This window comes from Salibacterium halotolerans (assembly GCF_900115625.1).
Classification (GTDB): Bacteria; Bacillota; Bacilli; order Bacillales; family Marinococcaceae; genus Salibacterium; species Salibacterium halotolerans.
Genome location: NZ_FOXD01000001.1, coordinates 230,687 through 288,357, shown reverse-complemented (window position 1 = coordinate 288,357; position 57,671 = coordinate 230,687). Strand labels below are relative to the sequence as shown.

56 protein-coding genes (1 of these 56 cut by a window edge) are annotated in these 57,671 nt (G+C 48.4%); 14 read left to right on the top strand and 42 right to left on the bottom strand.

All coding sequences use genetic code 11. The features are described 5' to 3' along the window. Window positions 1–81 precede the first annotated feature (81 nt). Window positions 82–612 (top strand): nitroreductase family protein, encoded by a 531-nt coding sequence (locus BM124_RS01310; RefSeq protein ID WP_093334867.1) that lies wholly within the window; start codon window positions 82–84, stop codon window positions 610–612. Between the two features lie 1,054 nt (window positions 613–1,666). Here the strand turns inward: BM124_RS01310 and BM124_RS01305 are convergent. From BM124_RS01305 to BM124_RS01280, 6 genes are all read right to left on the bottom strand, one after another. After that, window positions 1,667–2,488, bottom strand: coding sequence for a carbohydrate ABC transporter permease (locus tag BM124_RS01305; RefSeq protein ID WP_093334839.1), 822 nt, complete (start codon window positions 2,486–2,488; stop codon window positions 1,667–1,669). Further along, a complete protein-coding gene (locus tag BM124_RS01300) occupies window positions 2,485–3,420 on the bottom strand; it encodes a carbohydrate ABC transporter permease (RefSeq protein WP_244504187.1) in 936 nt (311 codons plus the stop codon). Before BM124_RS01300 ends, BM124_RS01305 begins: the two co-directional genes overlap by 4 nt. Before the next feature lie 90 nt (window positions 3,421–3,510). Further along, on the bottom strand, window positions 3,511–4,857 hold the full coding sequence (locus BM124_RS01295) for an ABC transporter substrate-binding protein (protein WP_425288493.1): 1,347 nt from the start codon (window positions 4,855–4,857) through the stop codon (window positions 3,511–3,513). A gap of 105 nt (window positions 4,858–4,962) precedes the next feature. After that, window positions 4,963–6,366 (bottom strand): response regulator transcription factor, encoded by a 1,404-nt coding sequence (locus BM124_RS01290; protein WP_093334836.1) that lies wholly within the window; start codon window positions 6,364–6,366, stop codon window positions 4,963–4,965. Then, window positions 6,347–7,819, bottom strand: coding sequence for a sensor histidine kinase (locus BM124_RS01285; RefSeq protein WP_093334835.1), 1,473 nt, complete (start codon window positions 7,817–7,819; stop codon window positions 6,347–6,349). Before BM124_RS01285 ends, BM124_RS01290 begins: the two co-directional genes overlap by 20 nt. Further along, window positions 7,816–8,784: a sugar-binding protein gene (locus BM124_RS01280; RefSeq protein WP_093334834.1), complete on the bottom strand. Its 969-nt coding sequence runs from the start codon at window positions 8,782–8,784 to the stop codon at window positions 7,816–7,818. Before BM124_RS01280 ends, BM124_RS01285 begins: the two co-directional genes overlap by 4 nt. A 153-nt stretch (window positions 8,785–8,937) precedes the next feature. Here BM124_RS01280 and BM124_RS01275 point away from each other — a divergent pair, with 153 nt between their 5' ends. Then, on the top strand, window positions 8,938–9,414 hold the full coding sequence (locus BM124_RS01275; RefSeq protein ID WP_093334833.1) for a DinB family protein: 477 nt from the start codon (window positions 8,938–8,940) through the stop codon (window positions 9,412–9,414). Between the two features lie 505 nt (window positions 9,415–9,919). Here BM124_RS01275 and BM124_RS01270 read toward each other — a convergent pair. Further along, the gene (locus BM124_RS01270; RefSeq protein WP_170840904.1) at window positions 9,920–10,162 is read right to left on the bottom strand and encodes a hypothetical protein; all 243 of its coding nucleotides are present in this window, start codon (window positions 10,160–10,162) and stop codon (window positions 9,920–9,922) included. Window positions 10,163–10,313: 151 nt separating this feature from the next. After that, a complete protein-coding gene (locus BM124_RS01265; protein ID WP_093334831.1) occupies window positions 10,314–11,264 on the bottom strand; it encodes an agmatinase family protein in 951 nt (316 codons plus the stop codon). A 261-nt stretch (window positions 11,265–11,525) separates the two neighbouring features. On the opposite strand from BM124_RS01265, the gene putP reads away from it, so the two are divergent. Next, a complete protein-coding gene (gene putP, locus BM124_RS01260) occupies window positions 11,526–13,028 on the top strand; it encodes a sodium/proline symporter PutP (RefSeq protein ID WP_093334830.1) in 1,503 nt (500 codons plus the stop codon). Between the two features lie 207 nt (window positions 13,029–13,235). Here putP and BM124_RS01255 read toward each other — a convergent pair whose 3' ends face one another. The 7 genes from BM124_RS01255 to BM124_RS01225 form a co-directional block, all read right to left on the bottom strand. Then, the gene (locus BM124_RS01255; protein WP_093334829.1) at window positions 13,236–14,228 is read right to left on the bottom strand and encodes a LacI family DNA-binding transcriptional regulator; all 993 of its coding nucleotides are present in this window, start codon (window positions 14,226–14,228) and stop codon (window positions 13,236–13,238) included. An 18-nt stretch (window positions 14,229–14,246) separates the two neighbouring features. Next, window positions 14,247–15,290, bottom strand: a complete 1,044-nt coding sequence (locus BM124_RS01250) for an aldose epimerase family protein (RefSeq protein WP_093334828.1) — start codon at window positions 15,288–15,290, stop codon at window positions 14,247–14,249. 15 nt (window positions 15,291–15,305) lie between these two features. After that, a complete protein-coding gene (galT, locus tag BM124_RS01245) occupies window positions 15,306–16,814 on the bottom strand; it encodes a UDP-glucose--hexose-1-phosphate uridylyltransferase (protein ID WP_093334827.1) in 1,509 nt (502 codons plus the stop codon). Beyond that, window positions 16,811–17,809, bottom strand: coding sequence for a UDP-glucose 4-epimerase GalE (gene galE, locus BM124_RS01240; protein ID WP_093334826.1), 999 nt, complete (start codon window positions 17,807–17,809; stop codon window positions 16,811–16,813). Before galE ends, galT begins: the two co-directional genes overlap by 4 nt. After that, window positions 17,806–18,990 (bottom strand): galactokinase, encoded by a 1,185-nt coding sequence (locus tag BM124_RS01235; protein WP_093334825.1) that lies wholly within the window; start codon window positions 18,988–18,990, stop codon window positions 17,806–17,808. The genes galE and BM124_RS01235 overlap by 4 nt, the downstream gene beginning before the upstream one ends. Window positions 18,991–19,153: 163 nt before the next feature. Further along, window positions 19,154–19,468 (bottom strand): DMT family transporter, encoded by a 315-nt coding sequence (locus BM124_RS01230; RefSeq protein ID WP_093334824.1) that lies wholly within the window; start codon window positions 19,466–19,468, stop codon window positions 19,154–19,156. Continuing rightward, window positions 19,469–19,819, bottom strand: a complete 351-nt coding sequence (locus BM124_RS01225) for a DMT family transporter (RefSeq protein ID WP_093334823.1) — start codon at window positions 19,817–19,819, stop codon at window positions 19,469–19,471. Window positions 19,820–19,858: 39 nt separating this feature from the next. Here BM124_RS01225 and BM124_RS01220 point away from each other — a divergent pair, with 39 nt between their 5' ends. Further along, the gene (locus BM124_RS01220; RefSeq protein WP_093334822.1) at window positions 19,859–20,695 is read left to right on the top strand and encodes a LysR family transcriptional regulator; all 837 of its coding nucleotides are present in this window, start codon (window positions 19,859–19,861) and stop codon (window positions 20,693–20,695) included. 127 nt (window positions 20,696–20,822) lie between these two features. Here BM124_RS01220 and BM124_RS01215 read toward each other — a convergent pair whose 3' ends face one another. Next, entirely contained in the window at window positions 20,823–21,230 is a 408-nt protein-coding gene (locus BM124_RS01215; protein ID WP_093334866.1) for an Lrp/AsnC family transcriptional regulator, read from the bottom strand. A gap of 118 nt (window positions 21,231–21,348) precedes the next feature. Between BM124_RS01215 and BM124_RS01210 the strand changes: the two genes are divergently transcribed. Then, a complete protein-coding gene (locus BM124_RS01210) occupies window positions 21,349–22,107 on the top strand; it encodes an MBL fold metallo-hydrolase (protein ID WP_093334821.1) in 759 nt (252 codons plus the stop codon). A 464-nt stretch (window positions 22,108–22,571) separates the two neighbouring features. Here the strand turns inward: BM124_RS01210 and BM124_RS01205 are convergent, their stop codons facing one another. The 3 genes from BM124_RS01205 to BM124_RS01195 form a co-directional block, all read right to left on the bottom strand. After that, window positions 22,572–23,129, bottom strand: coding sequence for a TetR/AcrR family transcriptional regulator (locus BM124_RS01205; protein ID WP_093334820.1), 558 nt, complete (start codon window positions 23,127–23,129; stop codon window positions 22,572–22,574). A 162-nt stretch (window positions 23,130–23,291) separates the two neighbouring features. After that, window positions 23,292–24,200: a glycine betaine ABC transporter substrate-binding protein gene (locus BM124_RS01200; protein WP_093334819.1), complete on the bottom strand. Its 909-nt coding sequence runs from the start codon at window positions 24,198–24,200 to the stop codon at window positions 23,292–23,294. A 292-nt stretch (window positions 24,201–24,492) separates the two neighbouring features. Beyond that, window positions 24,493–25,974 carry a glycine betaine uptake BCCT transporter gene (locus tag BM124_RS01195; RefSeq protein ID WP_093334818.1) on the bottom strand — a complete coding sequence of 494 codons (1,482 nt, stop codon included), beginning with the start codon at window positions 25,972–25,974 and terminating at the stop codon, window positions 24,493–24,495. Window positions 25,975–26,382: 408 nt separating this feature from the next. On the opposite strand from BM124_RS01195, the gene BM124_RS01190 reads away from it, so the two are divergent. After that, window positions 26,383–27,555, top strand: coding sequence for an MFS transporter (locus tag BM124_RS01190; RefSeq protein ID WP_093334817.1), 1,173 nt, complete (start codon window positions 26,383–26,385; stop codon window positions 27,553–27,555). Window positions 27,556–27,652: 97 nt separating this feature from the next. After that, entirely contained in the window at window positions 27,653–28,657 is a 1,005-nt protein-coding gene (locus BM124_RS01185; RefSeq protein ID WP_093334816.1) for an LLM class flavin-dependent oxidoreductase, read from the top strand. On the opposite strand, the gene phnE (BM124_RS01180) is transcribed toward BM124_RS01185, so the two are convergent. From phnE (BM124_RS01180) to BM124_RS01160, 5 genes are all read right to left on the bottom strand, one after another. Next, entirely contained in the window at window positions 28,638–29,426 is a 789-nt protein-coding gene (phnE, locus tag BM124_RS01180) for a phosphonate ABC transporter, permease protein PhnE (protein ID WP_093334815.1), read from the bottom strand. The genes BM124_RS01185 and phnE (BM124_RS01180) overlap by 20 nt on opposite strands. Then, entirely contained in the window at window positions 29,423–30,235 is an 813-nt protein-coding gene (gene phnE, locus BM124_RS01175; protein ID WP_093334814.1) for a phosphonate ABC transporter, permease protein PhnE, read from the bottom strand. Before phnE (BM124_RS01175) ends, phnE (BM124_RS01180) begins: the two co-directional genes overlap by 4 nt. Continuing rightward, window positions 30,236–31,003 (bottom strand): phosphonate ABC transporter ATP-binding protein, encoded by a 768-nt coding sequence (gene phnC, locus BM124_RS01170; protein ID WP_093334813.1) that lies wholly within the window; start codon window positions 31,001–31,003, stop codon window positions 30,236–30,238. It lies immediately after the preceding gene. A 97-nt stretch (window positions 31,004–31,100) separates the two neighbouring features. After that, window positions 31,101–32,108 carry a phosphate/phosphite/phosphonate ABC transporter substrate-binding protein gene (locus BM124_RS01165; RefSeq protein ID WP_093334812.1) on the bottom strand — a complete coding sequence of 336 codons (1,008 nt, stop codon included), beginning with the start codon at window positions 32,106–32,108 and terminating at the stop codon, window positions 31,101–31,103. A 117-nt stretch (window positions 32,109–32,225) separates the two neighbouring features. Continuing rightward, window positions 32,226–34,832 carry an endonuclease gene (locus tag BM124_RS01160; RefSeq protein WP_093334811.1) on the bottom strand — a complete coding sequence of 869 codons (2,607 nt, stop codon included), beginning with the start codon at window positions 34,830–34,832 and terminating at the stop codon, window positions 32,226–32,228. A gap of 257 nt (window positions 34,833–35,089) precedes the next feature. On the opposite strand from BM124_RS01160, the gene BM124_RS01155 reads away from it, so the two are divergent. Further along, window positions 35,090–35,917: an HAD family hydrolase gene (locus BM124_RS01155; protein WP_170840902.1), complete on the top strand. Its 828-nt coding sequence runs from the start codon at window positions 35,090–35,092 to the stop codon at window positions 35,915–35,917. A 317-nt stretch (window positions 35,918–36,234) separates the two neighbouring features. On the opposite strand, the gene BM124_RS01145 is transcribed toward BM124_RS01155, so the two are convergent. Continuing rightward, window positions 36,235–36,804 (bottom strand): FAD-dependent oxidoreductase, encoded by a 570-nt coding sequence (locus tag BM124_RS01145; RefSeq protein ID WP_093334808.1) that lies wholly within the window; start codon window positions 36,802–36,804, stop codon window positions 36,235–36,237. Between the two features lie 53 nt (window positions 36,805–36,857). Then, window positions 36,858–37,145 (bottom strand): YrhK family protein, encoded by a 288-nt coding sequence (locus BM124_RS01140; protein ID WP_093334807.1) that lies wholly within the window; start codon window positions 37,143–37,145, stop codon window positions 36,858–36,860. Window positions 37,146–37,529: 384 nt separating this feature from the next. Here BM124_RS01140 and BM124_RS01135 point away from each other — a divergent pair, with 384 nt between their 5' ends. Further along, entirely contained in the window at window positions 37,530–38,102 is a 573-nt protein-coding gene (locus BM124_RS01135; RefSeq protein WP_170840901.1) for a thioredoxin family protein, read from the top strand. Window positions 38,103–38,114: 12 nt separating this feature from the next. On the opposite strand, the gene BM124_RS01130 is transcribed toward BM124_RS01135, so the two are convergent. The 7 genes from BM124_RS01130 to BM124_RS18480 form a co-directional block, all read right to left on the bottom strand. Continuing rightward, complete coding sequence (locus tag BM124_RS01130) at window positions 38,115–39,539, bottom strand: HAMP domain-containing sensor histidine kinase (RefSeq protein ID WP_093334865.1); 1,425 nt, start codon at window positions 39,537–39,539, stop codon at window positions 38,115–38,117. Further along, window positions 39,532–40,215 carry a response regulator transcription factor gene (locus tag BM124_RS01125; RefSeq protein ID WP_093334805.1) on the bottom strand — a complete coding sequence of 228 codons (684 nt, stop codon included), beginning with the start codon at window positions 40,213–40,215 and terminating at the stop codon, window positions 39,532–39,534. The genes BM124_RS01130 and BM124_RS01125 overlap by 8 nt, the downstream gene beginning before the upstream one ends. A 298-nt stretch (window positions 40,216–40,513) precedes the next feature. Next, on the bottom strand, window positions 40,514–41,080 hold the full coding sequence (locus BM124_RS01120) for a hypothetical protein (protein ID WP_093334804.1): 567 nt from the start codon (window positions 41,078–41,080) through the stop codon (window positions 40,514–40,516). Between the two features lie 477 nt (window positions 41,081–41,557). Next, a complete protein-coding gene (locus BM124_RS01115; protein ID WP_093334803.1) occupies window positions 41,558–43,261 on the bottom strand; it encodes an SLC13 family permease in 1,704 nt (567 codons plus the stop codon). Window positions 43,262–43,397: 136 nt separating this feature from the next. Beyond that, window positions 43,398–44,105: a response regulator gene (locus BM124_RS01110; protein ID WP_093334802.1), complete on the bottom strand. Its 708-nt coding sequence runs from the start codon at window positions 44,103–44,105 to the stop codon at window positions 43,398–43,400. Continuing rightward, window positions 44,102–45,712: a DcuS/MalK family sensor histidine kinase gene (gene dcuS / locus BM124_RS01105; protein ID WP_244504186.1), complete on the bottom strand. Its 1,611-nt coding sequence runs from the start codon at window positions 45,710–45,712 to the stop codon at window positions 44,102–44,104. Before dcuS ends, BM124_RS01110 begins: the two co-directional genes overlap by 4 nt. 95 nt (window positions 45,713–45,807) lie before the next feature. Next, window positions 45,808–46,017 carry a hypothetical protein gene (locus BM124_RS18480; RefSeq protein WP_139217044.1) on the bottom strand — a complete coding sequence of 70 codons (210 nt, stop codon included), beginning with the start codon at window positions 46,015–46,017 and terminating at the stop codon, window positions 45,808–45,810. Between the two features lie 108 nt (window positions 46,018–46,125). Here BM124_RS18480 and BM124_RS01100 point away from each other — a divergent pair, with 108 nt between their 5' ends. Then, complete coding sequence (locus BM124_RS01100) at window positions 46,126–46,305, top strand: hypothetical protein (protein WP_093334800.1); 180 nt, start codon at window positions 46,126–46,128, stop codon at window positions 46,303–46,305. A 92-nt stretch (window positions 46,306–46,397) separates the two neighbouring features. Here the strand turns inward: BM124_RS01100 and gucD are convergent, their stop codons facing one another. The 6 genes from gucD to BM124_RS01070 form a co-directional block, all read right to left on the bottom strand. Continuing rightward, window positions 46,398–47,843, bottom strand: a complete 1,446-nt coding sequence (gucD, locus tag BM124_RS01095; protein ID WP_093334799.1) for an alpha-ketoglutaric semialdehyde dehydrogenase GucD — start codon at window positions 47,841–47,843, stop codon at window positions 46,398–46,400. A 12-nt stretch (window positions 47,844–47,855) separates the two neighbouring features. Next, complete coding sequence (locus tag BM124_RS01090) at window positions 47,856–49,025, bottom strand: mandelate racemase/muconate lactonizing enzyme family protein (RefSeq protein ID WP_093334798.1); 1,170 nt, start codon at window positions 49,023–49,025, stop codon at window positions 47,856–47,858. Between the two features lie 24 nt (window positions 49,026–49,049). Beyond that, complete coding sequence (locus BM124_RS01085) at window positions 49,050–49,973, bottom strand: dihydrodipicolinate synthase family protein (RefSeq protein WP_093334797.1); 924 nt, start codon at window positions 49,971–49,973, stop codon at window positions 49,050–49,052. A 1-nt stretch (window position 49,974) separates the two neighbouring features. After that, window positions 49,975–50,664 (bottom strand): GntR family transcriptional regulator, encoded by a 690-nt coding sequence (locus tag BM124_RS01080; protein ID WP_093334796.1) that lies wholly within the window; start codon window positions 50,662–50,664, stop codon window positions 49,975–49,977. Between the two features lie 82 nt (window positions 50,665–50,746). Continuing rightward, complete coding sequence (locus tag BM124_RS01075) at window positions 50,747–51,907, bottom strand: amidase (RefSeq protein WP_093334795.1); 1,161 nt, start codon at window positions 51,905–51,907, stop codon at window positions 50,747–50,749. Between the two features lie 98 nt (window positions 51,908–52,005). Further along, window positions 52,006–52,812: a histidinol-phosphatase gene (locus BM124_RS01070; RefSeq protein ID WP_093334794.1), complete on the bottom strand. Its 807-nt coding sequence runs from the start codon at window positions 52,810–52,812 to the stop codon at window positions 52,006–52,008. Window positions 52,813–53,106: 294 nt separating this feature from the next. Here BM124_RS01070 and desA point away from each other — a divergent pair, with 294 nt between their 5' ends. The 4 genes from desA to BM124_RS01050 all read left to right on the top strand — a co-directional run bounded on the left by desA (window position 53,107) and on the right by BM124_RS01050 (window position 56,522). Then, on the top strand, window positions 53,107–54,126 hold the full coding sequence (gene desA, locus BM124_RS01065) for a Delta(5) desaturase DesA (RefSeq protein WP_093334793.1): 1,020 nt from the start codon (window positions 53,107–53,109) through the stop codon (window positions 54,124–54,126). 93 nt (window positions 54,127–54,219) lie between these two features. Beyond that, a complete protein-coding gene (locus tag BM124_RS01060) occupies window positions 54,220–55,362 on the top strand; it encodes a sensor histidine kinase (RefSeq protein ID WP_093334792.1) in 1,143 nt (380 codons plus the stop codon). Next, window positions 55,359–55,958 carry a response regulator transcription factor gene (locus tag BM124_RS01055; RefSeq protein WP_093334791.1) on the top strand — a complete coding sequence of 200 codons (600 nt, stop codon included), beginning with the start codon at window positions 55,359–55,361 and terminating at the stop codon, window positions 55,956–55,958. The genes BM124_RS01060 and BM124_RS01055 overlap by 4 nt, the downstream gene beginning before the upstream one ends. A gap of 324 nt (window positions 55,959–56,282) precedes the next feature. Beyond that, window positions 56,283–56,522 (top strand): hypothetical protein, encoded by a 240-nt coding sequence (locus BM124_RS01050; RefSeq protein WP_093334790.1) that lies wholly within the window; start codon window positions 56,283–56,285, stop codon window positions 56,520–56,522. A 179-nt stretch (window positions 56,523–56,701) separates the two neighbouring features. Here the strand turns inward: BM124_RS01050 and BM124_RS19630 are convergent, their stop codons facing one another. From BM124_RS19630 to BM124_RS01040, 3 genes are all read right to left on the bottom strand, one after another. Then, window positions 56,702–56,779, bottom strand: coding sequence for a putative holin-like toxin (locus BM124_RS19630; protein WP_425288492.1), 78 nt, complete (start codon window positions 56,777–56,779; stop codon window positions 56,702–56,704). A gap of 344 nt (window positions 56,780–57,123) precedes the next feature. Then, window positions 57,124–57,273 carry a YhfM domain-containing protein gene (locus BM124_RS01045; RefSeq protein ID WP_170840900.1) on the bottom strand — a complete coding sequence of 50 codons (150 nt, stop codon included), beginning with the start codon at window positions 57,271–57,273 and terminating at the stop codon, window positions 57,124–57,126. A 259-nt stretch (window positions 57,274–57,532) separates the two neighbouring features. Continuing rightward, window positions 57,533–57,671, bottom strand: the final stretch of a protein-coding gene (locus BM124_RS01040; RefSeq protein ID WP_093334788.1) for a Gfo/Idh/MocA family protein. Its footprint extends 857 nt past the window's final position; 139 of the gene's 996 nt are visible here — the last part of the coding sequence; its start codon lies beyond the right edge, outside the window; the stop codon is at window positions 57,533–57,535.

Below are 57,671 nucleotides of genomic sequence, written 5' to 3'. Positions count from 1 at the left end.
TTATTAATATATATATTATGCATATTATGTTATGCTGAATGAGACAATCATTTTTTCGTAGGAGGAAAGGGGGTGCTCCTGTTGGAATTACATGACATCATACAGAACCGGCGTGAAATCACGGAATTTAAAGACACACCCATTCCGGCGGATGTCATGCAACGGTTAATGGATGCTGCCGTTCTTTCTCCATCCGGCAACAATCTTCCTTCCCGCGAGTTCATTGTCGTCCGGAATAAAGATACATTGGCACATCTTGCCGACACCCCGGCCGCCTTGTCCTGGGTAAAGAACGCCGATGCCGCTTTCGTTGTTACCGGCCGGCCGGATATCAGCAAATACTGGCTGCAGGATTCCTCCATTGCCTGTGGATTTTTGTGGCTGGCCGCTGTAAACGAAGATCTCGGCGGGGCGTTCGGAGCTGTATATCACGCTCAAGATGCCGAAGAAACAGAAAAGCGGGAAAACTTCGTCCGCCGTGTTCTCGATATCCCGAAGGACAGACACATTACCGCCATTCTCGGATTTGGCTGGCCGGCCTCCCACCCCGGAGCCAAAACACCGCCCGAAAACAGCGGACTTGTGCATCACGAAACATTTCAGAGTTCATGATTAAAACGGGACTGGAACAAAATCTTTATAAGATAGAAAAATGAGTCCGGGACAAAAGGGAATAACATTGATGAAAAACCGAACATTTAAAATCCAGGTTAAGAAGTACTCCTATAATAGCGTAGTCAAAACACGTAGACTCCTGTGGGAACAGCACGAGTCTCAAGACCCCGCAGGAAGTGGGGTTCTTCCGAGGAGGCTTGAGCCGTGCCCACGGAAAGCGAAGTGTTTTGACGAAGCGGTGTAGAATGCAAAACAAAAATTCCGAACGATTCTTAAATGAATCGTTCGGAATTTTTCGTTCCTGAGATCAACCGCTGCGCCAACATACTTCGCTTTTACTCCAGAGTACAAGGGCGGCATCGATTCGCTGGCGCTCATCGTGTCTTCTATGCCGTGGGCACGGCTCGCGGCCGCGGTCCTATCGGATCAGCTGCTTGTCGAAACCGCACCTGAGCTGCTCCGGCCGTACGGATGCAGAAAATGCAGGAATTTGTTTGTTGTGTTCAGATTGGGTGGACGGACTTCGTTGGGAATGGTCCCAAGGCACTTTAGGGTATCACGCAGCCTCTCAAACGTCGTTCGGCATAACGCCCGAGGCACTTTAGAGCACCTGGTTCACCCTTGAACGTCACTATGAATGATTCCGAAAGCACTTTAGAGTTTTTCGTGCCCCGGTAAACGTCATTATGAACGAATCGAGGCTGCGTTCAGCCGGGAAAATAAACGGTCCGATGCAGCAAAGAGCGCCTGCCGCTGCGTGAAAAGGGAGAGAAATAGTCCCTAAGGCACTTTAGAGCTTAAACGTCACTATGAATGGTTCCCGAAGCACTTTAGAGGGTTCTGTGCCCCCATAAACGTTATTATCCTGTGGAAGCACGTCACGTGCGGTCGCCGACCTGACCGCATATCCTGCGGGGCACCCACGACCCGTGCTGTTCGGAGCAGGAGTCGAAGCATGTTGGCTCTTCTGCAGTACGGCTGTTGAACAACGCCGCAGGACATTCGTGTTTTCCTCCGCCTATTTTACTTTTGTCCCAGACTCGTTTTCTTCCTACCCTTTCACAGAACCCGCGAGCAGTCCTCTTACAAAATATTTTCCGAGAAGAATATAGACAAGCAGTGTCGGCATCGCAGCAAGAAGCGCGCCGGCCATCTGCACGTTCCACTCCACAATCTGGCTCCCGGATAAATTCTGCAGGGCCACCATCACCGGCTGACTGTCCGAGTTGGTGATGGTCACGGCAAACAGAAATTCATTCCATATATTTGTGAACTGCCAAATGGCAACAACAACAAACCCTGTAATGGAGAGCGGAATCATGATTCTTCTAAAAATCCCAAGAAAACCTGCGCCGTCTATTTTGGCCGCTTCAATCATGGTGTCTGGAATACTCGCGTAGAAGTTTCGGAACATGAGAGTCGTAATCGGAAGACCATACACAACGTGAGTTAAAATAAGCCCCCAGATTGTATTGTAAAGATCAATCGTGCGCAGAAACTGAATCAGCGGAATTAAAATACTCTGATAAGGAATGAACATTCCAAACAGCATAAGCGTAAATAATAACTCAGACCCTTTAAACTTCCACTTCGACAGCACATAACCGTTCATCGCTCCAAACAGTGCCGACAACAGTGTGGCCGGTATGACGAGGTAAAAGCTGTTCATCACATTCGGAGCAAGTTCCATAAATGCTCTGCTGTAACTGGTGAAATCAATGCTTGCCGGCAGTTCCCACATCGTACTTAATGATACATCTTCGAGCGGCTTTAAGCTCGTCACGATAATCACGTAAACCGGGGACAAAAAGACAACAGCCAGAGCCAGCAGTACCGCGTATCTGAAGAAATTCGTCCATCGCAGCGCTGTCATCCGTTTTCCCCCTTCCGGTTATACCAGAGATACGGCACAATGAAGACCGCAACCAGCACAAGCATCATAATCGCAATGGCTGCTCCCTGGGCGTAATAGTTTCCACGAAACGTCGTTTCGAACATATAAACACCTGGCACATCGGTTACAAAATTCGCTCCCGACCCTGTCATCGCATAGACGAGGTCAAAAATTTTCAGGGAAATGTGCGCCATAATAATAACAACACTTACTGTAATCGGCATCAGCATCGGAATGACCACTCTCCGGTAGACCTGTCCTTCACTTGCTCCATCTACGCGTGCTGCCTCCCGGAGTTCATCCGGTATCCCCCGGAGACCGGCAAGATACATTGCGAGCGAAAAACCGGTCATCTGCCAGACCGCCGCAATAACGACAGCCAGGATCGCCACCGGCAGACCAAACTCAATCGCCCCCCACTGAAATCCAGCCAGAATATTTGTATCCGTGTACCAACGCGGCTGTATACCAAATACTTTAAGAAACTGATTGAAACCGGTGGAAGGATTCAGCAGCCACTGCCATACCACACCGGTAACGACAAATGACAACGCCATCGGAAACAGAAAAATATTGCGGAATATCGATTCACCTTTCAGTTTCTGATCCAGAAGAATCGCAATCCCCATACCGAGCACTATAACCATCCCGATAAAAAACAAGGTGAAAAACAGCGTATTCCGAAGATCCGCCTGAAAACGGAAATCACGGAATAAATATAAATAGTTTGATAAGCCGGCAAATGAAAAATCAGGAGTTAACGTATTCCAGTTACTGAAAGAAACGTACCCCGTCCAGCTGATAAATCCATAGACAAATACGGCGATCAGAATCAGTGAAGGGGCGAGAAAAGCAGCCGCTGTCCATTGATCCCGTGTTATACGTTTTTTGTGCGCCGTTTTTCCAGCCATAATCATCCTCTCCCCCTATCGTCCTGCGTTCCCCCTGAGGTAAAAAAGTCCGGCCGTTCTAAAGAGAAGGGCCGGACCCTGTACGTCACGTTATTGCGCGGAACGGGCGTTTTCCAGTGATTGGAGCAGCCTGTTTGTATCCCCCTGCGTCACGAAGATATTTACCGCTTGATTCGCTTTGGTCAAGTATCCTTCCGACGCCGCCGATCCGTGGGCAAGACTTGGTGCCAGGCTGGCTTCACGGAAATCCTCGATCGTATCAGTCCCATACTCATCATAGTTGCTCTCATCTGCATCCACCCGGGCCGGTATAGAACCTTTCAAAGGATTAAACGTGTCCTGCCCTTCCACGGATCCAAGCAGCGCCAGGAATTCCTTCACCTGGTCCTCATTTTCCACACCGCTTGGAAGCCCGAATGTGTCCGAAATCACCATGAAATTTCCTTCTGTTTCAGGGAATGTGAAGTAGCCGAAATCTTCATTTACTTCCATCTCCAAATCATTGCTGAAGTATCCTTTCGCCCAGTCCCCCATATTAATCATAGCTGCTTTGCCTTCGCTGACGAGCTGCGCCGAATCCTGCCAGTTACGGGATGCATGATCTTCATTGACATAGCCGAGCATCTGCTTGAACGTTTCGGCTGCCTCTACCACCCGCTCATCGTCAAACGCTATGTCTCCATCCCACAGTGCCTGATAATCCTCTGGTCCAAGCGTTCCAAGCAGAATGTTTTCAAAAATCTGCGTAGCCGGCCAAGTCTCTTTATCTCCAAGAGCAAGTGGTGTCACGCCGGCCGCCTGCAGTTCATCAGCGACCTCCATAAACTCTTCGAACGTCTTTGGCGGTTCAAGACCGTGTTCTTCAAAGACACTCATGTTGTAAAAAATCACATTGCCCCGGTGAATGTTGACTGGGACAGAATAAATATTTCTATTCTGACTGACCATATCAATCAGTTCCTGCGGAAATTTATCCATCAGCCCTTCTTCTTCGTAAAAATCGTTCAGCGGCTCCATCTTATCCGCTGCCACCCAGCTCTCATTCAGCTCCGCGCCGGCATGAACCTGGAAAGTGGAAGGCGGATCATTTCCCTGCATTCTCGTAGCAAGTACTGCTTTGGCATTTGTTCCGGCTCCTCCCGCGACAGCTGCATTTTCCACTGTTATGTCCGGATGCTTTTCCTGAAATAAGTCAATGAGCGCATTCAGACCAGCTTCTTCCCCGGCTCCGGTCCACCAGCTGAAGATTTCAAGATCCGCCTCGGAACTATTTCCGGCGGCTGCTTCCTCATTTCCGCTGCTCTCTTTGGTTTCACCACTCTGTTGTTCACCGGCTTCTCCACCGCTTTCTTCTGTCCCCGAACTTCCGGAGCCGCAGGCAGCAATAATCAAAATAAGTCCCAGCAGACCCATCCACCACATTCCTTTTTTCATGATGATCCCCCTTTTTTCATGAATTTTGTTACCGTTTACATATAATATTATAATGGGTGACAGCCTGTTTCTATAAGATAAACAATCTGTACATTCTTACGAATATCTTCATTTTTTTAAGATGGTGTTTTGATACTGTTTCGGAGAAAGTGCATAGTGTTTTTTAAACACGCGGCTGAAATAGTTTGGATCTTTGTAACCGACCATATAACTTATTTCTTTTAAACTGTATGCCTGTTTCTTTAACAACTCGACTGCTTTTTCGAGTCTATGGCGGGTGACATAATCGGTCAGGTTTTCTCCCGTTGTTGTTTTGAACAACTGCGAGAAATAAGAAGCGCTTATTCCCGCATGTGCTGCCGCATCTTCGAGCGTTAATGAAGCTTGGGGATTTTCATCAATCCATGCTTTCGTCCGTTCCATTTTGTTCAGGGAGCGGTAGTGCTGTCTGATTTTCATACAGCTCCACCGAATCAGTTCGAACCAGTCTTCAGCGCTGTCCATATCGTCTGGATCTTTACCGGGTGCGTCTATACGTCTGTCATTCAGTATCTGTTTGATACTGTAATACAGCTCCTCCATCTTCCTGTCTTTCTCAGGACGATCCATGAGCTGCAGCATAGGCGGCATTGCCCTTTGGATATCGGCTTCCTGCACAGCTTCCCGGATCCTTTCCAGCGTATCATGCGTCTCATACTCCAACACGTTTTCGTTTTCTTTGCTTTTCTGAAGGTGAACGAGGGCTTCCACGTAGGAGCGGGAGAGGGTTCCCTTATTCGTTGAGGGCTTCCCTGTTCCAATCAAAAAAGCACTCCCGCGTTCGTACTGGATCCTCTTGGCGAGCCGCAGCGGTTCATCGGAAGGCAGGTGCCTGCTGCTCATTATGCAAACGATGAGCTGCCGCCCTTCTTCCTGATTCACAATCGCATCATCCGCTGTCCATGTACTTAGTTCCTCCGCGGGAAGAGTAAACGCCTCGTTATGCTGCTTTTCGATTACGAGAAAAAAGCCGGATTCCATCCCTGGATACAATTCGTTCAGCAGGTTGGTCATCCCCGGTGCATCCTGAATGATATAGGAAAGCAGCAGCTGCTTTGCGAGTTTTATGTTGTGTTCTTTTTGTTTGTGCTGCTCCCTTTCTTCCAAAATATTATCCATCACACGCTGAACCGCTTCTATTGTTTCTTCTTTTTTGCCCGGTTTTAGAATATATTCCCTCACCCCCAGTTTCATCGCCTGCTTCGCATAATCAAACGAATCATAGGCTGTGACCATGATGAAGTGGACCGATGGCAGAAACGTCTGAATACGTTCCACTGCCTGCATGCCATCAATTCCCGGCATTTTGATATCCATCAAAATAATATCCGGTTCATGCGTTGCTGCAAGTTCCACCGCCATTCTTCCATTCACTGCTTCGGCAGTAACGACAAGGGACGAAAACTGTTCTTCGAGAAAACGGCGCATGGCTTTACGCTCCAGCAGCTCGTCTTCAGCAATCATTACGTTCATCCTGCTCCTCCTTTCCGGAAAGTGGTCCTTGTTTCGGCAGAAACAGCCGGATACAGGTGCCGCTGTTTTGTACTGATGTAATATCCATCACCTTTTCTGTCTGATAGAACAACTGCAGCCGCCGGCGTACATTCACCAGTCCCAGCCCGGTGGAATGTCCAACATGGTCTTCTTCCGGTTTATCCGGGTCAAACATATGCTGCATCTGGTGTTCAGTCATTCCAATGCCGTCATCCACCACTTCCACCACCGCCTGCTCTGCTTCGTCATAGATCCGGACCGTAATCGTGCCGCCCTCTTCCAAAGGTTCCACTCCGTGAATAAAGGCATTTTCAACAAGGGGCTGCAGAAACAGACGCGGCACACGAACCGGCAGCACATCCTGCTCCATATCCAGCTGAAAGGACACCCTGCCCTGGAACCGTGTTTCCTGGATATGAAAATAACTTTCCACCGCATTCACTTCTTCCTGCAGGGTCACCGCCTTATCCATGTTTCCAAGATTATACCGAAGGAGTACCGACACAGATTCCATGAGCTGCGATGTAAGATCCGCTTCCTCCAGATACGCCATTTTTGAAACCGTATTCAATGTATTGAACAAAAAATGCGGATTCATTTGATTTTGCAGATGCTTTAGTTCCAGCTCTTTCATCAGCCTGTCCATTTCTGCTTTCTCCTTCATTTCCTCTACGTACGTGCTGATGTCTTCGCGCATTTGATTAAACGTATCACCCAGCAGTTTCATTTCATCATTGGACTGAATCCGGACCGCATCTCCTTCAAAATTCCCTCCCGACACTTCCGCCGCGGCTTCTGAAAGCTGCTGCAACGGGCGGTTCAACCCGGCTGCGAACCAGAACGCAAAGAAAACGGCAATCATAACCGTCGTCAGAAACAAAAACATCGTAAAGATCCCAAATGCTTCGTTTCTTTGCTGCAGATCCGCATAAAACTGTTGATATTCAGTCAACTCCCTGTCTATGAGTTTCAGCGTATTCTCCTGAATATAAGACGCTGTGTTCCTCGTCTCCTGCAGATAAGTCGTGTAACGTTCAATATCATCCTGAAGAACGAAACCGACGGTGATTTCACTGTTTTCGATCAAAGAATCAATCAGATTCCGGTAATTCGAATCCTGAATCCCACCTTTTGCCGTTCTGCTTTGCTCCAGTCTGGATGCCTGTTCTCTTAATTCCGCACGACCGGTGTAATAGGCATTCAGGTTCTCTCGTGATGGATCACGGACATAAGCGTTCGTATCTTCGTAAAGAGCGTCCGCCTGCTGGGAAACAGCATTAAAAATCAAAAATCGTTCAAAACTGGTATTATATTCATCCATCAACCGGCTTGAGCTGATATAAATCGAAACGGAAACAATATTAAATAATAAAATGAATACGAAAAAATAGAACAGCAGTTTCCCCCGTATGGAAGTAAATATATTTTTCAAGATGTCCCATCCCCCCGCCGGATAACTTTTGTTTTCGTATGGTGAACGGGATCGGTATACCCCTCTTCCAGCACCTCAATCATGATTTCGATTCCCTTTTCCCCCATTCGTTCCGGGTACTGGGCAATCGTGGCGTCCAGCCTTCCTTCTTCAAGCAGCTTCATCGTCTCCGGCAGAATATCAAAAGCCAGCATATAAGGCCTCCCCTCTACCTTAATATCTTCCACTCCCTGAACCATCCCAATTCCATCCAGCGCACTTGTACCGAACAAGGCGTTAATATCCGAATGCTGTTTTATCATCGTGTAAGCCGCTTCTGCCGCTCCCACTTCGGAAATATTCGATTCACGCACAGCCACGACCTCCACCCTGTCCCGGCCTGCCACTGCTTCTTCAAAGCCTCTGATCCGCTCCTTTTGATTCAATGATTCCAGATTCCCCGTAATAATTCCGACATGCTGTTCCCCCTCTGTGGCGCGGAGCAGTTCCTCTCCAGCCAGACGCCCTGCCTCCACGTTATCTGTTCCGATATAGGCACTCCGTTCACTATCCGGACGATCGCTGTCAACGGTTAGCACCGGAATTCCTTTTTCTTCGGCCTTTTCAACAAGGTTCCTGAACCTCGGACCAGGCAGACCCTGCGTTAAAATACCGTCCACTTCCGCTGCAATCATCTGATCCATCGTGCGAAGCATTTCCGAGCGATCTGCTTTTTCCGGTCCGATACTCTCCAGATAGATATCATGTTCCTCTGCTGTCTGCTGTGCGTGTTTTTCGACCATACGCCAGTACTCATTGCCGGTTTCCTCGACTAACAAAACGACGTGGTAGTCATACACAGTGGATACCGTTTTTGTCCCCTCTACATAGAACGTTTCCTTCCCGTAATAAAGCATGAGCAAAAAGCAGAGCCCGAATGCTAAACCTCCCCCGGCGTATAACACCGCTCGTTTTCCCCGGTTCATTCTGTTCCCCCTCTTTTTTTTCTGTCTATCTTATTCTTTCGACAACCCCCGTTTTTTCCCTTCCCTTCACAAACGAATGTTCCCTTTTCATATTCCCCCGGGTCTTTCATACTGAAGAAAGGAAGGAAACGAACGACGAAAGGGGAAATACACGTGGATCCATCTTTTTTGATACAGGGATTATACGGGCGGACGGCACACATCGCACCGCCGGACATCTTTGAAGGAATGGACTGGAGAAAAGGAGGGGAAAAGCCGGAAGAGAGCCCCCATACGGTATGGGATATGCTGTTTCATATGACGTGGTGGCAGGACTACCTGCTGCAGATGCTGGCGGGGCAGTACCCGCCCTATCCCCAGCATAACCGGGACACGTTCCCGGAATCCTCTATGCCAAAAAACCAGGAGGAGTGGAACAGCACCCTCCAGCGGTTCCGGGACGGGTTGAAAGAAGCAGAGCGTGAAGCCGGAAAGGATCTGGAGGAAACCGGGTTTGATGAAAACGGAACGACGCGCGCCGAATTGATCATGGACTTGATCACCCACAACAGCTACCACAGCGCCCAGGCGGCTCAGCTCCGGCGCATGACCGGAACCTGGCCGCCGCCCTCCGGAGGACAGACATGGTGAATTCATCCTTTTAAACAAATTTAATGCTAATGAGATATGAATTGTCTATCGTCCATTATCCGGTCCGTAGTTGAAAATAATGTCCTGTAAGACAGGGTTACCGGACACCACCAGGCAAAAAGGAAAACATAATGGACGATAGAAGCTTCTATGTACCACTATCTGTGCACGCCTTCGTTCCAGTGTCTCCTGGAACTATTCTACCTGATAATGATGTTTACGGGGGGCGTTGGTTACCTTATGACTATTCATCCCTCATTTCACGCAGCGACGCGGGCTCTTGCTGCTTCGGACCGTTCCTTTTCCCGCTGAACGCAGCCTCGATTCGTTCATGATGACGTTTACCGGGGCACGGAACTATCTAAAGTGCTTTATGAATCATTCATGACGACGTTTAAGGGGGCACTAAATACTATAAAGTGCCTCAGGCGATGTGCCTAACGACGTTTACGGGAGCGCGGAACCCCCTAAAGTGCCTTAGAACCCATTCCCAACGAACATTTACTCAACCTGAACGAAATAAACGCTTCCATTTTCTACAAACCACCGTGCATCCGCCCTGCATTGTTCTGCATCCGTACAAGCGGAGCAGTTCAGATACTTTTTCGATTCCGGCAGCCAGGCCCTGGAACAGCCGGAGTCCGTCGGCTTCAACAAGCAGCTGATCCGGCACGACCGCGGCCGCGAGCCGTTCCCACGGCATAGAAGTCACGATGAGCGCCAGCGAATCGATGCCGCCCTTGTGCACTGGAGTAAAAACGAAGTATGTTGGCGCAGCGGTTGATCTCAGGAACGAAAAATGCCGAACGATTTCCTGAAATCGTTCAGCATTTTTCGCTTCTTTTAAAGGTTTTGTCCCAGTCTCTTTTTCATTCATAGTGGTTTTGTTCCACGGTCCTTTATTTACGTTGCTCCTGTCTTCGTTTCGCTTCTCCTGCCAGTACGTAAAGCACAATATTAGAGGCCATATGCGAGGAGAAACGGTTTACGTCCGTTTCCGGATAGACTTCCACAAAGTCCATGCCGGCGAGACCTTTTTTCCCGAACTCATGAATGAGCGTCAGCAGTTCGTACGAGGTCAAACCGTTGGCATCCGGCGGCCCGCCCGGATTAAACGCAAAGTCGAGCACGTCACTGCAGATGGTAAGGTACACAACATCGACATCGGTGGAGGCCAGGTTGTATATCTCGTCGGCCATCTGATAGATACTGCCTGCTTCGCGGATATCACGGCTCGTAATCGTCACGGCACCGGCATCTTTGGCGTAGCGCCCGGCTTCGGGTTTGTTGCGCGGGCCGTGAATACCGGAATGAATCAAACTTTCATTGCGGACGCCTTCGAGTTCATAAAGACGGGCAAACGGTGTATTTCTCGCGTATTTCTCATTACCGTGCGCGGGCATGTTGTCATAGTGGGCATCCAGATGAATGATACCGACTTTTTTACCCTGTTCTTCAACAAGTCCTTTCACAATCGGATACGTGATACTGTGATCCCCGCCGAGTCCGATTGGAAAGACATCTTTGTTCCACAGGTGATTCCGCGTGAAATCAGTGATCCGCTCCATCGTTTCACCGGGATCGTTCCAGTTGATGGTGACATCCCCCAGATCTCCGAGCGACAAATGGCCAAATACGTCGATAAAATCAAGTTCCGGGAGAAAACCGGAATATCTGCCGGAAGAGAGGCGCATCGATTTAGGACCGAGTTCGCAGCTCGTATAATCGCCCCATGTGACGCCGCCTTCCCACGGAACTCCGTAAATGACGGCATCCACTTCATCAGCATCGGTTACTTTGCGGCTATGTAAAAAAACAGGCGTATTGCCGTAAACATACTCGATTGTCATAACGAAACTCCTTTCCAATCCTATGTTGTTTCAGTGTAGCGGATTCATACCGCTCGTGCAAATGCTGAAGGATTACCGTATATTGACGTTCGCATAGGATTTCTTTACGATGGAATACACGCTGAAGCGGTTCAAATCAAAGGAGGAATGCGAAATGGAAACCTTTACGTTTTGGACATGGTTCTGGATTTTTTTCCCGATGCCCCTGCTTGTCCTATGGGCCATTCTATCTTATGTGAGAGAAAAAGGGGGGAATAAATCATGAATCCTGTTTATGTTACGTTTGGTTTATATCTCTTATTACTGCTTACGGTTGGTATTATTACCTACAGAATGACGCACTCGATGTCAGACTACGTGCTCGGCGGACGGAAGTTAAACAGCTGGGTGACAGCGTTCTCGGCACAGGCGAGTGACTTCAGCGGCTGGCTTCTGCTCGGCCTTCCCGGCGTGGCCTATGCTTCCAGTATGAGTGAAGGAAGCTTGTTTCTGGCGATCGGGCTTGCGGTCGGCGCCGCTTTTAACTGGCATTACGTTGCCAAACGTCTCCGGAATTATACATACACCGCAGGCGATTCGATTACGATATCGGAATTTTTCGAGAATCGTTTCCGTGACCAGTCCCATCTTATCCGCATCGTCTCGGCTGTCTTTATTGTAATTTTCTTTATGTTCTACACTTCTTCGGGACTCGTTGCCGGCGGTAAGCTGTTTGAAACGACATTTGGTTTCGATTATACGACCGCTCTCACCATCGGAGCGCTCATTATTTTTGGTTACACCTTTCTCGGCGGCTTTATTGCGGTGAGCTGGACGGATTTTATTCAAGGATTTCTTATGTTCCTTGCGCTTCTCATTACACCGATTATTGCCATCCAGCAGATGGGCGGTTTCGGAGAAGTACTGGCGGCGCTTGGGCAGATTAATCCGTCACTTCTTTCCATCGGCGAAACGGTGCAGTTCAGCTTTTCTGATAATATATTCTGGGAGTCTGCCGGCTCCATATCCTTTATTGCCGTTATCTCTTCCCTCGCCTGGGGCCTGGGTTATTTCGGGCAGCCCCATATTCTGATGCGTTTCATGGCCATCCGGAGTGTGAAAGACATTCCAAAATCCAGGCTGATCGCCATTATATGCGGACTCGTGCTGCCGCTTTACGGCTCTCTTCTTGTCGGAACGGTCGGCATTGCCTATTTTGGACCGGAAAACCCGTTGAACGACCCGGAACAGGTGTTTATTGAACTTGTCCAGATGACCTTTAATCCGTGGATTGCCGGCATGCTCCTTGCTGCAGTGCTATCCGCGATCATGAGTACCATCGACTCGCAGCTGCTCGTATCATCCAGCGCGCTTGTGGAAGATTTCTACCGGGTATTTATTCGTAAGAACGCTTCCCAGAAAGAACTGGTATGGGCGAGCCGCACCGCGGTCTTTCTCATTCTGCTGATTGCCTTTGTTCTGGCCTTTAATGAAAACAGTACCGTACTGGAACTGGTATCGTATGCGTGGGCCGGTTTCGGAGCGGCGTTCGGACCGGGGCTTTTGTTCTCATTGTTCTGGAAACGCACCACCATGCCGGCGGTTGTCACCTCCATTATACTGGGCGGAGGAACCGTTCTTCTATGGGGATTCACCGGCTCCGAGCTGTATGAACTGGTCCCCGGCTTTCTGCTTGCTTCCCTCGCGATTGTCGTGATCAGTCTGCTCGGGTCCAAACCACCGCAAGAGGTAACAGATGAATTCGAACAGGTGAAAAACATGTAAAAATGCTGCGCTTTATACCGGACGCGTTTTACAAACATTTTTCCGCACAAAGTGTCTGCTATTTCCTTATTACAACCATGCCGGCGTCCAACCTGTCCATAACACAAAAATAAAAGACACTTTGAGACGCTTTCTACTGAAAAATGTCCACTAAAATGATTTAGTGGACATTTGTACGTGCGGACTGGCTGTACATCTTCCTGCGGTTCAGCGGCTGCTTCCGCGGAGAATCAACGTGGTGGCGACTTCTGTTTTTTTGGCGGCAGCCCTTTCTCCGCGGAGCTGTTCCTGAATAAGATCCACCGCCGTTTCCCCCATCTGTTCTGTGTAGACTTTCACGGTGCTGAGCGGGGGATACATGTATTTGGAGATGCTGACGTCGTTCACGCTGATCAGACTGATCTCTTCCGGGACCTGTACAGAGTTTTCATGAAGCACCTGCAGGCATCCAACAGCCATCGTGTCGTTGGCGGTAAATACAGCTTCCGGCAGACGGCCCCGGTGTTCCTCGAGCATATTTCCCATCAGCTCCCGTCCGGAGCCGACCGTAAAGCTGCCGGTGTAAAACAGCTTCGGATCAAACAGACTCCGCTCCTTCAAAAAAGATTGAAACCTCGTTTCCCGCGCGTCTTCAATCGGTTCGGATTCAAGACGGTACGTTTCACGCCCGCCGATGTAGCCGATACGCCGGCTCCCCTCATTCAGAAAATGCTGCAGCACCTTTTCGGCTGCTTTTTCAAAGTTAACCGTCACAGCATCATACTGCTCGCTGTCCGGGGAAGAGTCGACAAACACAATGACGGGGGATACAGCTGTCAGCACCTCTACCTGTTCGGCACTGAATTTCCCAACTGCGATAATGCCGTCGATGCCGCTTGGATGCTGCCGGGTGAACTCGTCATAGACATACTTCACAAACTGAATGCCCTGCTGCTGACAGCGGTTCTCCACCCCCAGCCGGATGGACATATAGTAGAGGTCTTCCAGTTCTTCCTTTTCGGTATACCAGTGCACGATGGCGACCGAAGTCGAAGCTGCAGTTCTGCGCTTTCCTTTTTTATATTCCAGTTCTTCCGCCGCTTCAAAAATCTTTTTTTTCGTCGACTCTGTCACCGACAGGGACTCATCGTAATTCAGCACCCGTGACACGGTGGCTAGCGAGACTCCAGCTTTTTCTGCAATATCCTTGATGGTGGCCATGTCTAAGAATCTCCTTTATCATTGCGTGCCGAACGAAAAGGTGGTGGCTGCTTTATAGGCTTCTCCCGCCTGCACGAGACAGGTCGGCCGGCCGAGCCCGCGGAACATTTCCGGCAGACGCTGGGTTTCGATACAGATGCCCGCGTATCGTTCTCCCTTTCCATGTTCAAGTTCCAGAGCCCCACTGATTTTATTGCCGGTGTACACAACGGCGCCCGGTTCTGTCGTTTCCACCTTCATCGTACGCCCGCTCTCTTCTTCGGACAGATACACATAGCGTTCCCGGCCCTGTTCAAACACAAAAAAATGATCAAAACCGCCGTTTGCTGTGTCGAGCTGCGGGTGATCCGCTCCGAAAACACCGGACAGCTTTGTTTGTTCGCGTACATCAAACGGCGTTCCCTCCGACTGGATGAGCGTTCCTGTCGGAATCAATGTATCATCCAGTTCAAACACACATTCCACGGGTGCCTGCAGGGCGTGAGCATCCAGTTTCCGTCTGCCGTTTCCACTTAAATTAAAATACGTATGATTGGTAAGGCTGATCCACGTGGTCCGCTCCGGGACAGCTTCGTATTCCACCGTTAGGTTACCCTGACGCTCGAGGGTATATGTCACCGTTACGTCGACCCTTCCCGGGTACCCCTCCTCGCCGTCTACACTCAGGAGGTGGAAGGAAACAGATGGTTCCTCTCCATCACGTTTCACTTCATAATTCCAGAACCGGTGGCTGAACCCGGTGGTGCCCCCGTGCAGGTGGTGATCTCCTTCGTTCAGCGACAGATGATGGGTGTCGTCTCCGAGCTGCAGGCGTCCGTAAGGGATTCTTCCTGCCGTGCGTCCAATGACAGCACCTAAAAATATACTGTCGGTCCGGTAGTCCGCCGGGTCATTGTATGCCAACACGACATTTTCAAGCTTTCCGTCTTTGTCCGGAACATACAACCCGCGGATCCGGCACCCGAAATTCAACACGTCCGCCCGGACCCCCTGATCATCCTCCATAGTAATCTGAATCAGCGGTTCGCCGTCCCAGTGATCGATGGTTTCTTCTTTGATCATTACATGTCCCTCCTGCTATTTCGTATCATTGATGGTCCCAAGCAGGGCACGAAGACCCTGCTTTCCGTCTTCCGTTCGTTTGAAGACCCCGGCGTCTTCCAGCACCCGCAGAAATTTCTTCCCCGTCTCTTTCTGTACAATATCCGCCGCCTCGGCTTCGTCTTTTACCGGACCGCGCAACGCTTTCAGCTGCTCTGCCCAGGCCTGGTGTTCTTTTGCGACAGCTTCCTTTCTGCCGAGAAGATACTGTTCCACGTCTTTCAGATCATGCGCGAGTCTTTTGGGGAGTACCGCGAGTCCCATCACTTCTATCAGACCGATGTTTTCTTTTTTGATATGGTGCACATCTTCGTGCGGATGAAAAATACCCGCAGGATGCTCCTCATCCGTCCGGTTGTTCCGGAGCACCAGATCCATTTCATACGCGCTCCCTTTCCGCCGGGCAATCGGCGTAATAGTGTTATGCGGGGTGCTGCCGGTATGGGACAAAATATGCCGTCCCGGATCATTATAAGACTTCCACACCTTCAGAATACGGCTTGAAGCGCTTACTAAGGAAGCCGGGTCATCCGCACGCAGCCGCAGTACCGTCATCGGCCACCGTACGACCGAAGCTGCAATATCCGGATATCCATCCAGCACAAATGATTCATCATCCGGTGCCCCGGCAAGCGCGAATTCATAGCGTCCTCCCTGGTAATGGTCGTGGGACAAAATGGAACCGCCGACAATCGGAATATCGGCATTGGATCCCATGAAATAATGGGGAAATCTGCCGACAAAAGAAAGCAGCCGCTGAAACGTCTCCGGCCCGATCGCCATGTCCCGGTGTTTTTCTGCTAAAAGAATGCAGTGTTCCGGGTAATAGACATAAGGGGAGTACTGAAGATACCAGCGTTCCCCCTCAAGCGGGACGCGGATAAGCCGGTGGTTGGAGCGTGCAGGGTGTCCAATCCTGCCGCCGTATCCTTCGTTTTCCATACAGAGCACACAAAGAGGATAGGAAGCTTCTTTTTTAAGCTCTCTTTCTTTTTCGATCTCTTTCGGATCTTTTTCCGGTTTGGAAAGATTAATCGTAATATCAAGCGTACCGTACTCAGACTCCGCCTTGTAATGGATATTTTTCGCAATCCGCTTCGTCTGGATATAGTTTGAAGACCGGCTCAGATGGTAAAAGTAGTCGGTGGCTTCTTTCGGATCTTTTTCATATTTCGCATAGAACCGCTCATTCACGACAGATGGAAGCGGAATAAATACGTTCATTAACGACGCCTGCAGCTGTTCTTTTTCTTCTGTCATGGACCCGGTAACTCCAAGCTTCTCCGCCGCGTCACTGATTTTTTCAAGGAGGTCCGGGACACTTTCGTCCAGCTGTTCTGACACATCCGGGTAAAAATCGTCAATGCCGAGCTGCAAAAGCAGTTGGTTCCGGGAGTATACCGCGTCTTCGGCGGCAATCAATCCAAGGTTTCCAGCCTGCTGAACGAGCGATTCGACCCATGCACATACTTTTTCTACAGTCATGATGAATGTCCTCCATACCCGTTTGGATTTTTGCGGTGCCAGTTCCAGGCATCCCGGATCACCGTGTCCACTTTCGTGCGTACAGGCTTCCAGCCCAGCATGTTCTTTGCTTTTTCCGATGACGCGATGAGACGGGAAGGGTCCCCTGCTCTGCGCTCACCGTACTCCTGTGGAATGTGCTGTCCGGTGCTTCTTTCGGCGGCTTCAATCATCTCTTTCACCGAAAATCCTTCACTGCTTCCAAGGTTGAATACATCACTGTCTCCACCTTTTTTCAGGTGATCGAGCGCCTGCAGATGCGCGCTGATCAAGTCTTCCACGTGCACGTAATCGCGGATGCATGTGCCGTCTCTTGTCGGGTAATCGTCCCCGAATATGGTGACTGATTCCCGCTGTCCGAGTGCTGCCTGTAAAATAATCGGCACGAGGTGGGTTTCCGGCCGGTGGTCTTCACCAACCCTGCCGCTCTGCCGTGCTCCGGCGACATTAAAATAACGCAGGGAAACGTAGCGGATGCCGTGGGCGGCCGAGGCCCATTTGATCATGTTTTCCATCCCGAGCTTCGTCTCGCCGTACGGGTTCTGCGGCCGTGTCGGTGCTTCTTCGGTCACCGGCACGTCTTTGGGCTCTCCGTAAACGGCGGCGGTGGATGAAAACACGATATCACGCACGCCGAATTCCGCCATCATTTCAAGCAGCACCTGGGTACCGAACATATTGTTATCATAATAAGCGAGCGGCTTTTCCACCGATTCGCCAACGATGGAATGCGCGGCAAACATCAACACCTGTTTGATTTTTTTCCGGCGGAACACACTCCGCATGAACTCCCTGTCACGGATATCTCCTTCATAGAACACCGCTCCTTTGGGGAGTGCTTCTTTGTGGCCGGTCCCAAGATTATCAACAACGACCGGTTGTTTCCCCTGATCAAGCAGTTGATGAACAGCGTGCGATCCAATGTATCCCGCTCCTCCGGCAACTAGTATACTCACTCTATCACGACCTCTCCCGTTATTGGTTTGGCGCCATCTCCTGCTTTTGCTTCGTAAATGGACGGGGCGTATCCGATCACTGCTTCATACTGCGCAGCAACATGACGCCGGAATGCCTCTGTTTTTTCGGTTTCCACAAGCGCGATGGCACATCCTCCAAAGCCTGCTCCCGTCATCCGGGCACCGAGGACGCCTTCCTGCTCCCATGCAGCTTCCACGAGGGTGTCCAGTTCCTCCCCCGTCACTTCATAATCGTCCCGAAGCGACACGTGAGAAGCATTCATCAATGCTCCAAACCCCTGCAGATCCCCGTCTTTCAGTCTCTGTAACGATTTTTTCGTCCGGTCGTTTTCATAGACTGCATGGCGGGCGCGCCGGACGGCTGTCTCATTTCTGATGCGTGCTTTCCATTTTTCAAATTCTTCCGGACCCAGCGCACCGAGCGCCTCAATGCCGGTGCCCGCTTTCAAATCTTCCAACGCCGCTTCGCATTCGCTCCGCCGGTCATTGTATTTTGATCCGGCGAGGGTGCGTTCTTTGTTCGTATTCATAATCATCAGCGTGTAATGGTGTAAATGAAGCGGCGCATATTCATACTGAAGACGGTGGCAGTCGAGCAGTATGCCGTGATCGGACCTGCCCATTCCAATGGCAAACTGGTCCATGATGCCGCTGTTCACCCCGATATACTCATTTTCCACCTTCTGCCCGGTTTTCACAAGGTCCACCCGGTCTATCCGGAGATCACACAGATACTCCAGCATCACTCCGGTAACGAGCTCCATGGAAGCCGACGAAGACAGCCCCGCCCCGTTCGGTATATTCCCGTAATACAGCACATCCATGCCGGCCGGAATGTCCCATCCCGCTTCGATCAGCTTATAGATCATACCTTTCGGATAATTCACCCAGCCGTCTTCTTCTCTATAATCCAGACAGTCCAGGCTCACCTCGACAACCCCGCTTTCGGGCATATTTTCAGAATAAAGACGTACCTTCCTGTCGCTCCGCCCGGAAGCAAGCGCATACGTTCCTTTCGTAATGGCACATGGAAAAACATTTCCTCCGTTATAATCCGTGTGCTCGCCGATCAGATTAATGCGGCCCGGGGCGAAAAACAATTGTATATCCTTTTCTCCAAACTTTTGTGTGAACGCTTTCTTTAAATCGCTTACCTGCATACCTTTCCTCCCTCTCCGCTTCTCCTTTCTTTCATCTTACGGGTACAGGAAGTAAAAATTCAAGTAAAATTTTAATGTTTTTACCGATATTTTTACTAAAGTGAAAAAATAACGATTCCTGTTGATTCAGGAACCGCTTCTCTTTCAGATATTACGCAGTTGTTCAGTGAGGAAAGTGCAGAAGCAGCACCCCCAAAATAATACATGCGATGGAGGACAGTTTTCGTTTATCCGCCGACTCCTGGAAAAACACAATACCTAAAAGGGTCGTAGCGGCAATCGTCATACCGGACCAAATCGCGTACGCGGTGCTGATTTCGATTTTTTGAACACTGATTGTCAAAAAGTAGATGCAGAATATATAAAAAAGAAAAACTCCCGCGCTTGGCAGGCGGCGCCGGAAACCGTCGGATAATTTCACAGAAATGTTTCCAATCACCGCGAAAATAAGACTAACCGCTAAAAAGGTATACCCCACTTAATACACCACCTTTCGTGTATGACGCCTCTGCTTTGGCAGATTTAAACCGAGAACACCAGCCACAATGAAGAGAATTCCGGTGATTTTAAATAACGATACAGATTCCTGAAACAAAATAATACCGCCGGCGGATACAATAACGGTACCTACTCCCGCCCATAACGCATTGATGATACCGAGACCGTGCCGATTTGTGAGCAGCACATAGAAAGTGAGCGCCAGAGAGTAGGCAGCAATCACAACAATCGTTGCCCCGGGCTCCGTAAAACCCTTCGACAGCTTCATAAATCCCGCGCCGACTATCTCAAGCAGTATAGCAAGACTTAAAAAAATGTAGTATCGTAACATAAAGACCCTTCTTTCATTTTTTCAGGGAGTGAATGCCTGATGAACCTGCAGATGCTGGAATATTTTTTAACAGCAGCAAAAGAAAAAAGCATCACAAAAGCGGCAGATATCTTATTCGTTTCACAGCCTGCCTTAAGCAAACAGGTCAGCAAACTGGAAGAAACACTGGGCTTTCCGCTGTTCATCCGTACGTCCAAAGGGATTAGTCTCACTCATAAAGGACAGAAACTGTATGATGATGTGGAACCAACCCTCAGAAAGCTGCAGTCTGAGTTATACAGCCACATGCATGATCGGGAAATACGCATGGGCAGCGATCCTTTTTTAGCGTCTTATTTTTTCCCTGATTATATTGAACAGGCAAACCCTTTCAATATAAAGCTGACATACGTGAAAGACGATTCCCTGGAATTACTACCATTGCTTGAATCCGGCGGTATTGATGCAGCTGTTATCCAGGATGTTGCCCGCCACAAAGGCCTACAGTCGACTTTTTTATTTCATGATACGTTCTTTGCGGCCGTTTCTTCCAATCATGACCTGGCGCAGCAGCATATGGTGTCCATTTCCGACTGTCTGCTGTATACGCAGCTGCTGCCGCCCGCCTCCACTCCTTTGTACAAAAGAATTCACCTGCTGGCGGAGGAACAAGGGTACACTGTGCCGCCTGTTATTGAACTGCCTTACCATGCGCTGATCGGTTTTGCCGCTCAAGGGTACGGCGTAACCTACCTTCCTTCTATCATGGTGAAAAAAATCCAGTACAAAGGTGTCGAGTTTCTTCCTATAGAAAACAATCCGATTCAACGGGAAATGCACCTGTATGCCCTTGATAGCAGCACATTAAAAATATTGAAAACCGGGTTCGATACGTAAAGTATAAACGACGGGATAATCTGTGACTAATACTCTTTTTTCATCTTTCCATAACCAAAAGTTATATCAACAGCATATAAAAAGGACGCTTTTATCGATTGCAGCGTCCTTTTTGTAACAGATTCAATTATTTGTTAATAACAATGGACAACTTGTAGTTGGCGTGCTCCTGCAGGCTTTTCAGAAACGTGTCCACATACTCGTGCGATGGAAATTTACATTCGAGCAGGTAACAGCCGTCACCACTTATTCTATAGTTGTTCATAATATAAGGCTGCTGTGTCTCAATGAAAGAAAGATATGGTTTATGAGCTGTGTGGATGATAATATGCAGGAAAACATGGACAGGGTATCCCATTTTGGCATTATTCACATTCACGGAGTATCCTTCAATCACGCCATTTTCCTCAAGCTTTGCCACTCTGTCCGACGCAGCCTGACCGGTCAAATGGACCTTCTCTCCAAGTTCTTTCATCGTAATCCGGCTGTTCTGAGACAATTCATTCAATATATGATGGTCGGTACGATCCACTATTTCTTCCCCTTCCTTACATTTTTCAAGTAAAGTCGTTGGCATACTTGATTCGTTCTATGTATACAGCCATCCTTATCCCTTATAATAAATCCAGATGGAATAAAAGGAGGCCTTAATCATGAACATACAACTGATTCGTAACGCAACACTCCACATCGACTATGCGGGGACATCGTTTCTTATCGATCCATTTTTGTCCGAAAAAGGCGCGCAGCCTGCTTTCCAAAACGCTCCGCGGGAAGACCAGAACAATCCTTTAGTGGAGCTGCCTGTATCGGTGGAAAGTGTTATCGATGTCGATGCCGTCATCGTAACACATCTGCACCCCGACCACTGGGATCAGGCGGCCGTCGATGCGCTGCCAAAGGACATTCCGTTGTTCGCCCAGAACGAAAAAGACGCGGAACATATCCGTCATGAAGGGTTCACCCATGTTCAGGTACTACAGAAGAATTCTTCATTTGAAGGAGTCCAGCTCGCGAAAACCGAAGGAGAACACGGACGCGGGGATATCGTAAATACAGCCGGTCCCGTATCCGGTGTCGTTTTCAACCATCCCGACGAAAAAACGTTGTACATTGCCGGGGATACGGTCTGGAACGAATACGTCAAAGAAGAAATCAACAAGCATCAGCCGGACGTCATTGTAGTCAACGGCGGCGACAACCAGTTTAACGAAGGCGGATCGCTTGTGATGGGCAAAGAAGACATTTATGAAGTATACCAATCTGCTCCTGATGCCTATATTATTTCCGTTCACATGGAAGCTGTCAATCACTGGACCCTGTCCAGGCAGGAGCTGAAAGACTACGCCGAAGAAAAGAGCTTTGCTTCCCGCCTTGCTGTACCGGATGACGGACAAACATACTCCCTGTAAAGAAAAATACGTATGAAGGAACGGTTTGCCGTTCCTTCATACGTATTTTTTTGGTACGCCTTTTTGACAGCGGCTCGTTCGGCGCGTATCAGCCAAACTTCTGCGTTTACCTGCCGAAGACGGCCATTTACATGCCAAATGAAGATCAATACCGTCCGAATCGAAACGTACAAGCCAAGGATGCTATGTTACATGCCAAATCATTCGATTTACGTGCGGAACAGAAGTGATTGCAAGCGGATGCCACTGCATAGATCACCCCGGCGTAATTACATCCGATGCTTTTTCTTGAGAAAACCGCAAACAAATAGACCCGGACGATTCATCCAGGAAGACGACAGCACCAGGCACAGCACCTTCCCATAAGAATCGTCCGGGTCTTATTTATTTTTAAATGTCCGTTCTAAAGAACACTTTTCAAATCCGCTTTCACACTCTGCTGCAAAGCACAACACGCAACTGTCTTACGATGTATGCTGGACCAGCAGCGTTTCTGCCATAGAAATGGAATACTCTGTCGCTTTTTCTGCACCTATCAACGTTGTCATGGAAGTTGTCCCTTCGAGAAGCAGTGTCAGTTGATTTGCTAAATCGCGTTCGTTATTTTTCCCTTTCTCTTCAGCCAGCTGCTGAAAATACCGAAGCAGCTTAAATTTGTGTCCCCTTGCAATGTTTTCAATTTCATTATCCATTCCCGCGTAGTCCTCAATCGCCCGCAGGAACATATCGCCTTTGTAGGACTGCTCCTTCAGCCAGCGGCCGTGAGCTTCCACGGCGGAAATGAACGGGGACTCTGAATTCACTTCCACATAGGAATCCAGGTAGGACCAATAACGTTCCTCCCGCTGTCTCAATACTTCTTCCACCAGATTATCTTTGGAAGAAAAATGATTATACAGCGTCATCGTGGCAATATCTGCCTCACTGATGATTTGCTTCAGACCGACTCCGCGAAATCCATGCTCGTAGAACAGTCTTTCAGCTGTTAAAAGTAATTTATCCTTTTTTGCAGATCGACTCATATACTATGCTTCTCCTTTGTTTAGAAAGAACAACCTTTATACTTTAGATTATCAATGAACGATGTGTCAGTCAAATCTATTCTCCTCATTCCGCAGACGGAACATTTAAAGGGAGCCTGTTTACGGCTCCCTTTATTCCATCAAAAAGGTTAGCAAGTTTATTTACTGCTCTGCAGGTTTAAGGTCTTCAATGGAGTTAACGTCTTCCATATATTCCGGCACAGCCAGTCCGATTTTTGCACCAGCTACGTTTTTTCCAAGGTCCTCAAAACTGTCTTCATATTGGGCGTACAGATCTCCATGAGTGATTGGCATCCACGGTGCCAAAGAAGCATCGCTTTCCCCATTAGCGACCGATTCAAACATAACAGCTGGATCAACAGGAGTAATCGATGTATCGTAACCCTTCTGATCCAGGACGACTTTCATAATATTCGCGGAAACACGCTGATCATCCCAAGGAGTCATTGCCAGGTCCACGGAAGTACCGCCGCCGTCTTCAATACCTTTCGTCCATTCATTCACGGTTTCCTGGTTGTCTTCCACCCAGTTTTCAGCGGTCGCTTCTATTTCCTGATCCTGAATAGTAAGCATGAAAGACTCTACGTCACTTATATCCAGCTCAAACCTGTCCAAAATGGTATAGGCACCGGGTTTATCTTCTTTCAGCCCTTCTCTGGCAATGGTGGTTACATACTCTTCTTCACCAAAAACGCCTTTTGGATCTTCTAAATACTTCAAATCATATTTCGCGAAAATAAAGTGGGGAGACCATGCAGAAACAACAATAGGTTCTTCATTACTGATAGCATTTTCCAAAGAGGTCAGCATGGCCATGGCAGAGGACGATTCCTGCTGCCAGCCAGCCAGATTGTTATACTGGGACAATGCGTCTTCTGTTGCCTGGTATGCACCGGATCCCGGTTCAATACCTGTAATGGTATAGTCGAGTTGTTCACTTACACTCGCTGAACTTCCACCGTTTCCGGACGAATCATCCTGTCCACAACCAGCAGTCACCAAAACAAATGACAAACCGGCAAACAACACGCTGCTTTTCCACATCCCCATTGTTTTAACACTCCTTTAGTATTACTGTGTTTATTTACAATTTTATGGGTTCACACAGCTGATGAGTTTTTTTCACACATGCACTACAAAGACAGAACATTCTATCTACATGATGTTGAAAACAGCCATATCACACTTGTAGAAAGAGTTCCTGTCATCAGCCTGCCGGAACATAAATCTGAACCTGCATGGTCCCGGACCACGCCTACAGCACCCGGGCCGATTTTGCAAAAGTGGATTCCCGGAAAACGGTTATCCCACCTGTTTTCCGGAATCAGTGCCTTATGCTCTGTTACTTGGAGGGATAGTCCTGCCGGAAGGCTTTTATCAGAGATACCATCATGAGCAGTAGAATGAACATAAATGGAAAGGCTGAGGCAATCGATGCCGTCTGTAGTGCATTCAGACCTCCGGAAGCGAGCAGTACCGCAGCGAATGCCGCCTGAATGACACCCCATGTCATTTTAACGCTGTTGGACGGATTCAGATCGCCGTTTGTTGTCTGCATACCAAGTACGAACGTTGCAGAGTCGGCGGATGTAACGAAGAACGTGCTGATCAACAGCAGGGCAATGACGATAAGTACCATGCTCAAATCGAATGATTGATACACAGCAAACAGCGTTTCTTCTTTCGCAAGATCTGTCAGGCCGGTATTGATTCCATTGAGTTCTTGATGAAGGCTTGTGCTGCCGAATACAGCAAACCATAGAATACAGAAGATACTTGGTGCAAACAGAACGCCGGTGACGAATTCACGGATGGTTCTGCCTTTGGATACGCGGGCAATAAATGTCCCGACGAATGGAGACCATGCGATGAACCATGCCCAGTAGAAGATCGTCCAGCTTTCAATCCAGCTGGCATGCTGCTCGTCCAGTCCGCCCGTTTCAAAGCTGAGAGACGGAAGCGTCTGAATGTAGGAAAGTAGCGTGGAAAAGAAATTATCAAAGATAAATACCGTTGGACCAAGGATAATCGTCAATATCAAAAGCAATGAAGCAAGTGTGATATTGATATTACTTAAGTATTTGATTCCCTTGTTGATTCCGGTCCATGCGGAAATCATGAAAAGGACTGTTACAATAACGATAATAATCATTTGCAGACTGAGGTTATTCTGCATGTTGGAAACAAACGACAGTCCACCTGAAATCTGGGATGCTCCAAGTCCGAGAGATGTAGCGACACCAAAAATTGTCGCAAATACAGCAATGACATCAATGACCGTTCCCATCCAGCCTTGTGTTTTATTACCAAGAAGCGGCTGGAACGTAGAACTGATGGCACCAGGTGCTTTTCTTCTGAACTTGAAGTAAGCAATCGCCAGTGCGATAACCGTGTAAACGGCCCATGTCTGCAGACCCCAGTGGAAAGCAGTATAACGAAGGGCATTTTCAGCGGCCTGAATGGATTCTGGATCCGCATTCGGCGGAGAAGCAAAGTGACTCAGCGGTTCCGCAGCCCCCCAGAAAATAAGTCCAATTCCCATTCCGGAACCAAACAGCATCGCAAACCATGTGACTCTGTTGTATTCCGGTCTGTCATTTGGATCCCCGAGTCTCAATTTTCCGTATTTACTAAACATCAGATAAATGGAGAAGATAAGGAATGCTGCAACAGAAAGAATATAAAGCCAACCAAATCTGGAAGTAAGGAAAGACTGGATACCATTCGAAACAACCCCCAGATTATCCGGTGCAACAGCCCCCCAGATTACAAAAATAACGGATATAGCGAGCGATATCCAAAAAACGTTGCCGACTTTAGACATGACATAGTGCTCCTTTCAGTAGTGTATATAACGTTCATTATAATTAAAGCAGAAAATTTTAGTACATCTTTCGCATGAATAGAGAAAGAAGTGTACTAAAATCAACTCCTCTTAATAGAACGTTCTTTATATTTTTATCATGATTTTTCATGTTCCACAATCTTGTCAGCGCTTTCTGACAAAAATCCAAATCATTCAGAAAAATCTTTCTTCGAAAAACCAGTTCAAAAGTCTGCAAATTTGTAAATCCATTGCTTAAGGAAAGGCACAGTGATAAAGTAATGTATATTAAACGTTCTATCTATAATCGAACCTGCTATACATGTACTTCGCAACAATTTCAACATTTTAAAAATTTTTCTCTACAATTGTAAAGATCGTTCTATATATTAAAGGAGGTGGACTCTTTTGCGCTTTTCAACATTGGTACCGCCGGGAATTCTCATGATTGCTGTTGCATACGGACTTGCGAGGTTCAGTTACGGACTGCTTCTTCCAAGCATCAGCTCGGATCTTGGGATGAATGCGTCAACATCCGGATTTATTTCGTCTCTCTTTTATCTTTCCTATTGCGTGGCCATTGTATTCGCCACTGTTTACACGACAGAAAAAGGCCCCCGTGCGATGATTCTCGCCGCGGGGGCCTCAGCCTGCCTTGGACTGTTTGTCATGGCATCCAGTCCCAACGTATGGCTTCTCGGAGCGGGGGTTTTGTTTGCCGGAGCAAGTACCGGGTTCGTATCTCCACCGTATGGAGCAGCGATTTCCCTCTGGCTGAAAGTCAAAGAGCAGGGACAGGCGAACACATGGATCAATTCAGGAACCAGCATCGGTCTTGCTCTTTCCGGCACAGGAGCTCTTATGCTTGCCTCCGACTGGCGGATGACGTACTTCATTTACGGCATCATTGCACTGATTGCTCTTATATGGAATGCCAAAGTCGTCCCGCCGCTTCCGAAAAATCCGTCCGTACAGTTTGAAAAAGGACACTATTCCTTCCGCGGAGTGGAGGGCGCCTTCCCTTTAATCATCTGTTCCATCGTGCTCGGAATATCGACAGCTGCTTTCTGGACATTCGCCGTCGATTTCATATCGTCCACCAACAACTACGGCAGTACCGGGGTATCGTTGTTCTGGGTAATGATTGGGGTTTTCGGTGTTCTTGGAGGATTTTCCGGATTCCTCATCGAAAAACTTGGACTTCCGTTTGCCTACAAATGGGGTGGTCTTGTAATCAGTTCGGCCTCTCTTGTCCTTGCCTGGTTTCCAGGCCAATGGCCGCTCGCTTACCTTTCCGCTGCAATGTTCGGAGTGTCCTATATATTCATAACGGGCGTTCTGATGGTCTGGGGAATCAGAGTTTTCATCAACAACGCCTCCCTCGGCATTGGTACCCCGTTTCTGCTGCTTGCTGTCGGTCAGGTTGCAGGTTCGTCGGCTGCCGGTGTGTTGATCGGCGTATTCAGTTACATGTGGACATTTACGATTTTCGGTATCGCGGGAATTATTGCCGTTCTTCTCGGACCAAAAGAAATCAAGAAAGCAAAACGGAAAAGAAAAATAACCGGATCTTCGCACTAAAGCATTTGATTGGAAGACAGACGCTTTTTCGACGTACAATGGATTTATCTATTTCTTAAACCAATACCTGTACGTTTAAATGAAGGAGAAAAGCGTGATGAAACTAAGTATTTTAGAACAATCCCCCATCTCTTCCGGTCAGGACGCCACAGACGCACTCCGAAGAACAGCCGATCTGGCACGATTTGCCGAAACGCTTGGTTACACTCGTTTCTGGACGGCTGAACATCACAGCACGTCGGGGCTTGCCGGCAGCTCTCCGGAAGTACTGATTTCCCATCTCGCCTCCGTTACCGAAACGATCCGGGTCGGTTCCGGCGGTGTGCTGCTCCCGCAGTACAGCCCGTATAAAGTGACCGAAAACTTTAAAGTGCTGGAAGCATTGTTCCCCGGACGGATAGATCTTGGCGTCGGACGCTCTCCGGGCGGCGGACAGACGATCCGGATGGCGCTGACAGACGGCGTACAGAAAAGCATGAATGAATTTCCAAGACAGCTGTCCGACATGCAGGGATTCATCGATGGAACCCTCCCGAAGGAACACGACTATGCCTCCATCAAAGCTTCGCCGCTGACGAGCACGCTTCCAAAGACGTGGGTTCTCGGTCTGTCGAGCCGCGGCGCCCGTCATGCTGCCGCAAACAGCACGGCCTTTATGTGCGGCCACTTCATTCAACCGGACAACGCGGAGGAAGCGATGGATGCGTACCTGAACAATTTCCAGCCTTCCGAAAGGCAGCCAGAGCCCAAAGCAGCTGTCTGTGTTTTTGTCATTTGTGCCGACACCGAAGAAGAAGCCGAACACCTCGCGCAGACGCAGGATATGTGGCTGTTGAACGTAGAAAAAGGACGCACCACCAAAATCCCCACCCCGGAGGAAGCAGCCGCCGTCACGCTCACCACAGAAGAAGAGAAAAAAGTACAGGAGAACCGGAAGCGCGCCGTTATCGGTACCCCACAGCAGGTCAAAAAAGAACTCCGCCGTCTGGCAGAGCTCTATCACACCGATGAAATCATGGCGATCACCAATATTTTCGATGAAGAAAAGAAAAAGCATTCGTTCCGTCTTCTGGCCGACGCGTTTAGACGAGATGACTTCTGATTCTGCTCGAAATGGCATCCAAAATGGTAACCATCACAATGATACCGAGCAGAATAATACCAACGCGCTCCCAGTCGCGCACACTTAACGCGAAGATAAGTGGGGCTCCGATACCGCCCGCGCCGATGACACCCAGAATAGTCGCGGCTCGTAAATTAACTTCAAACCGGTAGAGCACAAAGGAGAAAAAGTTCGGGAGCACCTGCGGAACGACAGCAAACATAAACGTTTTTACCGGATTCCCGCCTGTCGCAATCAGTGCTTCCCGTGCACTTAAATCAATGCCTTCCACACTCTCTGCAATCAGTTTACCGAGCATGCCGACGGCCCCGATTCCAAGCGCCAGCACACCGGCGAACGGACCGGGGCCGACTGCTTTAATAAAAAGCAGAGCCAGGACAATATCGGGAAAGACACGGATAAAGCTGAGGATGGACTTGCTCGAACCCACCATGAGCTTTGTTTTGGCGATATTGCGTGCCGCCATAAATGAAAACGGAATAGAGAGCAGCGCCGAAATGAACGTTCCAAGCAGTGCGATGGCAAGCGTTTCAAGCAGCGTCCGCAGCAGATCTTCTCCTGCCGGGTCATAAACATAACCCCAGTCAGGATTAAAAATTCCCGCCATAATGGAGGAGAACACCTGCCCCGTTGTTTCCTGTATTTGAATGACAGGTATACCGCTGAACGCCCATATGTATATCAGCAGAACGATTACAGTTATCAGTATTCTTTTTACATTACGTGACCAAATTTGCTGTCGTGTCATTGTAATTTCTCCCTTATCCGCGTACTGAGAAAATCAATCAGCAGAACAACGACCAGCGTATATACGATAATCGTACTTACTCTGCCGTACTGAAAAAAACCCAGATTCTGTTCATAATACAGACCGATGCCTCCCGCTCCTACAAGCCCGAGCACCGCAGCTGCGCGGATATTGATTTCAAACGCGTAAAGAAAAAAAGACATAAACGATGACATCACCTGCGGTACAACTCCGAACATGATCCATTTCAGTTTGTTCGCACCGACGGCTGTCATGGCCTCCATCGGACCGGAATCAATGGCTTCCACTGATTCAAAGAACAGCTTGGCAATAATTCCAAGAGAAAACAGCATGAGCGCAAGCACTCCGGAAACGGCACCAATCCCGAATATGGCAACAAACAAAGCTGCCAGCAGCAGTTCCGGCAGCGTCCGGATCAAATTCAAAACAATGCGGGAGAGCGCCGTAATCCATGCCGCCTGAAATATGTTACTGGCCGCCAGCATAGCAAGCGGAAAGGCAAGCAGACCCCCGAATGTTGTGCCGAGTACCGCCATTTGGATTGTTTCCATCACCGGGGAAGTCACTTCACTGAAATACGTCCAATCCGGTGGAATCAAATCTGCAATCAAGCTTCCCATTTGAGGAAGGCCGGTCATCAGTTCGTTGACGGAAAAATTAATCTGCCACCCGCTCCATACAACCAGCAGCAATACGAGAACGATGGTGAACAGTGATTTTGTTTTGGCAGGAGGTGCAGATTCTGTATTGGTTGACGGAGTTGAATTTGAGGTTGGTGTGATTTTCATTTACATTTCCCCCAGCATTTCTTCTTCTTGAACGGCTCTGCCGTATATTAGAGAAAATACTTCATCCGTCGCTTCTTCAACCGGACCGTCAAATACAACTTCTCCCTCTCGAAACCCGATGATTCTCGTTGCATACTGCCTGGCAACGTCTATAAAGTGAAGATTGACCACCATCGTCATATTCAGTTCTGTATTGATGCGTGCCAAATCATCCATCACCTGCTTAGTCGTCAGTGGATCCAGAGATGCAACAGGCTCGTCAGCCAGAATCAGTTTTGCTTCCTGGGCCAGAGCCCTGGCAATGGACACGCGCTGCTGCTGTCCCCCTGACAGCTCATCCGCGCGACTGTATGCTTTCTCTTTCATATTCACCCGTTCCAGCGCCTCCATGGCGATATCCTTGTCTTCACGCGGAAATAGCCCGAAAATCATACGCAGTGTGGAATGATAGCCCACTCTTCCTGATAATACATTGCGCATAACCGAAGACCGGCGTACGAGGTTAAAATTCTGAAAAATCATTCCTATATTTCTGCGCATCCGGTACAGAGTGCTCCCCCGTGCTGTTGTGATCGACTCCTCATCTATGAGAATCTCCCCTTCCGTCACTTCATGCAGGCGGTTGATAGAGCGCAGGAATGTGGACTTACCGGCTCCGGACAACCCGACAACAACGACAAACTCACCGTCTTCGATCTTGATATCCACATTGTTCAGAGCCGTCGTACCATTTGGATACACCTTGGACACATTATGAAATTCTATCAAGTGACTTCCCTACTTTCTTCAGGTAGTAAAAGGAGGCCGACCGGAGTTTTTCCGGCAGCCTGCCTTCTACACCCTATGCTTATTGTCTATGCCTTTACTAATTCCCGGAATTCTGCGTCACTTCTGTGTTGACTTTATTTTGATATTCGCGGACAGTATCAAAATTGCTGTCCTGAGATTCTACGTAGCCTTCGTGGGAATAGATATCACGGATAATCTGACGTCCTTCTTCACTTTTTCCGATTTTAATAAACGCATCTGTCACAGCCTGTTTCAAATCTTCATTGATGGCAGGACGTATGGTAATAGTGTCGTTCGGAATTTTTTTCGTGTACTTGATAACACGTGTTTTATCGAATACTTCCGGGTAATCGCTTTTCACTGTATTACGGGCATCCTGGAATGTCACCGCGGCATCGACCTGGCCGTTCAGAAGCGAAATCACAGCCTGGTCATGTCCTTTCACGGTTGTAGACTGCATATCATTGAGTGGGTGAATACCTGCATCAAGCAGTGTCGCCGCCGGCCAGACGAATCCTGCAGAGGATGTTACGTTCTGGTAGGCGATCTTTTTCCCTTCGAGATCTTCAATCGATTGGATATCAGAACCTTCTCTTACAATGAATATCGACCGGTAGAAGTTGACCAGTTCATCGGTCGCTGAACCGTCATCATTCACCCCATAGCGCTGCGACTGCAGAATGACTTCAGCAGCCCCCTGCTCCTCTGCCAGCACGTATGCGTTAGGTGGAAGGAATCCTACATCGACCTGTTCGGAATCCATTGCTTCCACAATGGTATTATAATTGGTGGAAACACTGACATTGACCGGCATACCAAGTTCATCACTCAACAGTCCTTCAAGCGGTTTGGCTTTTGCTTCGAGTGTATCTGCATTCTGCGACGGCACAAACTGAACATTCAGCTCGTCCAGTTCTTCACCGGACGTTTCAGACTGTCCGCTGTTTTCACCGCCTGAAGAACCTGTGTCTTCACTTCCGCCTTCTCCTGACGTGCTGCTCTCTCCGCTGCCTTCCCCGCAGGCTGCCAGCAGACCGACAGAGAGAAGCATGGTCATACCGAATTTTGTAAATTTTTTCATCATTGTACCCCCAATTTTTTGAAACTTTCTATCCTGTTTCACGATAACAGTCGTTTGTAAATGCACTATAATTTCCAAATGTTGTTTCGATTAAGTTTGTTAAGTATTTGTAAATGAAGATCATTTTTTCCAATAAGAAAGAAACGACTCATCTACTTTTTTTCCTGCCTGGGCTTCCATTTGGTGAAGCAGGGCATTCCATTTTCCATCACGGGAAGGATTATTTTTTGCGCGCTGCACGTTCTCTGCTTTTCTCTCCAGCCGGTCCGCTGTTTTCCCGTCATGAATATAACCCTGCCTCTCTCCCAGTTCTATCAATTCATCAATCCGGTCCGTGCCAAGCTCCATTTCGATAGGGAATGACCGCTCTGCTGTACGGCCGGTTTCGTCTTCAGCGGTTACGGTGAGTTCATATTCACCGGGCGTCAACTGCAGGGGAGAAAGGACGGGAGATCCGTTTGAAACCTCCCCGTTGATTTCCGATTTGAGCGAAACAGGGCCGCCTTCCTCGTCTTTCACCTCAATAGGGATGGCTGCTGATTCGGTGATGTCAAACGTGGATACCGAAAGATCCATAATCTCCGGTGCACTTCCATACGCCTCGATATCCGCTGATTTCAGGGGCAGAAGCTGGTACGTTTCACCAAAGATGGATGCAATGCCGGATACCGACACCTGATCTCCTTCCTGGACGCGGGATGTAAAATCATCAAACGAGATGTTCGTTCTGTTGTCGACACGGACTCTGGTTACCCCGTCCTGCACATGAAGATCAAATTCAAAGGCGCTGCCATATTCCTGTATGTTCTGCACGGAGCCGCCTTCGATCGTCACTCGTTCCGCCTGATGGCTGCCCTCCAGAACGTTCACCGTTTCATAGTCCGGCAGATTCTGTGTGCCCTGCACCTCAATAGAGGAGATACTGTCGATTTCCTTCATTCCCTGGTAAGTGGTAAGGCCGCCTGTTATACGCACTTCCTGCCCTTTTTCAAACCGGCTGTCGTGCTGAAATACATAAATGCCGCCGGTTTCATCCTGAAGGTAAAAACCCTGTCCCCCGAAGGTTCCGGGTTCGGACGTGATGACTCCTTCCACCGTCACCTCGTTTCCATCAGCTGCAACGCGTGCCTCTTCAATACTTGTCAGCTGCGGGCTTTCATCTCCGTTATCTCCTCCATCGTCCTGACCACCTTCTCCAATGGTGACCGGTGTCGTATACAAGTTGTTTCCTGATTGTCTGAGACGGAGATTAGCCGCGCCTTCTGTTCCTTCCTGCAGCCGTACAGTCAACTCTTTCACCGCTGTGCCGTTCTCATCAGCTGTAACAGAAAAAGCGTCGCTGTAGCCGTAGCCGGACGGCCAGCTTCCGTTTTCACGCTGAACCTGGGCCACCTGCTGTCCGCCGTCCAGATAAATACCTGTGTCATATCCGGAAACGGTCTGTCCGGGATTCAGACCTTCGATTTCCACATGCAAGGTAAATGCTTCACCGGCCGGCAGCGTATCCGGATAATCAAAGCTGTACTCCGGTTCCGCTGCAGGATCTTCCTCCGCACCGTAGGAACCGGGTGCAAAAGTAGATGGATCGTACCACTCATACCCTGGATCCGGCTGGGACCACGGCTCCGGCTCCGGCTGTTTCGACTGTTCCGGAATTTCTTTTGTCAAAAGCGGAGAAGGCTCGTTCAACGTAATGTCCGTTTCGCTGAACGTCTGGTAGTCTTCCTGCTTGGCAAGCCAATCCACCATGTTCAGAAGCAGCTCGGCATCATCGGCTTCCTGAAAACCGTCATACGTTGTTTTTGGATCGCCGGTCTGTTCGTTACGGTATTTCGGGCTCGCATCTTCGACAGGGGAGGAATCACCGATAAATGCGGCTTTTCCTTCCTGCTTTTTCGCAATAGCTGCAAATGGCCCTTCTTCTGTTCCACCTCCATGATAAATACCTTCATCCACAGACGGTCCCCACTTGTCGCTCTCTGTCAGGCCGTCCGGAAGATAGACAATGCCTTTGGCCGTTTCCGGGTCGGTCACAGCAAGTGTGGAGCCCGCATGCATGGCGGCTTCTTCCACTCCCTCGGTGATACCGAACGTTTCTTCCGGCGCTGCGATTTGATCAGCCGTTACAGTGCCCGGAGCATTGTATCGGAAACGGATGCCGAATTCATCGGAAAGCCAGTCCGAACTTTTCACTCCCTGCATGGCCTCGGAATTGATTTCGTCCTGTTCCATCCCTTTGGTTGGATTCGCATAAGCTCCGCGCCGGTATCCATTCATAATTTCCGATGAATCCCAGCGGTTCAGGTTCCGGTCCGCATTGTAGTGGTCGGAAATGAAGAAAATACTTCCACCGTTTTCGGTGTATTCCACCATTGCTTCCTGTTCTGACTGCTTAAACGGAATGTTTGCTTCCGGGATGATGAACACATCATGCGGCTCCAGATCATCAACGCTGATAGGTTCTGTCTGACGGAGCTCGTCCACTTCATAGCCGTTGCCCGCGATACCTTCCGCAAATTCTGAAAATGCACCGTCTATCACCCAGTCCGCCTGCCCGGCTGTCTGACCGTGCGTATTGTCAAACAACACCGATTTCCCGTTTGGATTTTCCGGGTCAATCGACGGTGCCGGATCGTCCGGTCCTTCCGCCTCTATCGTTCCCGGAATCAGCAGCATACTGACAGCAAGCGAACCGCCGGCGAGTGTTTGTTTCCATTGTTTTTTCATTCTTTTCCTCCTTATTGTTTGTTTTTCCATAATCAGTATAAAGGAGGAACATTCAGCCTTTATAAATGGAATATTAAGATTTCATTGAGCCGCTGGATATCACGTTGGGAATAAGGTAAAGTGAAAAAAGCGGTTCTTTTTTCTGCCTGCTGTCATTTTTTCATCCTTTAGTGATATAAGTTTATCTTTTTCCCATTAAAAATGTGAGAATATTGTAATTTTATTTGTCCCGCAATTTTCAGGCAGGGGGTATTTCATTGACTTTTTCAAAAGAAACCATACGTATTGCTGTTTTTGATCTGGATGGAACGTTGTACGAAGATACTACTCATTTCAGGTACTACGCGGAGCAGCTCGCGGCCAAACTATCGGCAGACAAGCAGCCGTTATTCTGGAAGGATTATTATGACATGCTGGAAGGGAATCATCCGGCTGCCGTCGGCCGGGTGTATGATGCAGAAAAAGATAGGATACTTGAAGTGGATCCTGCTTCATACAGAGTGACAACGGTATGGGACTGGGAAGGAAAAGAGACGGGAGAGGAAGATACATACATGTCTCCGGTCGCTTTTGATTTTCACTCGATGATTGCAGTGGGAGATGGATGGTGGCTGCCGGCGGCCGCGGCAAAGCATTACGGGGTGAGTTCCACGTTTGATGCGTATCAAAAGACGAAGGCATATATGCAGACGGAGGATTTTCAGTTTGCTGAAATACCGGAGCGCCGCTTTTGGCTGCAACAGCTCGGCCGGCGGATGCATCTCATTCTGCTGACCAACTCGGAGTCGGATGACGTGGAAAAACTGCTGAAGACCTTGGATCTGGAAGGGATTTTTGATGAAGTCATTCCTGGTGCAGCAAAACCGGCACGTACCAAAACGCATTTTAAAAGGGTGCTCGAGAAGTATAATGCAGCACCGGAGGAAGTCCTTTCCATCGGCGACAATTACCTGAACGACATCGTGCCGGCTGAAAACCTTGCTATACCGGCTGTTCTCATCGATCCATCCGGCAAAACCCCGATTCGGTCCGTAACAGAGAGGATTGCCACGCTGCAGGAACTTTTCCCATTGCTCCGTAGATAGCCGCAGAAGGTTCCGGCCGCAAAGGGCGGCATTACCGCAGCAAACGTCGTTATGAAAGCTTCATAACAACGAACAGGATGCTGCGTTTGTGGAAAAACGTAAGTGTCATCATTCATGCTTACGTTTTTTTAGTGAATCAGATGGAAAAGGTAATCATAAACGATTTCTTCGTGACGTTTTCATTCTTTCATCAGGACGAAAAGGTATTAAATGCTGAAACGGCATACGGAAATGACATTTACTTAAAAAAACGCTTCCCATCATCTTTGATGACCGGAAGCGCTTTTTTTAGATCCTATTATGGCAGGGGTGCCATGTTATTTGGCATTTAACAGGTCGTGGTCGACGTGGCGTCCGCCGTTCATTTCGGTCAGGACGTTGACCGCTTTTTTGGCGCCGTCCCCGGAGGTGATGATTGTATGGACGCTGACTCCGGCGGCTGTACCGGCCGCCCAGACGCCTTCCACACTTGTTTTCCCCTGTTCGTCGGTATCAATAATCGACTTAATCTTTGGTTCGGTTCCTTCCGTCGTTTTAATCCCGGAAGTTTCGGCCAGCTTCGTATTGCCTCCGGTCGTCAAAATAACATGAACAGCTTCATATTCTCCGTTTTCCGTTTTCACTTTCACTCTTTGATTATCTGTCTTTTCCACTGCTGTGACGTGCTCACCGGAGAATGCGGCACCGTGCTTTTCGGCCTGTTCCCGGCCTGTCTTCAGCAGCTCGGGACCTTCAATGTCCGGCGCACCGTAGTGATTTTCCACCCAGGCTGCTTTCGTCATACTCTGGTCGTTATCGAATACAAGCGTCTCCTTTCCGGCCTTTGCTGTAAAAATCGCAGCACTGGCACCGGCCGGACCTCCGCCTATGATAATAACGTCATACATGTCGAAAACCTCCTTCATTTTCTTCCACTTAGTGCTGTTCCCGTTTCGTCAGGTTACGAACCCTCTTTTTTCTTTCTTTCCTCGACGTGTTTTTTCAGGTGAAAATCATGCACGAGTCGTATCGTGGGGCGTATAATCAGCTGTAAACTGCCGATAACAAACAACCAGATTCCGGCATTCTTAAAAGGCTCGAAAAAGAAAAAGATACTTCCAATCAGAAACTCCAAACCGAGGAGAAAATCATTCAATGTATTCAGTACTGTATACTTTTTCTGAAAGAAAAACTCATACCTTCCAAGCGATATATCTACATAATCTTCCTGGGATTGTTTTCGACTCACGCTGTCATCCCTCCTCTGACACAAACCTTCTTCCCCATCCAGCTTTCATTTCAAACCACCAGCATAAATAAATCCCCGATCGCTGCCATCGGGGATTTACCTGGTGAAGGAGACATATGGGCGTTTTTTTGCTTCATGGCGAAAATCAGTCCAGCCGGGCGAATCCGGCTGTATTTAAGGAGGAATTATCATGTTCACCAGAAGAAGGGTCTTTATGCTCTGCTTTTGTCTCCTTCCCAAAAAGGGGGACAGGATAGTGAATGTTTATGTCTGCTATCCTTATATTATTATCATAAAACAGCCATGTGTCAGCATGATGTCAAAATGATGATTTTTTTATTCTTTTCCAGCTTCATGATACACTCCCCGCTAAGGAGGGATAGAATGATTTCATCTGAAAATATCCAGGACAAACTCGGCACTGGCATTACACCTGAAGCGTTTATGGAAAAAATGAAAGACGATTACCGCAGACAGCTTGATGAGTGGCATGGTTTGTTCACTTGGAATGAACACGGTGCTGCAGCACTAGAACCGCTGCAGCACCGGAATGACCTGCGCTGCGCTATTCTCGCCGGCGACTGGTGTCCGGATGTCCACCGTAATTTCGGTCCCGCTCTGGAAGTGATGAAACAGGCCGGCATCCCGGTGGAAGTGTTCATTATGGAACAACACGATAACCTGATGGAACATTTTCAGACCATGGGCGGCCGCTCGGTTCCTAAAGTCATTCTGACGAACAGCGGCGGGGACGTTCTGTTCTCCTGGGGACCACGTCCGGCCTATATCCAGGAACCAATGGCGTCCTATAAACGAAGCAGCTTTGCTCCTGGTGATCCGGAGGCCGAAGTGGCGAAAAAAGCGGCGTATAAAGGAGTGCAGGCCCGGTACGGAAGCGGCAGCAACTATCAAAAGCTTGTCGTCTATGAACTGACAAACCAGCTGCTGCAGCTGTGATATCCTCCGTCTTTACTCTTGGTGCTTCGGCACTTCAAGAGTGAAGACGGTTCTTCCCTTTCTGCTCTCTGTGAGCACAAGATCCCCGCTCATGCTTCTTGCGATGATTTTACTGAACGGAAGGCCGAGCCCCAGGCCGTGCGTATTATACTTCTTATTTTCCCCGCGGTAGAAACGCTCAAAAATCATGTACTGTTCGTCTTCGGAGATACCAGGACCGTTATCCACAATATCAATGCCGGCCATGTCATCATCTTTATTATAAAGCCGTACATCAATCGTTCCTTCTTCGTTCAACGCCTGTTTGGCATTGTTCATGAGGTTGACAATAATCTGCTGCAGTCTCATTGAATCCACATTTACAAACACCGGTTTCTCCAGCGTATGCAGGGATACAAGAAGAGAATCCTCATCGTTTGCTACTTCCCACTGGTGAATAATTTCGGTAAGAAGCGTGTTCAGGTTATACGTATCCGTCGATATTGGCACGGTGTGGGCCGAAAACGAATTAAACTCAAGCAGATCTGCCACCATCGTCTGCATCCGGTTGGCCTCATTCAGTGATACATCCAGAAATTCTTTCGCTTCATCTCCGCTGACGACGTCGTCCCGGACTGCCTGAATAAGGCCGGTCATAGATGTTACCGGCGTTTTCAACTCGTGTGTCACACCGGCCAGAAGTTCCATCCGCAGTCTTTCGAGTTCCTGGAGGCGCCCCGACATCTCACGGAAGGAATGAACGAGCTCATGCACTTCGCGTTCCTTAATGTCACTGGGAAGCGTGAAATCGTAATCCTGTTCCTGTACGTGCCGAGCTGCCGTTGCCACATCCTGAATCGGACGGGACAGTCTTTTGGAAAGAACATAAATCACCGCCCATCCAATCAACGCAAGCGACACGAGCATGATCGCGAGCAGCCGGTATTCTTCATTCATCTGGGTAAGCTGACCCGCCGACTGAATGACGACAACCCACCCGGCCGTACCTCCCTGCGCTTCAATCGGTGTTTTCACGAGGTAGGATTCTTCCCCGCTGGACAGCTGGATACGCTGTACGTCTCCCTTATTCTTCAATAAACTTACAGGGAAGACTTCAAAAGAAAACGGATTCCGCTCCAGCGGATTGGAAAGGATTCTGCCGCTCCGGTCTACAATATAAATGATCGGATCCAGTTCCGTATCCAAAATCCCCTGCCGCTGTTCAATGTAATCGAAAATACCTCCCTGAGGAACCATCTGCCCCGACTGGGTTTCAACAAAACGGTCTGAAATTTCCTGACCGAGATACCTCGTCATATCCAGTCTATGTTCCAGATTCGTTTGTCTCAGCCATATGACGGACAAGATGCCGACAACAATCAGACCGAGCACAAGTGTAATCAGGTATCGTGTCGTCCAATAACGGAGCAGGGAAATCTTTTTCCCTTTTTTATTCATAAACACAGAATTGATACCCCAATCCCCGGAGTGTTTTTATTTCCCCTTCCGATTCGGGCCAGTTCTGCAGAGATTTGCGGATACGTTTAATAGAAAGATCGACGGCGCGGTCGCTTCCTTCATAATCCATGCCCCACACCCGTTCAATTAACTGCTCACGGTCAAATGTCTGATTCGGATGCCGCGCCAGAAACAAAAGCAGGGACAAGTCCCTCGGGGTTAACGGCACATCGACGCCATTTAGTTTCACGGTATGGGCTTTTTGATTGATCGTCAGGCTGCCGTAATGATTCACTTCATCTTCCTGCAGCACAGACCCTGACCGGCGCAGTACGGCTTTTGCTCTGGCAACGACTTCGCTGGAATCAAACGGCTTGCTGATGTAATCATCCGCGCCGCCTTCGAGCCCTTTCAGCCTGTAATCAACATCTCCGAGTGCGGTCAGCATAATAACAGGGACAGCTGACTCTTCCCGGATACTTTCCAGAATAGTCCATCCATCCTGCCCGGGGAGCATGACATCCACAATCGCAAGGTCCGGCTTATTCTCCCGGAATGCGGGCATGGCTTCATCTCCATGCAGAATCGCGATGACTTCGTATCCTTCTTTTTGAAAATAAGCCTTCAGTACTTTGCTTATCGCCGGCTCATCTTCAATGATGAGTATTTTCTGCATAACACGTCACTCCTTGGCTCCATTATATAAGAAAAACGCAGCAGAAAGCTATGTATAGTAAAGAAATCCCTGATGTCACCATCAGGGATTCCGTATTTAAAAAGGGGGAGTCAATGAAAAAAGTCAGCTGCTTTATCGCTGTTCCGGCTGCTGCCTGCCGGCTGCAAGCGGAATGCTGGGGGACACTCCGCTTCTCGGTTTAAACGTTTAAGCACCATGTATGCAAGGGGTAAACATCATGGGCTGCTGTTGATAGGGGGAAGCAGTTTCCCGTACTGCATATTCCTGCGGCTTCAACCTAAAGCCTTGTTCCGTGTGTTCTGTCTGATGATACCGGTTCTTCATCAACCAAGGGGGGGAGATTTTCCTTAAGCGTTGATGGTTCGGCATCTATCTGCTGTTCCTGGTTTCTTACTTCCTGGACAAGATCTGACATTTTCTTATCCCGGATATTGATGCCCAATTCAACGGCTCGTTCTGTTAAAACGGCTTCCCGGACTTCAGCGGTCAACGTATCAAGATTTTTTCCGAGGGTCGCAATCCCTAACTCTTTGGCCCGCTGTTTCACGGCTACTTCTTTTACTTCGTCAGCCAGCTCGTAAATGTTTTTGTCTCCGGTATCAATACCCAGTTCCTGTGCGTAATGTTCAAGATCCTGTGTTTTCATAGAGCGTTTGATTGGATAGGCGGCCGGGCTGTTGTTTTGTTCTTTCGCCAGGCCGGCTTCTTCGTGTGAAGCTTGATCGCTGGTTCCTAAATCGGCGGCGGTGTCTTGTTCCGCTGCTGCCATTCCCGGCACCGCACCTAACATTCCGATTGATAGAACAGATGCCAGTAAATAGTTGCCTTTTTTGTTCCACAGCACCTCGCTTCCCTCCTGGTTGTCAACTTGTGATCCGCTCTCTGCCGATCACATTTCTTACTTTAAGAGAATAAGATGTCAGCTGAATGTCAGCCCTGCATTTCTTTTAAAAATTTTTCAGACGTATATGATTTTTTATAAGAGATATACCAAATATAATTTTTTAAAAAGAAAAAGCGTTATATAAAAAGAGGCAGGCGCTGCAGGCGGACACTTTCCGCGGGCATGGCCCGATCCTCCTCGAACGAGCTTCAACCGCTCGTTCTGCGGGGTCTTCGACTCATGCTCCGACGAACAGGATGTTCTAGTATCGGCGTTGGTCACACGACGTGACCGGTTTTAGCCGATAAACCCCAAAAATGCCGCCCTCCACTTCTGCCTCTTGGTTATACGCTTTGTAATAAGGGAAGCGTAGTCTAAAAACTTAGTTTTCATCAATCATATTCCCGAACCTAAAAATCCTTTTATAAAGTTTTTACTTTATCCGCCCTGTTGGAACCGGGAGGGTATGCTTTGCAGGTCGATGCTCCATACCGCGGGCAGATACAGATTGACAGCCAGCACAATCAGAATGATGGAGAGCACGTTCAGCCAGAATCCGTTTTGCACCATCTGAATGATTTTCAGTTTCCCGGTTCCGAATATAATGGCGTTCGGCGGGGTTCCGACCGGGAGCATAAACGCGCAGTTGGCCGCCATCGCACACGGTACCATCAACGCGTATGGATGGATATTAAGTGCTATCGCAAGAGATGCCACAACCGGCAGAATCATCGTACCCGTCGCCGTATTGGACGTAATTTCGGTGAGAAACAGAACAAGCGCTGTCGAAATAAGAACAATCAGAACAAAATTTGCTCCCTGAAGTACCGTCAGCTGTTCAGCCATCCAGTTGGACAAGCCTGTGGTTTCAAACCCGGAGGCAATAGCAAGACCCCCGCCGAACAACAGCAGAATGCCCCACGGAATTTCTTTGGAGTCTTTCCATTCCAGAATTTTTGTTTCCTGCGGATGCGGCGACGGAATCGCAAACAGCAGAAGCGCCGCGGTTACCGCAATCATACCGTCGCTTATACCCGGGAGTTGTATGATATCCTGCCATAAAAACGACCTTGTTATCCACATAAAAGCGGCAAACAAAAACACACCCAGTACGGCTTTCTCTTCAAAACCTACACGGCCGAGCGCTGACTTTTCCTGTCTGATCAGCTCTTTTCCGCCAGGGAGCTGCTTTAGATTAATAGGATACACGATTTTCGTCAAATACAACCAGGCACTGAACAGCAGGATGATCACAACCGGTACAGCGTAAGCCATCCAGCCCGCAAAAGATATCTCCACCCCGTACAGTTCATTCACTGTACCGGCGAGCAGACTGTTCGGCGGCGTGCCGATCAATGTGCCAAGTCCTCCGATCGTACCCGCATAGCCAATTCCGAAGATAATCGCTTTCTCAAACTTTTTCAGATCATTTTCTTTCTGGTCATTTTTCAGAGCGTCTGTCACCTGATACACAATCGCCATGCCAATCGGTATCATCATCATCGTCGAGGCTGTATTGGACACCCACATGGATAAAAAAGCAGTGGCTGACATGAAGCCTAAAATAATCCGGTTCGTACTTGTTCCAATTAATTGAATAATATTAAGGGCTATACGTTTATGCAGGTTCCATTTTTCCATCGCAGTGGCAATAAAAAAGCCGCCGAAGAATAAAAAGATAATGTCATCCCCGTACGACGATACAACGGTATCCACATCTACCGCTCCGAAGAGAGGAAGCAGGATAATCGGGAGCAGCGACGTCGCCGGGATAGGAACGGCTTCGGTAATCCACCACGTTGCAATCCAGAGCGTCGAAGCGAGAACGATTTGAGCGTCCGGGCTTAAATCCGGCGGTTGGAAAAAAAGCATCGTCAGTACAAATAACAGAGGTCCTAAAATCAACCCGGTGAGCTGTGCTCTCGTATAGGCCCCTCTTTTATTGTTATCTCCCGAACCTCCGCCGTTTCCGCCGTTATTTCCTCCATCGCTGCCATTCCCTTCGGCTGTAGCTGCACCGTCCTGATTTTTCTGTTCCGATGCATCGGCTGCTTCCCGGACATGGGAGAAGGTCAGCAGTTTTTTGGTTTTCGTGTGGGACTTCCAGAGTCCTTTCCAGATGGATACTGTATTTTCTCTCATCAATGTTGTTCCCTCCTGTTTGTAAACGCTTTCTTTCCGTTAATATACCGCTCCCTTCTGCCTTTCGTCTACTTTTATTAATTAATGAAACCTTTACGTAAATAAAAAAAGCAAAGACAGCCGCTGAAACGTTTCGTCAATGGAGGTTTTTCAACCTTTCTTTTTTATTTGGAGGAACCCGGTATCGAAACTGCGGGCGTCCTGCGGGCTGGTATTTCACATCAGCTTCTATCAAGCCCTTTTCCGTTAAATAATGAAGGTACTTCCGCACAGAAACGCGGGATATGCCGGCAGTTTCAGCAATGTCGGCCGCGGAAAAAGCGGCCGGCGCAGCGAGTACCGCCTCTGTAATGTGCGATAACGTCAATCCCGTCAGCCCTTTTGGAAGATCGATCCCCTCCGCGGAATTGTCTGCCTCGTGGAGAAGGAAAGGATCGAGATCTTTCTGGGAGACGCGGCTTTCCTGCCCCATCATTTCCCGCTGGCGCCGGTATTGCTTCAACGACTCCTGAAACCGTTCAAATTCAAAAGGTTTAATTAGATAATCGACCGCGCCGTAGCGCAGGGCGGTCTGGACGGATGCATTATCATCCGCTGCCGTAATAATAATCACATCGACCGGCGTTTCGTTTTTTCTGATGTCTCTCAGCATATCCAGACCGTTCGTTTGGTTCATGTATACATCGAGCAGAATCAGATCCACGGTGTTTTCATTCAAAAATGTCCAGGCCTGGTCGACATTCTCCACGACACCGGCCACTTCAAAGTTTTCCACCTTTTCCGCGTACATGCGGTTGAATTTTGCCACCATCGGATCATCTTCCACAATTAACATCCGAATCATATCTCTCCCCCTTCGTAGGGAATGGTCACTTCCACCACCGTTCCCTCCTCTTTTTGTGAAAACCACTCCATTTCACCGTTTAACGTCTGCAGACTTTTCTGAATCAGCACGGTTCCATGTCCTCTTTCCATCCCTTTCGTGGAAAAGCCCGGCCGCAGCAGACTTTCTTTTTCAGCAGGCGTCATACCTTTTCCATTATCACGGATCGTGAAATAAAAAATACCATCTATATGATTAATGGTGATCCGTATCCATCTGTTGTTTTGGCCCTGCACCGCTTCCACTGCATTATCAAACAGATTACCGATTATCGTGATCAGCGCGTCCATTCGTTCGGTGTGCCGAAGAACAGGAAGCGGTTCATCCCCGTAGAGCTCCACTTCCATACCTTCCTCCCGGGCGGCATTTGTTTTGTTCAATAGAAATCCTGCCAATACGGGATCTTTCACCAGCCTGGAAACATCTCCGACTTCCTGCTGATAGGAATTGGAGATATGATGGATATAATCCTGTAATTCACTGTAGGATTCCGTATAAATCATGGCAGAAATCACATGGAGTTTGTTCATGAATTCATGAGTCTGGGCTCGGAGTGTTTCCGCGTAGTACCTTGCTCCGGTCAACTGTTCAGCAAGCGATGTTAATTCCGTTTTCTCACGGAACGTAGCTACCGCTCCCGCGATCTGGTTCTCGGCCAGGACCGGCATCCGGTTTACAATGAAAGCATACCCGCCAAGCACCATTTCCCGGTCATACTCCGCCTGCTGATGTTCGAGTACTTGCTGCAGTCCCAGTTCCGGCAGAAAAGAAGCAGCCGGTCTCGAAACAGGGTCTTCTGTTAAGCCTGCGCGTGTAAACAGATCTCTTGCAGCCTCGTTTACGATGACAATCTCCCCATCTGTATTAACGGCCGCAATGCCCTCGCGAACAGAGGAAAGCATCGCTTCCCTTTCTTTTAAAAGATGGGCAATCTCCCGCGGCTCCATGCCATGCATTGTCTTTTTAATCCGGCGTGCCAGCAGGTATGCGCCCAACAGACCAACGAGAAGTCCGGCCCCGGAACCGATATAGACCATCTTCTGCCGGTCCATGATGACTTCCTGTACATTATCGGTCAGGATGCCGACGGAGACGACTCCTATCTGCCCGCCTTCCCTGTTTCGAATCGGGACAAAAGAACGCAGCGATTCGCCAAGGGTTCCCTCCGCTGTGGATGTATAGGTTTCCCCCTGAAAGGCCCTGTCTTCATCATTACCTACAAAATACTGTCCAATCCGGGATTCCACAGGGTGGGAGCGCCGGATATGGTCCATGTTCATGACGACGATATAAGCCACTCCTGTATCCTGTTGTACGCTTTCTGTATATCGCTGTATGCTGCCGTTCTTGTTTCCGTTTTGCAGGCCCTGCTGCACGACGTCGGTATGTGCTACGGCGTGAGCGATGTCCATTGTTTCTTCCACCTGCACCTGCCTGGCCTGAGCGGCTGTTTCCCGTCCAATCAATAAACCGGTTATACAAAAAGCCGTTACGAGGACGAGCGAGACAAGAAGGGTGATCCAGGTCTGCAGCTGCAGTGTGTTCCATCGTTTCCTATTATGTATCATGGTCATTCTTTCCTTTTAGGCAGAACCGCAGCAAAAACTGCTGCCACGCAGCAGAAGGGGTGTTACGGCGGCTGAATGCCCTTTAGTATTTTCAGTTATTCTGTTTGGGCCTGGATAATACCACGGCCGGAAGAACCTGCTTTATACCATGTTTTATCTAATTTGTCCGGCGTCTGCTCCGGGATGAACCCTGATGCGATGACGAGTCCATCTAAATAACGAGTTACATAGGCATATCCTGCCGGACAGCGTAAAACAATTACAACTTTTTCAGCATTTATTACAATCGTATTACATGATAGCATGAACTTGAAACACGCTGCAGCACGTCACAGACAGAACAGCTGCATAGAAGGAAACTCTCTTTCATGGAGGTTTTACCAGCGTATGCACCGGGATAAAGGGGGAAGACAGTGAACGAAAATAAACCGTATGTGGAGCTGTTAATGCACTCATCCAATCCGCATACCAGTTTCTTATCTTTGTCTCAGACCATTATCGAACAAAAGGACGTCACGACATGCACGAAAAAGAATGCACTGCAGAAAGTTGTAGAAGCCTACGAGGAAATCTGCCGGCAGCCGCAGCGTTAACCAAACAGAGACCGTACTTATTTTCCATTATTCTTGAGATAAATGAAACCCACCCCCGTCCGGACGGGGGGTGGGTTTCATTGTATCATATCTTATTTTACAAGCACTGTCTTGATTGACGTGAAGAATTCTTTGGCTGCCTCTCCCTGTTCTCTGGAGTGGGAACTGGAGTTTTTCATTCCTCCGAACGGGGCCTGCAGTTCCACCCCGGCGCTTTCTGCGTTGATACGAACCAGCCCGGCTTCGATGTCATCCATAAAGGAAAGAGACTCCTGAATATTGTTTGTGAAAATGGAAGCACTCAAGCCGTATTCCGTATCGTTGGCTGTCTCGATGGCTTCTTCGAGCGTTTCCACCTTCATCAGAGCTAGTACAGGGCCGAAGATTTCCTCCCGCGCAATCGTCATATCGGGATCAACGTTGTCAAAAACGGCAGGTGTCACATAATACCCTTCTTCCGGCATCGTTTCACCACCGCAGAGCAGCGCTGCTCCTTCCTGTTTCCCTGTCTCGATGTAAGACGTTACGCTGCGGAACTGTTTTTCGCTGGCGCATGGACCCATCCAGCTGTCCTTGTTCATGCCGTCTCCAACTTTTATGTCTTTCACTTTTGTAAGCAGCTTTTCTTTAAATCCTTCATACACCCCGCTTTGAACAATCACCCGGCTCGTGGCGGTACATTTCTGTCCGGTTGACTTCAACCCGCCGCTGATCACAGCGTCGACCGCTGCATCCAGGTCAGCGTCTTCGGTTACAATGACGGGATTTTTTCCGCCCATCTCCAGCTGATATTTGGCTCCTCTTGCCAGAGCGGCCTGACCGATACCGCGTCCGACCTGCTCGGAACCGGTGAAGGTGATGCCGTTCACGTCAGGATGTTCCGCCAGTCCGCGCCCTATGACAGAACCACTTCCTGTGACAAAATTCAGCACACCTTCGGGCAGTCCGGCTTCCGCCAGGCATTCGACCACTTTGGCTGCCGTTACAGCGGCTTCCTGTGCCGGTTTAAAGACAACCGTATTGCCGTAAACGAGCGCCGGCGCGATTTTCCAGACAGGGATGGCGACCGGAAAGTTCCACGGCGTAATCACACCGACAACACCCAGAGGAGTGCGGTTGGTGAACATCAACGCATCTTTATCCGTGGACGGTATCACGTCCCCGTTCTGCCGCATGCCTTCCCCGGCATAATACCGCAGAATCTGAACGCCGCGCATCGTTTCACCTTTTGCTTCCGGAAGTGTTTTCCCCATCTCTTTTGTCATCGTTTCCGCAATCTCTTCGACACGCGCTTCGAGAACAGCCGCTGCTTTATAAAGAATGTCACCGCGGGCAGGCTCCGCCATTTTTCTCCACTCTCTTTTGGCGGCTGCGGCTGCTTCCACCGCTTCATGCAGCGTCGCGCTTTCGGACATTGTATAGTACCCGACTACTTCCCGCGGATGAGCCGGGTTAATGCTGGGCTTTTTCTCTTCAGAATCCGTTTTCCAGACACCGTTAATGTGATTATTGTACGTCTGCTCTACCGTAATCGTCATGGAATATCCTCCTTATGATTTGGTACCGGCTGTGCGGTCCTGAAGCTGATGGACTGTGACATCATTCCAGCTTAAATCCGGGACGGCGTAGTGCTTTATTTTCGTTTCATCGAGTTCGATACCAAGTCCCGCCGTTTGTCTTGACGGCGCCTGCAGATATCCATTTTCATAACGGATTTTGTCTTTTACGACATCGTCTACATACAACTCGGGGCCGGTCGGGTCCGATGTATAATCAAGATTTGTCATGGTGCTTCCAAGATGAGCCATAGCGGCGGTTCCGATGGAGAGCTCCTGTGTCGTGCCGAGCAGACAGCTCTTTTTTGCCGTATCGGCCGCTGCCACTGCTTTTTTCGCACTCGTCAGACCGCCGATGAATACCGGGGATATATTAAAAATATCAACGGCCTCCTGCTTGATCATTTCAAACTGCTGACGAAAGCTCCAGACGTGCTCGCTCACCGGATGATCGATTTTGTGGCGGAAATGACGGAGACCGTCGAAGTCGTTTTGATAAGCCGGGCTTTCTATCAGTTCGATGGGATAGTTTGAGAGTCTTTTGACAACCCGGGCCGCTTCTTTCCAGTCAAGCAGATGGCTGAAGTCGAGCGACTTTATCGTAACCCGGGAACCAAATTCCTCGTGAATCGCTGACAGAAAGGCTTCATCGGCCTCTATATTTTTTCCGGCATACAGACGGAACACATCAAACCCTTCGGCAAACCGCTGCCTCACTACTTCCACGTTCCTCTCCACTTCTTCCATGAAGCGGTGGCGGAAGATCGGGTAACAGACTTTGATTTTATCATGATACGTGCCGCCGAGAAGATCCGCTGCCGAAACCCCGAGATATTTTCCACACAGATCATAAAGGGCGTTATCCACGCCGTTACGGATGAAACTCCCTTTTTCGTAGTAATACATCGCCTCGGGGAAATTATCGAGCAGTTCTTTATTAATCAGGGTGATATCAAATGGATTTTTACCGACAAGAACCTGCTCCAGCACCCGTTTGAGGTCTTTCACATCAGGAGCATAGCGCGGAAGATGGGAAAAATCCGACATTTCCCCGATTCCCGCTACGCCTTCATCTGTATGAAGCCGGACGATGATATGTTTATTCACAAAACCAGTGTGACGTGGTACTCCCACTACTGTCAGGGTAATATCGGTTAGTTTCATGGTTTCACAACCTTTCATCGAGTATTAGACGTTCAGAAATGTTTCCCGGCCCAGCTTCCATCTGCTCAACAGATCTGCCACTTCCTGATTCTCATCACGACTGAGCGCGGAAACCGGTTCTCTCGTCGGCCCAGCCGGAAAACCCAGCATCTGGAGGGCTTCTTTAATGACAACCACATTATTTCCGGCATGGTGCCTTGCGCGCAGATCTTCAAACGGAACCATCTTTTCCCACAAGTCCCAAACACCCTGCCAGTCTCCGTCCCGGAGTTTTTCAAGCAGCGCATGCGAAATCTCCGGATGCAGATTAACCAATCCGGACGTGAATCCTTCCGCGCCGGCCGCCCAGAAATAAGGCGCCCATTTTTCGGCAGTGCCGCATACCCAGGTGACGCCGTGCCGATCCGGAGTCTGCCGGACGATTTTGGTGAAACGGGGCAGATCATTGATGGCATATTTCACCCCCATTAACTGTGGAAGCGGCGTCAATTTTTTCAGCACATCATCGCTGATTTCCGGATTTTTAAAGTAAATCACAGCCGGCATGTCGACTTCTTCGATGATCCGGCGGAAGTATGCTGCGGTTCCTTCCTCATTCATGTACGGATGGATCGGCATATGAATCAGCACCGCATCCGCTCCAGCCCGTTTTGCATCCAGGCCCATCTCCACCGCCGTTTCCACAGCATATCCGATTCCCGCGACAACCATTGCGCGGCTCCCGGCCCATTCGCTGACTTTCCGGTTTTCCTCTTTTGCCTCCTCCACTGTCAGAGAATAAAATTCACCTGTGTTGCCGGATGGAACAATGACATCGAGTTCATTGTCCAGAAGAAAATCTACATTCCGCCGCAGCACCTCCCAGTCGATAGTGAGGTCACCGCGGAACGGCGTGATATTAATCGCCGAAATCGTTTTCAATTTTTCCGCTGCTCTATTTACCTCCATTTTATTCTCCTTTCCTCTGCTCTTGTTTCATCACCTGATCCATCGTACGCAGGATATGATTTCTCATTTCCTGCTCTGCCGTTTCCCCGTCTCTGTTTTCCATCGCCTGAAAAATACGCCAGTGCTCCAGCAGCCCTTCGTCCTGTTCTTTGTCCTGCTGCAGCGCAAGCTTTCGAAAAGCCCGGTCGAAAGCGGCAACCGTGTTCCATGTCTGTTCCAGCATCGGACTGCGGGCATAGGTAACGACCATCTGATGAAACAACGTATTTTCCTCAACAAGTTCCTTCACCCGATGTTCTTTTTTCATGTCGTCCATTCGATGCAGCTGCTGTTTCATGTGTTCCTGTTCATTCTCTGTCATTTTTTCCGCGGCCAGCCTGGCACACAATCCTTCAACAGAGGCCCGGAGCATCAACACTTCCTCCACTTTCGTATCGGCCATATTCGATACGAAAGTACCTTTTCTCGGGACGGTAACAACCAGTCCTTCGTACTCCAGCGTCCGGAAAGCTTCTTTCAGCGGTGTTGTGCTGATGTTCATTTTTTCAGACAACTGTCTCTCTCGGAGCGCTTCACCTGGTTTATAGTATCCCATCACAATGGCTTCCCGGATCGTGTCAACCGCCAGCTGCCGCAGGGACTGAGTATTTGTCGTACGCGATGTTAAAAGCTGTTCGAGTTCTGCGTCCATTGCTTTCACCTTCTTGATATCTGATATATCATTTAACTTTATAATAAGTTTTTTTGGTTATCCTGTCAATGTGTTTTATTATTTAAATCATATCGGTCACATGCCGCAGCAGGGCCTTATCCTGAAACCGACCTGCGATAAAAGACAGTCCGACCGGCAGTCCTTCGTTGTTCTGCAGCGGAACATTCGCCTGCGGCAGACCCCCCAGACCTGCTATAGAGGTAAGCTGCAAATTGACCCGGCGCCGCTGTTCATCCATCTCAGACGGCATGTCTCGTTGCGGAGCAGGCCCCATGGACGTGGGAACAGCCATAATCGTATGATGTCCAAGCTTTGCATTCAAAAGACGGGCTGCAGCCTCCCGTTGCCGTTTGATATCGCTGTACCGGGATACATCAAGAGACGATGCCCACTGAAATCGTTCGGCGATCCCGGGGCCGAATACCGGATTCTCCTGCTGCACCCAGACGCCGTGCTCTTTCCAGATTTCGATCCCCTGCATCACCCGGAATGTTTCCGCCCATGACTGCAGTCCGTTATCTGAAATATTCTCCGTTTCCACGTGATCCACTTTCTGTTTCATGAAATGAAGCAGATCATCACAGGCATTGCGGGTGCTTTCTTCGGCAAGCTCCCATGCTTCGCATGGCAGAAGCAGGCGGATGAATGCACCGCTCCCTGCAGTATCAGGAAGCAGCGCGTCACCCGCGCGCTGCATCGTTTCCATATCGGATGTCATCCACCCTATCGTGTCAAAGCTTGCGGCGAGCGGTATAACCCCTGTCATGTCCAGTGCTCCGTGGGAGGGGCGCATACCGAATAAACCGCAGTAAGAAGACGGGATGCGGATCGATCCTCCGGTGTCTGTTCCTACACCAATATCAACGTCACCAGCTGCAGCGGCGGATGCAGAGCCGCTGGATGAGCCGCCTGGAATCCGGTCCGGTGCCTTCGGGTTAAGCGGGGTTCCGTCGTGAATATTTTCGCCGTTCAGGCTGTACATCAATTCATCGGTAATCGTCATGCCCCGTAAGGCCGCTCCGTTTTCAAGAAGCCTGCGGACAACGGCGGCATGGTCAGCCGCCGGCGCTGCCCTGCGCCGCCATTTTGGATGTCCGGCGCCGTTCACGACGCCATTTACGGCAATGACATCTTTCAATGCAAACGTAAGTCCTGATAGGATACCTTCCTGCCGTGGTTCGACGGAAATGGTCTGGTTCGTGTACGCCGTATTTTCATTCATCGCCGAGTCCCCCTTTCTTTCATTATTAAAGACGGGGAACGATATGTCATGAAGCAGAATCACTCAAAAAAAGTTGCTGCCTTGTATACTTTAACCATTTAGAGCGGCACAGCCACCGGTTTTTTGTTGCGGAAAAAATACCACTGTCTGTAGCCGATGGCTTTCAGGTGGTCCCGGACCTTTTCGAGATCATCACCGATCCGGTCAGGGTCATGGCTGTCCGATCCAAGGGTGATTGGAATTTTATAATAGCGCGCCCGTTCCAGAATGTCATCGGATGGATACCAGCCGCCGCAGTCTTTCATTTTCCCCGACGTATTCACTTCGATTGCTGTTTCTTCTTCTCCGATGGTCCGAAGTGCCTGATCGACTTTATCCGTCTGCACGTCGGAAATATCCGGGAAGTAGCCTTTAATCGCATCAATATGACCAAGAACCTGAAACATGCCGCTTTTGGCCGATTTTTCAATCAGCCGGTAATATTCTTCTTTCACATCGAGAATCTCTTTTTCTCCGAGACCGAACCAGCGGGTCTTATTAAAGATATTAATGCCGTTCACAAAATGGACCGACCCGATGACATAATCCATGGAATACGCTTCATACACACTCTGATACGTCTGCGCTGAAGCTTCCAGATAATCGGATTCCACCCCGAGAAGCACCTCAATCCGGTCTTTATATTTTTCTTTCAGCTGCTGTACTTCCTCCACGTAGCCTGCGAAATCACTTTTGGCCATCGTGAGGCCTGGATAAGGGTGGTCATCCTCCATGCCGAAATACGGAGAATGATCGGAAATGCCGATAACATCAAGCCCCCGGTCCAGCGCCGCCTGAATATAATCTTCTATATCCCCGCGCGCATGTCCGCAGCGGTAATGGTGGATATGCAGATCAAACTTCATGTATCTCCCTCTCCTTCTCCCAGTTCTACTAACAGAATACCATACATAAATCATAAACGTGATCCTGGCACCCGCTCCCGCATTATTTTTTTATGAAAAAACAGAGTGTATTGTCTTATAGAAGAGGGGATAACATACAAGTGCAGGAGGACCCTTGCACACATACGTGACACTTGTCATATACCAACAGTGACATCTGTGTCTTATCTTAAAATGGTGCAGTCTGTAAGATAGGATGTAGATTATATTGACACTACGTGAATATAAAATACTGGACTTCCGGGGGCATCTTATTTGAGTAAACAGCAGCAGGCAGAACTTAAAAAAAGTGCGTCACCTTTTGCCCAACCTAATATAAAAGCAAGTATCATTCAAATCATTAATTCCATTCTTCCCTTTTTCCTGCTTTGGTATCTCGCTTATCAAAGCACCGCCGTCTCGATATGGCTGAGCCTCCCTTTAACCGTTCTCGCAGCAGCGTTTGCCGTTCGGATCTTTATTATTTTCCATGACTGTGCCCATGATTCTTTTTTTAAAAACAATAAAATGAACCGCATCGTCGGCACCATTACCGGTGTGATCACTCACTTTGCCTTTGCAAAATGGAAAAAAAAACATGCGGTGCACCACGCCACGAGTGGAAACTTAGATAAACGCGGAACCGGGGATATATGGATGATGACGGTGGGTGAATACCGCATGGCTCCGACCTGGGAAAAATTAAAATACCGGCTGTACCGCAACCCTTTCGTCATGTTTGGATTAGGTCCTCTTTTTCTTTTTCTGCTGGATAATCGATTTAATGATAAACAGGCAAAAAAAAGGGAAAAAAGAAATACGTATCTGATCAATGGATCGATTGCGGCTATCTATGCCCTGCTGATATGGGCCATCGGCTGGCAGGCCTTTCTGATGGTGCAGCTTCCTATTTTGTATGTTTCCGGTGCCGCCGGGATCTGGCTCTTTTACGTGCAGCATCAGTTTGAGGATTCCTATTTCGAGAATGAAAGCGAATGGAATTTCGTGAAAGCTGCGATAGATGGCAGTTCCTATTACAAGCTTCCTAAAATCATACAGTGGCTGTCGGGCAATATCGGTTTTCATCACGTTCACCATCTCAGTCCGAGAATTCCCAACTATAACCTGGAAAAAACGCATGAACAGATAACACCACTGCAACAGGCGACAACCATCACGCTGGCATCCAGTTTACAATCCATCCGGTTCCGCTTGTATGATGAGAATAATAAGACATTCATTCATTTCAGGGACATGAAGCCATTTATGAAAAAAGAAAAGCACCAACCATACTGAACAGGGAGTTCCCTAAGCTGATGGCTGCGGGGAGCTTCCTTGTTTTTTTGTTATAATGAAAAGACCAAGACACGTCCCAAAGGAGATGCCGTATTGCAGAACTGGTTTCATATTTTCCCGAAAAATACCGGGCTGAGCTTGTATGCCTGGATCATATTTTGTCTTCTTCCTTTTTATTTTGTGATCACCTCTTCCGGACTGTTTGAAGTCTTTATAGGCATCTTATTGATTGCGCTGTTTTTTACAACCTACCGACTCTCATTCATTAAACAGGGCTGGACGGTTTATGTATCGTTTGGTATAGAAATGATAATAAGTATTGGGATGACGATGTATTTCGGCTATGTCTATTTTGCGTTGTTTCTCGCCTTTTTTATTGGAAACATACGAAATAAAGCAGGCTTTATCACGCTGTATGTCGTTCATATTGTTACGGCCAATGCTGCCATTACTGCCGCTTTTTTTATGCAGAGGGAAGCCTTCATGATGCAGCTTCCCTTTATTGTGATCAGTGTGATTGGTATCATCCTGCTCCCCGTTAACATCTATAACCGCAACAAGCGCGAAGAATTGGAAAGCGAACTCGAAGACGCAAACGAGAGGATATCGCAGCTTATGGTCGTGGAAGAACGCCAGCGGATTGCGCGGGATTTGCATGATACACTGGGACAGAAGCTGTCACTCATTGGATTCAAAAGTGACCTTTCGCAAAAACTGATAGATATTAACCCGGAAGATGCCAAAACCGAAATCGGGGATATTCATCAGACAGCACGAACCGCGTTAAAGGAAGTACGCGAGATCGTATCAGACATGAAAGGCACCAAGCTGAAAGATGAAATACACCACGTCCGGGAAATTTTGAAAGCGTCGGACATTGCTTTTTACCTCGAAGGAGAACCGCCGGAAGTCATAAATATGCCTGTATTAAGTGAAAATGTGCTGAGCATGTGTTTGAAAGAAGCCGTGACGAATGTTGTCAAACACAGTCAGGCGGACACCTGCTCTATTTCCTTTTTACAGGAGTCATTTGAAGTGGTCATGACCGTCCGGGATAATGGGAAGGGAATGCTTGATCCGGATGGATATTCCGTTAATGAAAGCGGGCTGCAGGGCATGAAAGAGCGTCTGGATTTTGTAAATGGAAGCCTGAAATATGAATCAAACCACGGATTAACGTTGACGATAAGCGTTCCATTTGTCATTCAGACGCCGACACAGGGGGAATCTTTATGATACGAATTGTAATTGCTGAGGATCAGCAGATGCTGCTTGGCGCGCTTGCCTCTCTCTTGAATTTAGAAACGGATATGGAAGTGGCGGGCAGGGCAGCCAACGGCGAAGAAGCACTTCAGCTCGTGAAAGAACAGGATCCCGACGTATGCATCATGGATATTGAAATGCCGGTAAAAAACGGATTGGACGCGGCCATGGAATTGAAAGACCACCCCTGCAAAGTGATTGTGCTCACGACATTTGCCAGAACCGGCTATTTTGAAAGAGCACGTAAAGCCGGCGTGAATGGTTATTTACTAAAAGACAGTCCAAGCGAAGATCTGCCAAGCTCCATCCGCTCTATCATGAACGGGCGGAGAGTGTACGCTCCGGAGCTCATGGATATGGCTTATGAAGAGCAGAATCCATTGACGGAAAGGGAAGTACAAATCATACAACAGATTGCCGACGGTAAAACGACAAAAGAAATAGCAGATACGCTGTTTATTAAGACAGGTACGGTACGTAACTATGTTTCTGTTATATTGGACAAACTGGAGGTGAGTAACCGTATCGAAGCCATTTCCAAGTTCAGAGAAAAGGGATGGTTTAAATAAATAAAAACACGGATTACATTGTAGAGTGACAATAAAGTCACTTCTTTAATAATAAAGATATGCCGCAATCGGGCCATTTAATTGAATAAACCTCCCTGTTTCCTCGTACTGCAGGTATATGCATACCCCCATGGAAAATAGGGATGCTATTTACGGTGGAAAAATACGCAAAATACTGGGAGGTAATGTTTCAATGGTTGAAAAGCCTAAAATGAGTTCTGCTGAACTTGGAGCACTATGGATGACATATCACAAAAAACAATGATCCTTCGGTTATTGGAGTATTTTATTGAGAAATCGGATGATTAAAAAGCAACGGATGTCATGTCAGAGTTATGGAACCAACTTCATCCTAAAGTCATTGAAGTGAAAACCATAATTGAAAATGAAAGGGCGACAGCTCCAGATGGATTTACTAAAGAAGATGTTAATTTGGAAGCATCAAAGTTATGGGACAACGGTTTTGACATTATGTTTTGCCGGATACTAAAGGAAATCAGTATGGGGATGTATGTACTCCATTTAACAATGTCTTACCTTCAAGATATTATAAAACTTTATTAGGACATTACTGAAATAACAGAAGCCTTTTACTTACATTGCAATAATAAATGGATCATCTCTTAAAAAAAGGTTGCAGTTCATTAGGATACACGATATAATCGGAATTGTGCGAAAAGATAGAAAAAAGCCGAGGTGCCCTAACACCCCGGGCGGAAAAGCAGAATGAGTGTAATACAGAATTAGTCTCTTCGTGTAACCAGAACCGCTATCAGCATACCAAAGCTTACCATCAGGTTTAATGCTTCAAACGGACTCACCGAAATCACCTCCTCCTGCCAGAGGATCACTCATTCTGCGAAGAAGGATTAGCACTTTTAGTATACCATAAATTATAGTCATTTCGTTAAAATTGTTAATTATTCCAAAATTAGCTGAAAAGGTATTGGGTTATTTTTCCTAAAGGGAATTGTTGGTTGGCAGGGATTCGATTCCTCTATACAAAGATTGGCATAAAATGACCGGTAGCCCTATGACTTTAGGCGCCCGGCTTTTTCAACCACTGATGATATGGATTCTGCAGGCGGTCTCACAGGCTCGTTGATATCCGCTGCTGTCCGCCATCGGTTTTATTTTTACTCGGTAACATCGGAACAATTTCACATCATTCTTTCAATAATTCCTGCAATTGAGCAGAGGGATGTTTTGGGAGTTTGTACAGGGTGGACGTTTCTTCGACTTTCATGACGGCTCCCTGCTCCGGGCCTTCCTCCAGCCATAAATGAAATTGTTCTTCGCTCTTGATCTGTTTCATGATTAACGGTAGAATGCAGCTTCCCCTCTTCTGAAAAGAAATAACTTTATTTGTACTGAACATACATCTCCCCTGTTGAAATTAAAAACAAGAGAAGGCCTTCATGATGGATGAATCGGTACACTTCCATTATTTTCTAAATAAACTCCCTGCCCTGACCCACCCCGCTCTTTTGTGCATCATATAACGCTTATCAAAACACTTCGCTTAAAAAAGGGGATGTCCCTATGCAGCCGGACATCCCCTTTTACAGATCTTATCAGTAACGAATATTTGATTTCTTCTGGGTCCGCAGTGCCTGGTAAGCGGACTCCACCAGGACGTTGACGTCTTTGGAATCTTCCATTGTATAACGGGGCTGTACTTCTTCCCGGATACACTGCTGAAAATGGTCGATT

Coding starts and splice junctions, on each gene's coding strand:
- BM124_RS01265 (WP_093334831.1), bottom strand. CDS start 11,264: ATGACAATCGAGTATGTTTACGGCAATACGCCTGTTTTTTTACATAGC.
- BM124_RS01300 (WP_244504187.1), bottom strand. CDS start 3,420: ATGGCTGGAAAAACGGCGCACAAAAAACGTATAACACGGGATCAATGG.
- BM124_RS01130 (WP_093334865.1), bottom strand. CDS start 39,539: ATGAATAAAAAAGGGAAAAAGATTTCCCTGCTCCGTTATTGGACGACA.
- BM124_RS18480 (WP_139217044.1), bottom strand. CDS start 46,017: ATGCTATCATGTAATACGATTGTAATAAATGCTGAAAAAGTTGTAATT.
- BM124_RS01255 (WP_093334829.1), bottom strand. CDS start 14,228: ATGGCCACCATCAAGGATATTGCAGAAAAAGCTGGAGTCTCGCTAGCC.
- BM124_RS01220 (WP_093334822.1), top strand. CDS start 19,859: ATGAACCTGCAGATGCTGGAATATTTTTTAACAGCAGCAAAAGAAAAA.
- phnE (WP_093334814.1), bottom strand. CDS start 30,235: ATGAAAATCACACCAACCTCAAATTCAACTCCGTCAACCAATACAGAA.
- BM124_RS01250 (WP_093334828.1), bottom strand. CDS start 15,290: ATGATCAAAGAAGAAACCATCGATCACTGGGACGGCGAACCGCTGATT.
- phnE (WP_093334815.1), bottom strand. CDS start 29,426: ATGACACGACAGCAAATTTGGTCACGTAATGTAAAAAGAATACTGATA.
- BM124_RS01050 (WP_093334790.1), top strand. CDS start 56,283: ATGTCAGAGTTATGGAACCAACTTCATCCTAAAGTCATTGAAGTGAAA.
- BM124_RS01080 (WP_093334796.1), bottom strand. CDS start 50,664: ATGGACGCAGAACTCGAACAGCTTTTAACATCGCGTACGACAAATACT.
- BM124_RS01225 (WP_093334823.1), bottom strand. CDS start 19,819: ATGTTACGATACTACATTTTTTTAAGTCTTGCTATACTGCTTGAGATA.
- BM124_RS01125 (WP_093334805.1), bottom strand. CDS start 40,215: ATGCAGAAAATACTCATCATTGAAGATGAGCCGGCGATAAGCAAAGTA.
- BM124_RS01195 (WP_093334818.1), bottom strand. CDS start 25,974: ATGTCTAAAGTCGGCAACGTTTTTTGGATATCGCTCGCTATATCCGTT.
- dcuS (WP_244504186.1), bottom strand. CDS start 45,712: ATGATACATAATAGGAAACGATGGAACACACTGCAGCTGCAGACCTGG.
- BM124_RS01090 (WP_093334798.1), bottom strand. CDS start 49,025: ATGAAACTAACCGATATTACCCTGACAGTAGTGGGAGTACCACGTCAC.
- BM124_RS01045 (WP_170840900.1), bottom strand. CDS start 57,273: ATGAAACAGATCAAGAGCGAAGAACAATTTCATTTATGGCTGGAGGAA.
- BM124_RS01185 (WP_093334816.1), top strand. CDS start 27,653: ATGAAACTAAGTATTTTAGAACAATCCCCCATCTCTTCCGGTCAGGAC.
- BM124_RS01280 (WP_093334834.1), bottom strand. CDS start 8,784: ATGAACCGGGGAAAACGAGCGGTGTTATACGCCGGGGGAGGTTTAGCA.
- BM124_RS01070 (WP_093334794.1), bottom strand. CDS start 52,812: ATGAAGTTTGATCTGCATATCCACCATTACCGCTGCGGACATGCGCGC.
- gucD (WP_093334799.1), bottom strand. CDS start 47,843: ATGACGATTACGGTAGAGCAGACGTACAATAATCACATTAACGGTGTC.
- BM124_RS01075 (WP_093334795.1), bottom strand. CDS start 51,907: ATGAATGAAAATACGGCGTACACGAACCAGACCATTTCCGTCGAACCA.
- BM124_RS01085 (WP_093334797.1), bottom strand. CDS start 49,973: ATGGAGGTAAATAGAGCAGCGGAAAAATTGAAAACGATTTCGGCGATT.
- galT (WP_093334827.1), bottom strand. CDS start 16,814: ATGACTGTAGAAAAAGTATGTGCATGGGTCGAATCGCTCGTTCAGCAG.
- BM124_RS01165 (WP_093334812.1), bottom strand. CDS start 32,108: ATGATGAAAAAATTTACAAAATTCGGTATGACCATGCTTCTCTCTGTC.
- BM124_RS01110 (WP_093334802.1), bottom strand. CDS start 44,105: ATGATTCGGATGTTAATTGTGGAAGATGATCCGATGGTGGCAAAATTC.
- BM124_RS01145 (WP_093334808.1), bottom strand. CDS start 36,804: ATGTATGACGTTATTATCATAGGCGGAGGTCCGGCCGGTGCCAGTGCT.
- BM124_RS01305 (WP_093334839.1), bottom strand. CDS start 2,488: ATGACAGCGCTGCGATGGACGAATTTCTTCAGATACGCGGTACTGCTG.
- BM124_RS01210 (WP_093334821.1), top strand. CDS start 21,349: ATGAACATACAACTGATTCGTAACGCAACACTCCACATCGACTATGCG.
- BM124_RS01290 (WP_093334836.1), bottom strand. CDS start 6,366: ATGAACGTAATGATTGCTGAAGACGAGCTGCTGGAGCGTAAAGCCATG.
- BM124_RS01160 (WP_093334811.1), bottom strand. CDS start 34,832: ATGAAAAAACAATGGAAACAAACACTCGCCGGCGGTTCGCTTGCTGTC.
- BM124_RS01235 (WP_093334825.1), bottom strand. CDS start 18,990: ATGCAGGTAAGCGATTTAAAGAAAGCGTTCACACAAAAGTTTGGAGAA.
- BM124_RS01205 (WP_093334820.1), bottom strand. CDS start 23,129: ATGAGTCGATCTGCAAAAAAGGATAAATTACTTTTAACAGCTGAAAGA.
- BM124_RS01135 (WP_170840901.1), top strand. CDS start 37,530: ATGATTTCATCTGAAAATATCCAGGACAAACTCGGCACTGGCATTACA.
- BM124_RS01115 (WP_093334803.1), bottom strand. CDS start 43,261: ATGAGAGAAAATACAGTATCCATCTGGAAAGGACTCTGGAAGTCCCAC.
- BM124_RS01055 (WP_093334791.1), top strand. CDS start 55,359: ATGATACGAATTGTAATTGCTGAGGATCAGCAGATGCTGCTTGGCGCG.
- BM124_RS01200 (WP_093334819.1), bottom strand. CDS start 24,200: ATGGGGATGTGGAAAAGCAGCGTGTTGTTTGCCGGTTTGTCATTTGTT.
- putP (WP_093334830.1), top strand. CDS start 11,526: ATGAATCCTGTTTATGTTACGTTTGGTTTATATCTCTTATTACTGCTT.